This window comes from Pseudomonas trivialis, from assembly GCF_001439805.1.
In the GTDB taxonomy this organism is placed as follows: Bacteria; Pseudomonadota; Gammaproteobacteria; order Pseudomonadales; family Pseudomonadaceae; genus Aquipseudomonas; species Aquipseudomonas trivialis.
Genome location: NZ_JYLK01000013.1, coordinates 1 through 57,671 on the forward strand (window position 1 = coordinate 1; position 57,671 = coordinate 57,671).

39 protein-coding genes and 1 pseudogene (1 of these 40 running past the window's edge) are annotated in these 57,671 nt (G+C 61.7%); 28 read left to right on the plus strand and 12 right to left on the minus strand.

All coding sequences use genetic code 11. From position 1 onward, the window contains the following. Positions 1-182: 182 nt before the first annotated feature. Positions 183-266, plus strand: a pseudogene (locus TU79_RS27000) (hypothetical protein); the annotation flags it as partial. 245 nt (positions 267-511) lie between these two features. Here TU79_RS27000 and TU79_RS18085 read toward each other — a convergent pair. Next, complete coding sequence (locus tag TU79_RS18085) at positions 512-724, minus strand: DUF6434 domain-containing protein (RefSeq protein WP_057009267.1); 213 nt, start codon at positions 722-724, stop codon at positions 512-514. A 151-nt stretch (positions 725-875) separates the two neighbouring features. Between TU79_RS18085 and TU79_RS18090 the strand changes: the two genes are divergently transcribed. Both TU79_RS18090 and yghX read left to right on the plus strand, forming a co-directional pair. Then, on the plus strand, positions 876-1,307 hold the full coding sequence (locus tag TU79_RS18090; RefSeq protein ID WP_057009268.1) for a nuclear transport factor 2 family protein: 432 nt from the start codon (positions 876-878) through the stop codon (positions 1,305-1,307). 81 nt (positions 1,308-1,388) lie between these two features. Further along, the gene (yghX, locus tag TU79_RS18095) at positions 1,389-2,276 is read left to right on the plus strand and encodes a YghX family hydrolase (RefSeq protein WP_057009269.1); all 888 of its coding nucleotides are present in this window, start codon (positions 1,389-1,391) and stop codon (positions 2,274-2,276) included. Here the strand turns inward: yghX and TU79_RS18100 are convergent, their stop codons facing one another. After that, positions 2,277-3,461: a DUF2252 family protein gene (locus TU79_RS18100; protein WP_057009270.1), complete on the minus strand. Its 1,185-nt coding sequence runs from the start codon at positions 3,459-3,461 to the stop codon at positions 2,277-2,279. Between the two features lie 148 nt (positions 3,462-3,609). Between TU79_RS18100 and ampC the strand changes: the two genes are divergently transcribed. Next, positions 3,610-4,767 (plus strand): class C beta-lactamase, encoded by a 1,158-nt coding sequence (gene ampC, locus TU79_RS18105; RefSeq protein ID WP_057009271.1) that lies wholly within the window; start codon positions 3,610-3,612, stop codon positions 4,765-4,767. Here the strand turns inward: ampC and TU79_RS18110 are convergent. After that, entirely contained in the window at positions 4,764-5,792 is a 1,029-nt protein-coding gene (locus tag TU79_RS18110) for a polyprenyl synthetase family protein (protein ID WP_248842905.1), read from the minus strand. The genes ampC and TU79_RS18110 overlap by 4 nt on opposite strands. 282 nt (positions 5,793-6,074) lie before the next feature. Here TU79_RS18110 and idi point away from each other — a divergent pair, with 282 nt between their 5' ends. Beyond that, positions 6,075-7,619: an isopentenyl-diphosphate Delta-isomerase gene (idi, locus tag TU79_RS26640; protein WP_231986833.1), complete on the plus strand. Its 1,545-nt coding sequence runs from the start codon at positions 6,075-6,077 to the stop codon at positions 7,617-7,619. A gap of 37 nt (positions 7,620-7,656) precedes the next feature. On the opposite strand, the gene TU79_RS18125 is transcribed toward idi, so the two are convergent. Then, positions 7,657-8,259, minus strand: a complete 603-nt coding sequence (locus TU79_RS18125; RefSeq protein ID WP_057009272.1) for a MiaE family protein — start codon at positions 8,257-8,259, stop codon at positions 7,657-7,659. Between the two features lie 148 nt (positions 8,260-8,407). Here TU79_RS18125 and TU79_RS18130 point away from each other — a divergent pair, with 148 nt between their 5' ends. Both TU79_RS18130 and acnB read left to right on the plus strand, forming a co-directional pair. Continuing rightward, positions 8,408-9,271 carry a universal stress protein gene (locus TU79_RS18130; protein WP_057009382.1) on the plus strand — a complete coding sequence of 288 codons (864 nt, stop codon included), beginning with the start codon at positions 8,408-8,410 and terminating at the stop codon, positions 9,269-9,271. A gap of 686 nt (positions 9,272-9,957) precedes the next feature. Then, the gene (gene acnB / locus TU79_RS18135) at positions 9,958-12,567 is read left to right on the plus strand and encodes a bifunctional aconitate hydratase 2/2-methylisocitrate dehydratase (protein ID WP_057009273.1); all 2,610 of its coding nucleotides are present in this window, start codon (positions 9,958-9,960) and stop codon (positions 12,565-12,567) included. A 217-nt stretch (positions 12,568-12,784) separates the two neighbouring features. Here the strand turns inward: acnB and TU79_RS18140 are convergent, their stop codons facing one another. Beyond that, positions 12,785-14,062, minus strand: a complete 1,278-nt coding sequence (locus TU79_RS18140; protein WP_057009274.1) for a serine/threonine transporter — start codon at positions 14,060-14,062, stop codon at positions 12,785-12,787. A 223-nt stretch (positions 14,063-14,285) separates the two neighbouring features. Here TU79_RS18140 and TU79_RS18145 point away from each other — a divergent pair, with 223 nt between their 5' ends. From TU79_RS18145 to TU79_RS18155, 3 genes are all read left to right on the plus strand, one after another. Beyond that, positions 14,286-15,239: a 2-hydroxyacid dehydrogenase gene (locus TU79_RS18145; RefSeq protein WP_057009275.1), complete on the plus strand. Its 954-nt coding sequence runs from the start codon at positions 14,286-14,288 to the stop codon at positions 15,237-15,239. 129 nt (positions 15,240-15,368) lie between these two features. Further along, positions 15,369-16,436, plus strand: coding sequence for a phosphotransferase family protein (locus tag TU79_RS18150; protein WP_057009276.1), 1,068 nt, complete (start codon positions 15,369-15,371; stop codon positions 16,434-16,436). 22 nt (positions 16,437-16,458) lie between these two features. Then, positions 16,459-17,226 carry an SDR family oxidoreductase gene (locus tag TU79_RS18155; protein ID WP_057009277.1) on the plus strand — a complete coding sequence of 256 codons (768 nt, stop codon included), beginning with the start codon at positions 16,459-16,461 and terminating at the stop codon, positions 17,224-17,226. A 61-nt stretch (positions 17,227-17,287) separates the two neighbouring features. Here the strand turns inward: TU79_RS18155 and TU79_RS18160 are convergent, their stop codons facing one another. Next, on the minus strand, positions 17,288-17,917 hold the full coding sequence (locus tag TU79_RS18160) for a DNA-3-methyladenine glycosylase I (protein ID WP_057009278.1): 630 nt from the start codon (positions 17,915-17,917) through the stop codon (positions 17,288-17,290). Positions 17,918-18,148: 231 nt separating this feature from the next. On the opposite strand from TU79_RS18160, the gene TU79_RS18165 reads away from it, so the two are divergent. The 3 genes from TU79_RS18165 to TU79_RS18175 all read left to right on the plus strand — a co-directional run bounded on the left by TU79_RS18165 (position 18,149) and on the right by TU79_RS18175 (position 21,022). Further along, a complete protein-coding gene (locus TU79_RS18165) occupies positions 18,149-19,459 on the plus strand; it encodes a C4-dicarboxylate transporter DctA (protein WP_057009279.1) in 1,311 nt (436 codons plus the stop codon). Between the two features lie 159 nt (positions 19,460-19,618). Then, positions 19,619-20,320 (plus strand): FadR/GntR family transcriptional regulator, encoded by a 702-nt coding sequence (locus TU79_RS18170; RefSeq protein WP_057009280.1) that lies wholly within the window; start codon positions 19,619-19,621, stop codon positions 20,318-20,320. Between the two features lie 15 nt (positions 20,321-20,335). After that, entirely contained in the window at positions 20,336-21,022 is a 687-nt protein-coding gene (locus TU79_RS18175) for a GntR family transcriptional regulator (RefSeq protein ID WP_057009281.1), read from the plus strand. Positions 21,023-21,094: 72 nt separating this feature from the next. Here the strand turns inward: TU79_RS18175 and TU79_RS18180 are convergent, their stop codons facing one another. After that, the gene (locus TU79_RS18180) at positions 21,095-25,963 is read right to left on the minus strand and encodes an NAD-glutamate dehydrogenase (RefSeq protein WP_057009282.1); all 4,869 of its coding nucleotides are present in this window, start codon (positions 25,961-25,963) and stop codon (positions 21,095-21,097) included. A 494-nt stretch (positions 25,964-26,457) separates the two neighbouring features. Here TU79_RS18180 and TU79_RS18185 point away from each other — a divergent pair, with 494 nt between their 5' ends. From TU79_RS18185 to TU79_RS18235, 10 genes are all read left to right on the plus strand, one after another. Beyond that, positions 26,458-26,811, plus strand: coding sequence for a hypothetical protein (locus TU79_RS18185; protein ID WP_057009283.1), 354 nt, complete (start codon positions 26,458-26,460; stop codon positions 26,809-26,811). Positions 26,812-27,103: 292 nt separating this feature from the next. Beyond that, on the plus strand, positions 27,104-28,063 hold the full coding sequence (locus TU79_RS18195) for an AAA family ATPase (protein ID WP_057009285.1): 960 nt from the start codon (positions 27,104-27,106) through the stop codon (positions 28,061-28,063). A gap of 5 nt (positions 28,064-28,068) precedes the next feature. Then, positions 28,069-29,001 (plus strand): DUF58 domain-containing protein, encoded by a 933-nt coding sequence (locus tag TU79_RS18200; RefSeq protein WP_057009286.1) that lies wholly within the window; start codon positions 28,069-28,071, stop codon positions 28,999-29,001. Further along, positions 28,998-29,492 carry a DUF4381 domain-containing protein gene (locus tag TU79_RS18205; protein WP_057009287.1) on the plus strand — a complete coding sequence of 165 codons (495 nt, stop codon included), beginning with the start codon at positions 28,998-29,000 and terminating at the stop codon, positions 29,490-29,492. The genes TU79_RS18200 and TU79_RS18205 overlap by 4 nt, the downstream gene beginning before the upstream one ends. After that, positions 29,485-30,573 (plus strand): vWA domain-containing protein, encoded by a 1,089-nt coding sequence (locus TU79_RS18210; protein ID WP_057009288.1) that lies wholly within the window; start codon positions 29,485-29,487, stop codon positions 30,571-30,573. The genes TU79_RS18205 and TU79_RS18210 overlap by 8 nt, the downstream gene beginning before the upstream one ends. Then, on the plus strand, positions 30,570-32,303 hold the full coding sequence (locus TU79_RS18215) for a tetratricopeptide repeat protein (protein ID WP_057009289.1): 1,734 nt from the start codon (positions 30,570-30,572) through the stop codon (positions 32,301-32,303). Before TU79_RS18210 ends, TU79_RS18215 begins: the two co-directional genes overlap by 4 nt. Then, a complete protein-coding gene (locus TU79_RS18220) occupies positions 32,300-33,940 on the plus strand; it encodes a BatD family protein (protein WP_057009290.1) in 1,641 nt (546 codons plus the stop codon). The genes TU79_RS18215 and TU79_RS18220 overlap by 4 nt, the downstream gene beginning before the upstream one ends. A gap of 430 nt (positions 33,941-34,370) precedes the next feature. Beyond that, positions 34,371-35,612 carry an exonuclease SbcCD subunit D C-terminal domain-containing protein gene (locus tag TU79_RS18225; protein WP_057009291.1) on the plus strand — a complete coding sequence of 414 codons (1,242 nt, stop codon included), beginning with the start codon at positions 34,371-34,373 and terminating at the stop codon, positions 35,610-35,612. After that, positions 35,609-39,247, plus strand: coding sequence for an AAA family ATPase (locus TU79_RS18230; RefSeq protein ID WP_057009292.1), 3,639 nt, complete (start codon positions 35,609-35,611; stop codon positions 39,245-39,247). The genes TU79_RS18225 and TU79_RS18230 overlap by 4 nt, the downstream gene beginning before the upstream one ends. Continuing rightward, positions 39,244-39,837 (plus strand): glutathione S-transferase, encoded by a 594-nt coding sequence (locus tag TU79_RS18235; RefSeq protein ID WP_057009293.1) that lies wholly within the window; start codon positions 39,244-39,246, stop codon positions 39,835-39,837. The genes TU79_RS18230 and TU79_RS18235 overlap by 4 nt, the downstream gene beginning before the upstream one ends. A 36-nt stretch (positions 39,838-39,873) precedes the next feature. On the opposite strand, the gene TU79_RS18240 is transcribed toward TU79_RS18235, so the two are convergent. The 3 genes from TU79_RS18240 to TU79_RS18250 all read right to left on the minus strand — a co-directional run bounded on the left by TU79_RS18240 (position 39,874) and on the right by TU79_RS18250 (position 41,662). After that, on the minus strand, positions 39,874-40,053 hold the full coding sequence (locus TU79_RS18240) for a hypothetical protein (protein WP_057009294.1): 180 nt from the start codon (positions 40,051-40,053) through the stop codon (positions 39,874-39,876). Positions 40,054-40,209: 156 nt separating this feature from the next. Then, positions 40,210-41,385, minus strand: coding sequence for a lactonase family protein (locus TU79_RS18245; protein ID WP_057009295.1), 1,176 nt, complete (start codon positions 41,383-41,385; stop codon positions 40,210-40,212). After that, entirely contained in the window at positions 41,372-41,662 is a 291-nt protein-coding gene (locus TU79_RS18250; RefSeq protein WP_057009296.1) for a DUF5629 family protein, read from the minus strand. The genes TU79_RS18245 and TU79_RS18250 overlap by 14 nt, the downstream gene beginning before the upstream one ends. Before the next feature lie 141 nt (positions 41,663-41,803). On the opposite strand from TU79_RS18250, the gene TU79_RS18255 reads away from it, so the two are divergent. Then, a complete protein-coding gene (locus TU79_RS18255; RefSeq protein WP_057009297.1) occupies positions 41,804-46,684 on the plus strand; it encodes a hypothetical protein in 4,881 nt (1,626 codons plus the stop codon). Between the two features lie 80 nt (positions 46,685-46,764). Further along, positions 46,765-51,561, plus strand: a complete 4,797-nt coding sequence (locus TU79_RS18260; protein WP_057009298.1) for a dermonecrotic toxin domain-containing protein — start codon at positions 46,765-46,767, stop codon at positions 51,559-51,561. Positions 51,562-51,621: 60 nt separating this feature from the next. Here the strand turns inward: TU79_RS18260 and TU79_RS18265 are convergent, their stop codons facing one another. Next, positions 51,622-53,997 (minus strand): efflux RND transporter permease subunit, encoded by a 2,376-nt coding sequence (locus tag TU79_RS18265; protein WP_057009299.1) that lies wholly within the window; start codon positions 53,995-53,997, stop codon positions 51,622-51,624. A 15-nt stretch (positions 53,998-54,012) separates the two neighbouring features. Continuing rightward, positions 54,013-55,053: a WD40/YVTN/BNR-like repeat-containing protein gene (locus TU79_RS18270; RefSeq protein WP_231986834.1), complete on the minus strand. Its 1,041-nt coding sequence runs from the start codon at positions 55,051-55,053 to the stop codon at positions 54,013-54,015. Positions 55,054-55,376: 323 nt separating this feature from the next. Here TU79_RS18270 and TU79_RS18275 point away from each other — a divergent pair, with 323 nt between their 5' ends. The 3 genes from TU79_RS18275 to TU79_RS18285 all read left to right on the plus strand — a co-directional run. After that, positions 55,377-55,736 carry a hypothetical protein gene (locus tag TU79_RS18275; protein ID WP_057009301.1) on the plus strand — a complete coding sequence of 120 codons (360 nt, stop codon included), beginning with the start codon at positions 55,377-55,379 and terminating at the stop codon, positions 55,734-55,736. A gap of 93 nt (positions 55,737-55,829) precedes the next feature. After that, positions 55,830-56,963 (plus strand): Gfo/Idh/MocA family protein, encoded by a 1,134-nt coding sequence (locus TU79_RS18280; protein ID WP_057009302.1) that lies wholly within the window; start codon positions 55,830-55,832, stop codon positions 56,961-56,963. 74 nt (positions 56,964-57,037) lie between these two features. After that, positions 57,038-57,671: the 5' end (the start) of a nucleobase:cation symporter-2 family protein gene (locus TU79_RS18285; protein WP_057009303.1), read on the plus strand. The gene runs 794 nt beyond the window's last position; 634 of the gene's 1,428 nt are visible here — the first part of the coding sequence; its start codon is at positions 57,038-57,040; its stop codon lies off the right edge, out of view.

A 57,671-nucleotide genomic window follows, 5' to 3' on the forward strand; every position in this document is an offset into this window, starting at 1 on the left:
CAAATTCGAGGATCGCGAAACGCCCCGTGGCGAGCGGGCTTGCCCCGCGCGGGGCTGCGCAGCAGCCCCAAAACCAGGCCCAGGGAGTGCCTGATACAGCGCATTCGTCTTTACTGGGGCTGCTTCGCAGCCCAACGCGGGGCAAGCCCGCTCGCCACAACGCCCTGTTTGCCAGGATTTAGCTGCTGCGCTTTGCTGCGGCGTATGAAGCCATCGGCAGCAAGCGCCGGGTGCCGCCGCGTACGCCGCCGTTGGCGACTGAATGACAGGCTGAATACAAATTCGAGGATCGCGAAACGCCCCCGTGGCAAGCCGGCTTGCCACAACGCCCTGTTTGCCAGGATTTAGCTGCTGCGTTTTGCTGCGGCGTATGAAGCCATCGGCAGCAAGCGCCGGGTGCCGCCGCGTACGCCGCCGCTGGCGACTGAATGACAGGCTGAATACAAATTCGAGGGTCGCGAAACGCCCCCGGGGCAAGCCCGCTCGCCACAAGAGCCTTGTCTACAGAGGTTTAAACGTCGGCTTGCCGGCGTTGCCATTCGTCCACTGCATCACCCAGTGTCTTGGGCGTGCCGTTGCGGATCCAGGCCATGAACGACCGATCAAACTTGAACGCCGCACCACACTGCTCAAGCATGAATCGGCGTACGTTCTGAGTGTTCTTGTAGCCTGAGGTGACAGGCGTGGCGCGGGTAAGTCGGTCGCTGTGCCAGTTGAATTCCATTCGGGCTCTCGCAGGTATCGGGTGATTGGGCATCAGCATAGTCCTTTCAAGATATTTCAAAAATTCACTTTCCTTACCTTCCGAATCTATTGCATGGTTGTACGACAACCCACTTGGTGAGTGTGCGTTCCCACAACAATAAGGAATCTCCATGCAAACGTTCAAAGTGCTGATCGGTTTTCTGTGTCTGTTCACCGGCTACGTCGTCGCCGCGCCTGCCCCTGCCGAAAAAGAGGTTGCCCGGGCCGTCGATCAATTAACCCAGGCCATGCTGCACCTGGACCTCAAACAGCTCAACGCGCTGACCTCCGACAACCTCACCTACGGTCACTCCAGCGGCAAGGTGCAGACCAAGGCGCAATTTATCGCCGACCTGGAAAACCACGTCAGCGCGTTCAAGACCCTCGAAATGCAGAACCAGACCATCACCCTGAACGGCGACACCGCCTTGGTGCGCAATCACTTTCACGCCCTGGCGGTGAACAGCGGCGTCGAGGTGCCGACCGATATCGACAACTTCCAGGTCTGGCAGAAGCAGAAAGGCAAGTGGCTGTTGATCGGTCGTCAGGCTTACAAGTACTGACCCGACGCACATCGACACGCATCCGGGCGGTGGCCCGCGTTGGTCTATAGTGCTTGCCATCGCCAATCGAGGAGTGCACCGATGACTCGTCTCACCGCCAAAGACTTCGCCCCCGAACTGCTGGAACTCTACGACGGTTACGCCCATGGCAAGCTCAACCGTCGCGAGTTTCTCGACCGCGCCGCGCTGTTCACCTTCGGCGGCCTGACCGCTTCGGCGCTGCTTGCGGCGTTGAGCCCCAACTATGCGTTGGCCGAGCAGGTGAAATTTACCGACCCGGACATTGTGGCCGACTACATCACCTACCCCTCGCCCAAGGGCAACGGCACGGTGCGCGGCTATCTGGTGCGCCCTGCGAAAGTCGCAGGCAAGTTGCCGGCGGTGGTGGTGGTCCACGAAAACCGTGGCCTGAACCCCTACATCGAAGACGTCGCCCGACGCCTGGCCAAGGCCGGTTTTATCGCCCTGGCGCCCGATGGCCTGACCTCCGTGGGCGGCTATCCCGGCAACGACGAAAAAGGCGTCGCGCTGCAACAAACCGTCGATCCGACCAAACTGATGAACGACTTCTTCGCCGCCATCGAATGGCTGATGCACCACGACAGCAGCACCGGCAAGGTCGGCATCACCGGCTTCTGCTACGGCGGCGGCGTGACCAATGCGGCAGCGGTGGCCTACCCGGAGCTGGGCGCCGCCGTGTCGTTCTACGGCCGCCAGCCCGAGGCCAGGGATGTGCCGCGCATCAAGGCGCCGCTCATGCTGCATTACGGCGAACTGGACACGCGGATCAACGAAGGCTGGCCGGCCTATGAACAGGCGCTGAAGGCGGCCGGCACGCATTACGAGGCGTTCATCTACAAGGGCGCCAACCACGGTTTTCACAACGACTCGACGCCACGGTACGACGAAGCGGCGGCGAATCTGGCGTGGGAGCGCACCCTGGGCTGGTTCAATAAATACCTGGTCTGATCAGTGTTCCAGCGCATACCGCCGACAATGGTCGAGGTAGCCCTGCTCGTGGCTGCCCACCAGTTGCACCACGCTGGTCCATAACCAGGACGGTGCATCCAGCTGCCGTGAGCGGTTTTCCTGCAACATGGCCATCCAGTCCCTGCGCGTCGCCCGATCCATTTGCCGGGCATGGGCGATGCCAACCACGCGCGCCAGGTAACCAGCGGCGTGCATGGCGTCGATCTCACTCAATTCGTCCAGCTCCAGCTTCATGTCCTGGGGCAACAGCTCGCGGATGAAAAAACCATGGTCCAGAAAACGCGTTGCCAGCATGCGCTCACCCAACCCCGGTGACAGCTGACGGGCGCCCTCCACCACGCGCCGGCCGTTGTCCCGTGGCATTTTTGCGCGGGCTGCGCGCGGTGCCGCTGCACCGACCGCCTCCTTGATGTCGATCAGGCAGTATTCCTGATCGTCCTTGTCGCCCACACGCAACAGCGCCGCGTAACGCAACAGGCCAAGCGAGCTGCAACCCTTGACCCAATAGGCCGAGTCCATCAATTCGACCTTGGCGTCCTTGGGCCGCCCCTTGAGCGAAGTCACCAGGTGATGCAACTCATCGGAGCCGCACAAGGCCTGCAGCGCGCTTTTTTCCGCGCGGGACAATGCCCAAAAGTGCTTGCCCAAAGGGATCGTCGGGCGCACGTCGTCAATGCGCTCGCGGGCCAGGTGCTTCCAGGTACGCTCCACCGCGCTGCGCATCCCGGCCTTGACCTGGGACGGCCGTGGCGGCACTTCATCCGGCTTGTCCTTGAAGGCCTGCGCGTAGCCCAGCATCATTTCTTCGAGCATGCGGGCCGTGGTCACCCCGGGCAGGTCCGAGCCCCGCGCGGCGGTGGCCAGGGATAACGCCAGGCGCACCAGGTCATGGGCCGGGTTGCCGATCACGGTCTGGTCGAGATCGCGGATGTGCATGTCGATGCGACCGTTGTTGTCGCCGGTCGGCCCCAGGTTGCCCGCGTGGCAATCGCCACAGATCCAGATCGGCGGCCCGCTGGGCAAACGTCGACCGGGCAGGCTGTGCAGCCACTCGTAGAATTGGACGGTACTGCCGCGCACATAGGCATGGGCAGAACGGGCCATCTTGAGGTTACGCAGTTGGGTGAGGTGCGGCATGCGGGCGGAAGGACGCGGCGTTTTCATTGACGGACTCGATACGGGTGTAGCGATAGAGCTGCGCGGGCCGGCAAATGTTTCATTATGTTTCGTAAAAGGTTTTACCCGAGGGCTGGGGTAAACACCCGGTATTTGCGAAACTTGCCCACCCTCTTATCTGCCATGGAAGCGACCCATGCCTCGATTCATCCCCTCTGTCACGGCCCTTGCGCTGCTCATTGGCGCAAGCCACTGCCTGGCCGCCACCGACCTGCGCGCTGTGGTGGACGCCAGCGTCAAGCCGCTGATGCAACAGCAAGCCATCCCCGGTCTGGTCGTTGGGGTGCTGCAGGACGGCAAAGCGCAGTATTTCAGCTACGGCGTGGCGGACAAGCAAAGCGGGCAACCGGTCAGCGAGAACACCCTGTTTGAAGTCGGTTCGGTGAGCAAAACCTTCACCGCCACCCTCGCCGGCTACGCCGTGGCCGCTGGCAAACTGACCCTCGACCAGCCTGCCAGCCACTACCTGCCGGCGCTCGCCGGCGGCCGGTTCGACCACATCAGCGTACTGAACCTGGGCACCTACACCGCTGGCGGCCTGCCGCTGCAATTTCCCCAGGAGGCGGATAACAGCCAGCGCATGATCAGCTATTACCAGCAGTGGCAACCCGCGTTCGCCCCTGGCACCCAGCGCCTGTATTCCAATCCGAGCCTGGGCCTGTTTGGTTATCTGGCGGCGCGAAGCTTGGGGCAGCCGTTCGATCAGCTCATGGAAAAGACCTTGCTTCCCACGCTGGGGCTGACGCATACCTTCTTGAAGGTGCCTCTAAATCAGATGAATTTGTACGCACAAGGCTATGATAAAGAAGGAAAACCAGTCCGCGTTGGCGCAGGCGCAATGGACAGTGAAGCCTATGGCATCAAGACCAGCGCAGCCGACCTGCTTCACTACGTCGAAGTCAACATGAACCCGGCCAGCCAGCAAAAACTGATACGCAGCGCGTTGACGCTTACCCATACCGGTTACTACACCGTCGATGGCATGACCCAGGGTCTGGGCTGGGAAATGTATCCGTATCCGATCCCGCTGGACGCCCTGATTGACGGCAACTCCACACAAATGGCCGTTGAGCCGCACAAGGTCAATTGGCTGACACCCCCCCAGCCTCCCCACGCGGATACCCTGGTGAACAAGACAGGTTCCACCAATGGCTTCGGTGCCTATGTGGCGTATGTGCCGAGCAAGCGCAGGGGCGTAGTGATACTGGCGAACAGAAACTACCCGAACAGCGAACGGATCAAATTAGCCCACACCGTATTCGCACGGATCGACCACCGAGACGGGCAACCCTAGGCAAGCATGCGCTGGTAGTAATTCTCATCGGGGCTCTGCTGAAAATGGATGTCACGCAAAAAGGCCTCGAGCGCGCGAACATCGAGGCTGTCATCGTGCTGTTTGATGGCATTCAAGTAATCCAGAATTTGGTTATAGGTCTCTTCCATCAGTGTCAGTGCAGTGTCGAACACGCCCGCGTCGCCATAGTTGCGAATAATATCTTTCTTTTGATCGGACGTCCGCTGACCTTTAAGCAGTGAATCGCCGGCAAGAATCATTAAAAAAGATTTTGGTCCTCCCTCCAGATCGTTGGCAAAACCTTTTTTTGCAAAGTGCGGAACATGATTTAAATCGCAGTAGTCATTAACGTATCGATAATACACACCGAGAAGGTGCATCATGGTGTTCAGTAAAGCCAATGAGCGTTGATCCAAAGGCTTCAAGCATTGACACGCCTCCAGCAGGAATACAAAAAAACAACTTGTGTTGGCCTGTGCAATGAGCGCGTACTCTTCCAGCGTCGGCAGTTGGCTTGCGTCACTCGCCTGGGCATCAAGGTATTGACCGACATGCAAACGCTCGAGACTTTTTATACCGGCACGTACCACGCTCAACTCATTAAGTTCGGCCAGGCGTTGAAGCCCTTCCAGATAGCCACACATACCTGAAACAATCGCGACGCCTGCGCCATATTGCTTCCAGACAGTCGGAATGCCTCGGCGGACAGTGTCACCGTCAAGCAGATCGTCATGCACCAATGATGACAGGTTCATACCTTCGATGGCGTCGCACAACACATGCGTCTGGGCCGCATACAGGCCGTACATCGCCGAAAGTGCCCACGCAAGCTCTGTGCGCACCCGCTTGCCACTGGCGGCAGCCTGATAATTGAAAGGCTCGAACCACTGAGCCTTGGCATTGCGATACCACGCGTCGTCAAACGTAGGGAATGGCTTAACCATTTGCAGAGCCTCTTCAGCTGATGGAGTGAGGAGTCCGTTCTCACGCTCTATACTGCGGATTTCCCACGCGTAAAAGACCATCAACACAACAGGTCACTGCTCTACGTTCACAACAGGGTTACTTGTAATCAACCTAGCAGCCATTTTTGAAATCGCAACAAGGCGCCTGTATACCTTTTCAATATAACGCTCACAGCAAAACGCTATAGCACGACGGTAAACTCGCGCACTCATCGGCCATCGTTAAATCGTGCATTATCATAAAAATGCCGCTGATCATTTGAAATCCGTATAAGCCACTGACTGACCTTCGCACTAATCGCGCCTATAAGTCTTATACGCAACTCATGAGACCAGCCGAACATGGAAGACTTACTAATACTGGTGGACACGCAGGATCGGCAGATCGGTGTTGCCGGAAAACTGCACGCTCATCAACAAGGGCTACTGCACCGCGCTTTTTCGATATTTATTTTTGATCACAAACGCCGCTTGCTGCTGCAACAACGTGCCGATGCAAAATATCACTCCCCGGGTTTATGGACTAACGCCTGTTGTGGGCATCCGCGCCTCGGTGAAACAATCCTGGACGCGGCCAAACGAAGGTTATCCGAAGAAATGGGGATGGCCTGCGAGCTAAGCCAGCGCTTTGCGCTGATCTACAATGAACCGGTGCCGGGCGGCTTGACCGAGTACGAATATGATCATGTGCTGGTGGGCGAGAGTGCCATGGACCCCATTGCGAACCCCAATGAGGCCAAGGCATGGCGCTGGGTTCATCCAGAAGAACTGTACGATGAACTGAACAATTTTCCCGAGACGTTCACTGTCTGGTTCCGCACCATCGTCCAGCGCGTGGACTTGAGCGAGATGGCCTCCTGGGCAGCGCCAGTGCCCCAGCCCCCAAAAACATTGCCCGCAAACCGCTTTCGACAAAAGGCCGACCCCTTTCATTTACCTGACTGGCTCGAAAAAGCGGTTTATCCCCTGCACCCTCTTGCGAATGAAGCTCAGCAGCACACTCGACAGTGGCTCAGGAATCTAGGGCTGGAAGACAGCCCGGAAACAATTCGACGATTGGACATTTATATTCCCGGCACCTTTGCAGGTTACATGTGGAGCAATGTCTCTTCGGAAATCCTGTTCATCGCCTCTGATCTGCTGGGCTGGTTCTGTTGCCAGGACAACCTTACTGATGAGGACTGCACGGACCCCGAATCCCTTGAGCGCCAATTGCGAGGGATCTACAACCACGCATTCACACCTAACACGACGAGCCGTCAACCGCTTGCGGTTGGGCTTGCAGACATAATCCGGCGCGCGGGCCGCCTGATGTCGCCGTTATGGAAGCAGCGGGTCGGCGAGCAATATTTAGCCTACCTGGCGCCCTGCCTTGTTACGCTGATGCACCGCGCACAGGGCACGCAGCCCGGCGTCGAGGGCTATGAAAGTCTTTGGCAAAACGCAGGCGGATTCCAGGTGTGCCTCGAGTTCATCTACCTGGCGCAGAACATTCAGCTGCCCTCAGCTGTTTATTACAGCCCTGCGTGGCAAGAGCTCAGAAGCCTGGCCTTGAACCTTCTGAAATCAGTGAATGATCTGCTTTCATTTCGAATGATGGAAAATCCCGATGAGGACATCTACAACCTGGTGACGCACTTGCGGCACACCCAGGGCTACTCGCCGGAGCAGGCGGCGCTTGAGGTGTCACACCGCATCGATCAGTGGGCCAGACGGTTCATGAGCGCGCAGACCCTCCTGCCCGGACGCCTCGCTGCTTCAGGCTACGACGAACGTGCACAGGAACGGGCCATGCTATGCGCCCAGGCACTGCATGACCAATGGCGTGGCAACATTGCGTGGCATTTGATGGCGCCACGCTATCAATCAGTGCGCTTTGCAGGCTAGCGCAGTCACGACGCCTTGATTAAAGCGCAACAACGCCTCAGGCCGGCACGCCACTGTGAAAGCGGAACTCGACATCGGTTGACTCGATCAGCTCCTGTTCCGCCGCCCTCACCCGCTCGATGACCTGGGCGATGTCAGCGGCATCGCCGTACTGATACGCAAGCTTCAGATAACCCTGGAAATGGCGCGCCTCGCTCTTCAGCAAACCGAAGTAGAACGTGCCGAGTTCTTCATCCAGATGCGGCACCAGGGCTTCGAAACGCTCGCAACTGCGCGCTTCGATAAAGGCGCCCACCAACAGCGTGTCCACCAGCTTGACCGGCTCGTGGTTACGCACCACCTTGCGCAAGGCCGAGGCGTAGCGGCCGGCCGACAGCTGGCGCAGCTCGACCTTGCGCTTCTTGATCAGGCGCATGACTTGTTCGTGGTGCACCAGTTCTTCGCGGGCCAGGCGCGACATCATGTTGATCAGATCCACATGGCCGTGGTACTTGGCGATCAGGCTGAGGGCGGTACTGGCCGCCTTGAACTCACAGTTCTTGTGGTCGATCAGCAGGGTGTCCTGATCGGCCAGCGCGGCCTGGACCCAGGCATCGGGGGTGCGGCAACCGAGGAATTCGTGGATGTCGGGCAGGGTCATCGGGCTCACGGGCAAAGGATCACAAAAGGGCGCCGATTATACCGAGCGCACCGCAGACCACCAGCCGCCCACCTTGATGTGCATCAAGATGACGAATGCCGGGCAGCAACTATAGTTGTTGCAGTCCACGTTTCTGAAGGTGCCGACCATGCAAGCCATCCGCAGCATCCTGGTGATCATAGAGCCCGAACATACCGACAGCCTGGCCCTCAAGCGCGCCAGGCTGATCGCCGGGGTGACCGGCGCGCACCTGCACTTGCTGGTGTGCGACAAGCGGCACGAGCATTCGGCGCTGCTAAGCCAGCTCAAGGCCGGCTTGCGCGAGGACGGCTACAGCGTCACCACCGAACAGGCGTGGAACGACAGCCTGCATGACACCATCATCGATGTGCAGCAGGCCGAGGGTTGCGGCCTGGTGATCAAGCAGCACTTGCCCGACAGCCCGCTGAAAAAGGCCCTGCTGACCCCGGCGGACTGGAAGCTGCTGCGCTACTGCCCGACGCCGGTGCTGCTGGTGAAAACGGCCACACCGTGGAGCGGTGGCGTGATCCTGGCCGCGATCGATGTGGGCAATACCGACAGCGAACATCGCGCACTGCACGATGCGATCATCGATTACGGGTTCGATATTGCCAGCCTGGCCAAGGCGCAACTGCATGTGATCAGCGCGCATCCGTCGCCGATGCTGGCGGCGGCCGATCCGACGTTCCAGCTCAGGGAAACCATCGCAGCGCGTTATCGCGAACAGTGCAAGGCGTTCCAGGCGCAATTCGATGTGGACGACGCGCACCTGCACATCGAGGAAGGCCCGGCCGATGTGTTGATTCCGTTCGCGGCACACAAATGGCAGGCGGCAGTGACGATCATCGGCACTGTGGCGCGCACCGGGATTTCCGGGGCGTTGATTGGCAATACGGCGGAGGTGGTGCTCGATGCGGTGGAGAGCGATGTGCTGGTACTCAAACCGCAGGCGCTGATGGATCACCTCGAAGCGTTGGCCGTCAAGTCCTGAGACGATGAAGATCAACGGTGAGCGGCGGCACCCAGTCTTCGACTGAGCGCTGCCGCCCGCCAAACTGAAGCGTTTGTGGCGAGCGGGCTTGCCCCGCGTTGGGGTGCGAAGCGTCCCCAATCCAGCAAAACGCGGTGTACCTGATACGGCTCAGCGCCTGGTTTTGGGGCTGCTGCGCAGCCCAACGCAGGACAAGCCTGCTCGCCAAAGGGAATCTGCGCTTAACTGAACGGCATTAGGGCAAGCCCGCTCGCCACAGGCGTGTGGGTGCATCCTGACGTCATCTGATGAGAGGGCACTGCACAAACCAGCGAAACAGGCGGCCATGTTAGCCCTATGTCTAAGCCCTATCACCCGGCAAACTTGGCCAGGCAACTTACCTTTAGTTTTTTTTTGCCGTAGAATCACCCGGCCTTGTAAGGCGCCAATAATCCGCTGGAAGCTGTTTTCAAAGCGTCACGAGCACAGTCGTTCCTTCAGAACGGTGTTGGCGATGGTCAATGACTCGGTAGGTCATGCCCTCGCCAACCCTCATCAGTTTCGTTCTGCAGGCGTAAAACTTTGAAAGCAGCTTCTGTGAGAAATGCCGGCAGCGCTGGCTTTGCGGCCCAAAAAGCCCCCGAGCGCACGCGTGCCGATCATTTCTGGATGAGCGTCCCGTGGGACCACTGATGAGGGTAATAACTGTGCTTGAAGCCTACCGCAAACATATCGAAGAGCGTGCAGCCCTGGGTATTGTTCCCCAGCCGCTTAACGCCGAACAAACCGCAGGCCTGGTCGAGCTGCTGAAAAATCCTCCTGCCGGCGAAGAAGCATTCCTCGTTGACCTGATCACCAACCGCATTCCACCAGGCGTTGACGAAGCCGCCTACGTCAAGGCCGGTTTCCTTTCCGCCCTGGCCAAGGGCGAAGCCACTTCTCCCCTGATCGACAAAAAACGCGCCGTTGAACTGCTTGGCACCATGCAAGGCGGCTACAACATCGTGACACTGGTCGAGCTGCTGGACGACGCCACGCTGGCGCCTGTCGCGGCCGCCCAGCTCAAGCACACCCTGCTGATGTTCGACGCATTCCACGACGTGGCTGAAAAAGCCAAAAACGGCAACGAGCATGCCAAAGGCGTGATCCAGTCCTGGGCTGACGGCGAATGGTTCCGCAACCGCCCTACCCTGGCCGACAAGATCAGCCTGCGCGTGTTCAAGGTCACCGGCGAAACCAACACCGACGACCTGTCGCCGGCACCGGACGCCTGGTCGCGCCCTGATATCCCGCTGCACGCCCTGGCCATGCTGAAAATGGCCCGCGAAGGCATCGTGCCGGACGAGCAAGGCAAGACCGGCCCGATGAGGCAGATCGAAGAGATGCGCGGCCAGGGGTTCCCGATCGCCTACGTCGGTGACGTGGTCGGTACCGGTTCGTCGCGTAAATCGGCCACCAACTCGGTGCTGTGGTTCTTCGGCGACGACGTCCCTTACGTGCCGAACAAGCGCGCCGGCGGCTTCTGCTTCGGCAGCAAAATCGCACCGATCTTCTACAACACCATGGAAGATGCGGGCGCTCTGCCGATCGAATTCGATGTCAGCAACATCAACATGGGCGACGTGATCGACCTGTACCCGCACGCCGGCAAGGTCTGCAAGCACGGTACCGACGAAGTCATCACCACCTTCGAAATGAAGACCCCGGTGCTGTTGGACGAAGTCCGCGCCGGTGGCCGTATTCCGCTGATCATCGGCCGTGGCCTGACCGACAAGGCCCGTGCCGAACTGGGCCTGGGCCCTACCGACCTGTTCAAGCTGCCTGAAGCGCCTGTCGACACCGGCAAGGGTTTCACCCTGGCGCAGAAGATGGTCGGCAAGGCCTGCGGCCTGCCGGAAGGCAAAGGCGTCCGTCCGGGCACCTACTGCGAACCGAAGATGACTACCGTCGGCTCCCAGGACACCACCGGTCCCATGACCCGTGACGAGCTCAAAGACCTGGCGTGCCTGGGCTTCTCGACCGATCTGGTGATGCAGTCCTTCTGCCACACCGCGGCCTATCCAAAGCCGATCGACGTGACCACCCACCACACCCTGCCTGACTTCATCATGACCCGTGGCGGTGTATCGCTGCGTCCAGGCGACGGCATCATCCACAGCTGGCTGAACCGCATGCTGCTGCCGGACACCGTCGGCACCGGTGGTGACTCCCACACCCGTTTCCCGATGGGCATCTCGTTCCCGGCCGGTTCCGGTCTGGTGGCGTTCGCCGCCGCCACTGGCGTCATGCCGCTGGACATGCCGGAATCGATCCTGGTGCGTTTCAAAGGCAAGATGAAGCCTGGCATCACCCTGCGTGACCTGGTGCATGCCATCCCTTACTACGCGATCCAGTCCGGCTTGCTCACCGTAGAAAAGAAAGGCAAGAAAAACGCCTTCTCCGGCCGCATTCTGGAAATCGAAGGCCTGAACGACCTGACGCTGGAGCAGGCGTTCGAGCTGTCCGACGCCTCGGCCGAACGTTCGGCTGCCGGTTGCACCATCAAACTGTCCAAAGCGTCGGTCACCGAGTACCTGAACTCCAACATCACCCTGCTGCGCTGGATGATCGGCGAAGGCTACGGCGACCCGCGCACCCTGGAACGTCGCGCCCAAGCGATGGAAGCCTGGGTGGCCAACCCGGAGCTGATGGAAGCCGATGCCGACGCCGAATACGCCGAAATCATCGAGATCGACCTGTCGGAAATCAACGAGCCGATCCTCTGCGCCCCGAACGACCCGGACGATGCCCGTCTGTTGTCCAGCGTTGCCGGCGAGAAGATCGACGAAGTGTTCATCGGTTCGTGCATGACCAACATCGGTCACTTCCGCGCGGCCGGCAAGCTGCTGGAGCAGGTCAAGGGTCAGCTGCCAACCCGTCTGTGGCTGTCGCCGCCGACCAAGATGGACGCTCACCAACTGACTGAAGAAGGCTACTACGGCATCTACGGCAAGGCTGGCGCGCGCATGGAAATGCCGGGCTGCTCGCTGTGCATGGGTAACCAGGCACGGGTTGAGCCGAACTCGACGGTTGTCTCTACGTCGACCCGTAACTTCCCGAACCGTCTGGGCGATGGCGCCAACGTCTACCTGGCCTCGGCCGAGCTGGCGGCAGTCGCGTCTACCCTGGGTCGCTTGCCGACTGTCGAAGAGTACATGGGCTACGCGGCGAAACTGGACACCATGGCCAGTGACGTCTACCGCTACCTGAACTTCGACCAGATCGCCGAGTTCCGCAAGATCGCAGCAAGCGCCAACATCCCGGTGATTCAAGCCTAAGGTGTTGTGACGTAAAAACGCCGCGTATCGCAAGGTACGCGGCGTTTTTTTATGCCTGGAATCCGGTATCAGCAACAACCACAAAACAAATGTGGGAGGGGGCTTGCTGCCGATGGCAGTGGTTCAGTCAATATCTTCAGTGACTGATTCACCGCCATCGGCAGCAAGCCCCCTCCCACATTCTAGAGTTGAGCAGCCCTGAAGACTGCGTCAAACCTCAAGCAATAAACGAATACACCAACGCCGTAATCGCCACCAACCCCACCGCCGTGACAAACACATTGGACGCCTGCCCACGGTACCTGGCCATCGCCGGCACCTTGCGGATGGCATACATGGGCATCAAAAACAGGATCGAGGCAATCACCGGCCCGCCCAGGGTTTCGATCATGCCAAGGATGCTCGGGTTAAGCGTCGCGACGATCCAGCACACCACCAGCATGAAAGCAGCAGTCATGCGGTCCAGGGTCTTGGGCGCCGGGCGGCGGCCGGTCTTGACGATCAAACCCTTGAGGCCTTCGCTGGCGCCGATGTAGTGGCCCAAAAACGACTTGGCAATCGCCACAAATGCGATCAGCGGGGCTGTGAAGGCGATGGTCGGGTTATCGAAGTGGTTGGCCAAATACGACAGGATCGACAGGTTCTGCGCCTTCGCCTCGGCCAGTTGCGCGGGCGACAGGGTCAGCACGCAACTGAACACGAAGAACAGCACCATCACCACCATCAGCACATGGGCGCGACACAGGATCTGCGAACTGCGCTCGTCGGCATGGGCGCCGTACTGGCGCTTCTGGTCCACCGCAAAGGCCGAGATGATCGGCGAATGGTTGAACGAGAACACCATCACCGGAATCGCCAGCCACAAGGTGTTGAGCAACGCCGAGGGCGCCGGCACTTCATTGGCGGTGCTGAGAATGCCGCCAGTCCAGTGCGGCACCAGGTACACCGCGAGGAACAGCAGCGCGACGATAAACGGATACACCATCAGGCTCATGGCCTTGACGATTACCTGCTCGCCGCAACGCACCACGGCCAGCAGGCCCAGGATCAGCACGAACGACAGGATGGCCCGTGACGGCGGCATGATGTGCAGTTGATGCTCCATGAAACTGCCGACCGTGTTGGTCAGCGCGACGCTGTAGATCAGCAGGATCGGGAAGATCGCAAAGAAGTACAACAGCGTGATCAACGCGCCGGCCTTGATGCCGAAGTGTTCTTCGACCACGTCGGTGATGTCCGAACCTTCCCGCCCGGAGAGCACGAAACGGGTCAGGCCACGGTGGGCAAAGAATGTCATCGGGAACGCCAGCACCGCCAGAATCACCAGCGGCCAGAAACCGCCGAGGCCCGCGTTGATTGGCAGAAACAGGGTGCCGGCGCCAATCGCCGTGCCGAACAAGCCCAGCATCCAGGTGGTGTCCTGGCGGCTCCAGCTTGAGAGGGTTGCAGGTGTCGTTGCATAGCGTTCGTCGACGCTATTGGCCTGATCATTCATCCGGTCGGATCTCCGCATTGACACGGCCGGAACGAGTCAGAAAAACCTGACAGGCAGCGCCCCGACCATGGAAGGGGCCTGATTGTCCGGGATTCTTTTGCATAAGCAAAGACTTAGCTGAGGAACGGTGAGCTCGCGGCCAGGCTGCTCGTACCTGCAGTGGGATTTTGCGTGCGGATGCGTTTTATACTCAACCGCTCAAACCTTCAGCAAGAGCGTTGCGATGACCACCACAGTCCTGGTCCTGGTTGAGACCATCAACGAATACCTGCACATCATCGAGAGCAATGACTTTCATGTGATCCTTGCGCCTACCCCGGCTGAACGCGTCCAGGCGATCAAGGCCCACGGTGCGCAAATCAAGGCCGTGCTCACCCGCGGCCCGTTAGGCTTGTATGCCGAGGAAATCGCCGCCCTGCCCGTGCTGGAAATCATCTGCGTGATTGGCGCCGGTTACGAGCATGTCGACCTGCAGGCCGCCAGCAATCGCGGGATTGTGGTCACCAACGGTGCCGGGGTGAATGCGCCCTCGGTGGCCGATCACGCCATGGCGTTGCTGCTGGCACTGGTGCGCGGCATCCCGCAGACGGACGCCGCCGTGCGCCGCAGTGAATGGCCCAAGGTGATGCGCCCTTCCCTGGGCGGCAAGCAACTGGGCATTCTCGGGCTCGGCGCCGTAGGCCTGGAGATCGCCAGGCGCGCGTCGCTGGGGTTCGGCATGGAGGTGAGCTATCACAACCGCCAGCCGCGCGATGATGTCGACTACACCTACTGCGCCACCCCGGTGGAGCTGGCGCGCACCTCGGACTTCCTGATCCTGGCCACGCCGGGCGGCGCCGGCACTCGCCACCTGATTGATCGCCACGCCCTGGATGCCCTTGGGCCGAATGGCTACCTGGTCAACATCGGCCGGGGCAGCGTGGTGGTCACCGCCGACCTGGTCACGGCCCTGGAGCAACGCCGCATTGGCGGTGCCGCGCTGGATGTGTTCGACGACGAGCCCAAGGTGCCCGACGCGCTCAAGAAGCTCGGCAATACCGTGCTCACCTCCCACGTCGCGGGCCTGTCGCCGGAAGCCGCGCATGACACCGTGCAGCGCGTGGCCGACAATCTGCTGGAATACTTTGCCGGGCGCCCGGTACTCACGCCGGTCGCCCTGCCCGCGCCCACTAAATGACCGATCAGGCACGCTGATCATCCTCCAACACGCTAACCTATTAAGCCGCCCCGACCTTGTCGCTGGGCGGCTGTGCGCATTAGATTAGGAAATAGTCCAAGGCCGTTAGAATAAGCAGAAGGGATAAGCATGGCGCTGAACGACCAATCCACCCGGATTCGCCCAGGCGAAGAGCTTGATGCCAACCTGATCGATCCCTACCTCAAGGCCCATATCCCGGGCCTGAGCGGCACGCCTGTGATCAGCCAGTTTCCCGGTGGCGCGTCCAACCTGACCTACCTGCTCGAATACCCAGGCCAGGAATTCGTGCTGCGCCGCCCGCCCTTTGGCCACAAGGCCAAGTCCGCCCATGACATGGGCCGCGAATACCGCATTCTCAACCAGCTCAAGGACGGTTTCCCCTATTGCCCCAAGGCCTACGTGCATTGCACCGACGAGGCGGTGATCGGCGCCGAGTTTTACGTGATGGAACGCGTCCAAGGCATCATCCTGCGCTCCGACCTGCCGTCGGAACTGGGCCTGGACACGCCCAGGACCGAGGCCTTGTGCAAAAGCTTTATCGACAAGTTCGTCGAACTGCACCAGGTGGACTACAGCGCCTGCGGCCTCGCGGATCTGGGCAAGCCGCACGGCTACGTGGAGCGCCAGATCCGCGGCTGGAGCGACCGCTACGAAAAAGCCCTGACACCCGACGCACCAAGCTGGGCAGCCGTGCGCGCCTGGCTCGAAGACAAAATGCCGGCAGACCATCCCAGCTCCAGCATCGTGCACAACGACTACCGCTTCGATAACGTGATTCTCGACCCGCACAACCCGATGCAGATCATCGGCGTGCTGGACTGGGAACTGACCACGCTGGGCGATCCGTTGATGGACCTGGGCAACACCCTCGCCTACTGGATCGAAGCCGCCGACCCTGCGCCGGTGCAACTGATGCGGCGCCAGCCGAGCAACGCGCCGGGCATGCTCAGCCGACGCGAGTTTGTCGACTACTACGCCGAACGCGCCGGCATCCAGATCGACAATTTCGACTTCTACTACACCTACGGCCTGTTCCGCCTGGCCGGCATCGTGCAGCAGATCTATTACCGCTTCTTTCATGGCCAGACCCAGGACAAACGCTTTGCGCAGTTCATTCACATGAACAAACTGCTGGAGCAGATGAGCCTGAATGTCATCGGTAAATCCGCGCTCTGATCGTTCACAACAAGGAACTCTCATGTCCAAGACCCAACTGTTCGACCTCGACGGCAAGATCGCTTTTGTCTCCGGTGCCAGCCGTGGCATCGGCGAGGCCATCGCCCGGTTGCTGGCCCAGCAAGGCGCCCATGTGATCGTTTCCAGCCGCAAGCTTGAAGGTTGCCAGCACGTGGCCGACGCAATCATCGCCGACGGCGGCAAAGCCACCGCCGTGGCCTGTCATATCGGTGAAATGGAGCAGATTACCCAGGTATTCGCCGGTATCCGCGAGCAATTCGGGCGCCTGGATATCCTGGTCAACAACGCCGCGACCAACCCACAGTTCTGCAACGTGCTGGACACCGACCTCGGCGCCTTCCAGAAGACCGTCGACGTGAACATCCGTGGCTATTTCTTCATGTCGGTCGAAGCCGGCAAGCTGATGCGCGACAACGGCGGCGGCAGCATCATCAACGTCGCCTCCATCAACGGTATTTCGCCGGGAGTGTTCCAGGGCATCTACTCGGTGACCAAGGCCGCCGTGATCAACATGACCAAGGTCTTCGCCAAGGAATGCGCGGCGTTCGGCATTCGTTGCAACGCCCTGCTGCCGGGCCTGACCGACACCAAATTCGCCTCGGCGCTGGTCAAGAACGACGCGATCCTGAAAATGGCCCTGGCGCAGATCCCCCTCAAGCGCGTGGCCGACCCGAGCGAAATGGCCGGCGCGGTGCTGTTCCTGGCCAGCGATGCGTCGAGCTACACCACCGGTGTTTCGCTGAATGTGGACGGTGGCTTCCTCTCCTGACCCTGGCCTGAACCCCACACAAAGCCCCTCCCACAGTTTTAACCGCGTTCAGGCTGTGAACTCAAGGCCGTTTGAACTGGCGCCGCAGCACTTCGACGTGCTCGCGGCAGGCACACCCTTGCAGGTGATCGTTGACCATCCCCATCGCCTGCATCAACGCATACATCGTGGTCGGCCCCACATAGCTCCAGCCGCGCTTCTTCAAGGCTTTGGACAGCCGCTGCGACGCCGGCGAGGTCGGGTTGGCGGTCCAGTAGGCCATGTCCACCACCGCCGGGCGCTCGTCCGGGCCAGGCTCGAACGCCCATAGCCAGCGCGCCAGCGAGCCGGTCTCCTCCACCAACTCGCAGGCCCTGCGCGCATTGTTGATGGCGGACACGATTTTCGCGCGATTACGCACAATGCCGGGGTCGTGCATCAGCCGCTCGATATCCGCCTCGCCGTATTGCGCCACGCGGCGAAAATCAAAACCGTCGAACGCCGCCCGGAACTGCTCGCGCTTGCGCAGGATCGTGATCCACGCCAGCCCCGCCTGAAACCCCTCCAGACAGATCTTCTCGTACAGGCGAATATCATCCGCCACCGGCACGCCCCATTCATGGTCGTGGTAGCGCAGGTACTCCGGCGCGGCCATACGCCACGTGCACAAGCTGCGCCCGGTCTCGTCAGTTGTCAGCCCTGCCTGATCCATGCATCACCTCGTATGCCGAGCGCGGATGATAAGCGAAAATTTTTCTACCCCGCCAACCGCTCAAGCATCGCCCTTGCCGCCCAACTGGTCAGACCGGGACCTGTCAACCGCCAAATATTTGCTTGTGATTTCAAAAATACCTGGCCTAGACTGGCCGCGCACTGGACTTACCGGTATGACCACAACAATTAAGCCCTGGAACCACCAGGGCACCGAATAGGGATTTCTCCCATGCTCAGATGGTGCTCGCGTTCGATTTTCCTGCAAGTCGTGATTGGCCTGATGCTCGGCATCGCCTGCGGCCTGGCCCTTCCCGAATTCTCCACGCAACTCAAACCCCTGGGTGACGGTTTCATCAAGCTGATCAAGATGCTGATTGGCCTGATCGTGTTCTGCGTGGTGGTCAGCGGTATTTCTGGCGCCGGCGACCTGAAGAAAGTCGGGCGCATCGGCCTCAAGTCGGTGATCTACTTTGAGGTGCTGACCACGGTGGCCCTGGTGATCGGCCTGATCATGGCGTTCAGCACCGGTATCGGCCAGGGCGCCAATATTCATCTGGACCAGCTCTCCTCCGCAGGTCTCAATGAACTGGCGGACAAGGGCCAGCACCTCAAGGGCACCGGCCAGTTTCTGATGGACCTGATCCCCAACTCGGTGATCGGCGCCTTTGCCGACAACAACGTGCTGCAAGTGCTGCTGTTCTCGGTGTTGTTTGGCAGCGCGCTGAACCTGGTGGGCGAAGCGGCCTCGGGCATCTCGCGGCTGATCAATGAGCTGAGCCATGTGATTTTCCGCATCATGGGCATGATTGTGCGCCTGGCGCCGATTGGCGTGTTCGGTGCCATCGCGTTCACCACCAGCACCTACGGGCTGGATTCGCTGCAACACCTGGGCAGCCTGGTGGGCCTGTTCTACCTGACCTGCTTTGCCTTCGTCGCACTGATTCTCGGCCTGGTGATGCGCCTGTCGGGCCTGCGCATGTTGCCGCTGCTCAAGTACCTGCGCGAAGAGCTGCTGATTGTGATGGGTACCGCCTCCTCCGACGCCGTGCTGCCGCAGGTGATGCGCAAACTCGAGCACCTGGGCATCGGCAGTTCCACCGTGGGCCTGGTGATTCCTACCGGTTATTCGTTCAACCTCGACGGGTTTTCAATCTACCTGACCCTGGCCATCGTGTTTATCGCCAACGCCACCGGTACGCCGCTGTCGATGACCGACCTGATGACCATCCTGCTGGTGTCGCTGATTACCTCCAAGGGTGCCCACGGCATCCCCGGTTCCGCGCTGGTGATCCTGGCGGCAACCCTCACCGCCATCCCGGCGATTCCAGTGGTGGGCCTGGTGCTGGTGCTCGCGGTGGACTGGTTCATGGGCATCGGCCGCGCGCTGACCAACCTGATCGGCAACTGCGTCGCCACCGTGGCCATCGCGCGCTGGGAAAAAGACATTGATATCCAGCGCGCCAACAAGGTGCTGGACGGCGAGCAGGGTTACGCCTTCCAGACAAAGAAACCGGTGTTGCCCGCGCATCAGGAATTCTGAAAGCGACACAGACTCACTGTGGGAGGGGGCTTGCTCCCGATAACGGTGGGCCAGCTTGCACATCCGGTGACTGAAACACCGCGATCGGGAGCAGGCCCCCTCCCACACTGGATTTTCACTGGGATAACTACTGTGTTTGCAACTTAAGGAGGCATCGACGTGATCAGCACCTCAACCGTCGTCAATTCAGTCGTGGAAAAACTGCGCGCCGCCCTCAAGCGCGGCCAGTGGCGGCGCGGCGAAATGCTGCCCGGTCAGCGTGAACTGGCCGAACAACTGGGCATCAGCCGACCCAGCCTGCGCGAAGCGGTGATCGTGCTGGAGACCCTCGGCCTGGTGCGGTCCATGCCCGGCAAAGGCGTGGTGGTGCTGGAAAACAGCGTCAGCCAGCCGCGCTCGAACGACGCCGTGGCCGATGCCAGCCTGGAAGATATCCTGCAACTGCGCTACACCCTCGAACCGTTCATTGTCGGCCTGGTGGCGCAATCGATCAGCAGTCAGGAGATCGGCCAACTGCGCCTGACCCTGATGGACATGCGCGAAGCCCTCGATGCCAGTGATGCCGAAGCGGGCATGCACGCCTACGTCGGTTTTCATGAAGCGCTGTTCGCCCTCACTGCCAACCCGATCTTCCAGAACGTCGTGCAGCAAACCCGCAACGCCCTCAAGCAGAGCGCCCAGGTGCTGCGCAATTCACCGGAGCACCTGGCCGAACGCCTGCGGGAAAACGAAGCCGTGGTGCGCGCCATCCGCAATAAGAACAGCGCCCTGGCCAGTGCCGAAATGCGTCGGCATATCCTTCAGGAAGGCCTGCGCATGGGCATCGCCCTGACCATCCCGGACGATCATCCGGGCAGCTGATTTTGGAGACCGGCCATGACCGCCCACGCCCTGCACCGCCAACCGACCGCGCCGGCACTGCACCTGATCGCCGGTAAAAAGCCCTCGGCAGACGACGTTTACTCACAGCTGTTCGACGCCATCCTCGAACACCGCATTGTTTCGACCAGCCGCTTTACCGAAGAAAGCCTGGCTGAAACCTTCGGCGTGAGCCGCAGCGTGATTCGTCGAGTGCTGACCCGGCTGTCCCATCAGCACGTGATCCTCTTGCGTCCCAACCAGCGCGCCCAGGTCGCCACGCCGGATGCGCAGCAAACCCGGCAGATTCTCGAAGCCCGGCGACTGACCGAAGTGACCGTGGTGCAGTTGGCCTGCGCCCAGGCCACGCCCCTGCACATCCGCACACTGCGCGAGTTGATTGCACGGGAACATGAGTGCATTGAGCGGGATCAGCGTGGGTCGGCGATCCGGTTGTCCGGGGAATTCCATATGCAACTGGCGGTGATGGCAGGCAATGGGCCGCTGGCGCAGTTCCTCAACAGCCTGGTGCCGTTGACGTCGCTGGTGATTGCCCACTATGAAGCGCGGGCCTGCACGTATTGCGCGTGGCAGGAACAGGGGGCGATTGTGGATGCCGTCGAACAGCGCGACTCAAACGCGGCCGTGAGGTTGATGACCCAATACCTGGATCACCTCGAAAACAAATTGCTCAAACGCCACTGACCTCCAGACAAATCGAGCTCCAACGAAAAGCCCCTGCATCTCACGATGCAGGGGCTTTGTCTTACTGCCTGATCACGCCGGCTGGAGCACCGACTGACCACTCAACGCCAGGTCCAGCAATTCACGGTTGGCCACCGCGTACATGGCGTAGTCCGTGCCGACCGCAGCACGGATTTCCACCATCATGGCGCGCCAGCGATCGGCCATGTCCTGGTGTTGCTCAAGCCACAGGGCCACGCGGGCTTCCATTTCCTGCGGTGCGTCGGCCATTTGCAGGACCGAGATAGTGATTGCCCGTTGCTGCCAGTCCACATCGTCGCGGAACGCTTCGCGGGCCTGGGCCTGCCAGTTGTTGGCCACCGGCAGATCACTGATCTGCTGCAGGTACCACGGCAGGTCCAGGGCGCTGCCGACGGCGAAGTAGGCCTTGGCCACTTCGGCGGCGTCGTGCCCGGTGACATCGGCGGCTTCGATGATCGGCAGCAAGGTGTACAGGTGGGTCGTGCCTGCCACCATGCGCGCCAGCAATTCCGGCACGCCGGCTTCGGTGTAGGCCTGGTAACGGGTCTGCCAGCCTTCGCGGGTCGGGCCTTCCAGCAGTTCGTCGAGCTTGAGGCCCAACGCGGCCAGATGCGGACCGAAGTGTGCGGTGTCACGGCCAGCGTCCTGCTCGTTGCGACGGCTGCGCAGGAACCAGCGCGTGGCGCGGCGGCCCAGGCGCATCAGCTCATCCATCAGCTCCAGTTGCACATCGGCCGACACCTGATGGTCCAGCGCTTCGATCTGACGGAACCAGTGCGGGAGATGGAAAATGTCACGCACGATCACATACGCACCGGCCACGTTCGCCGGGCTCATACCCGTCGACTCCTTGAGGCGCTGCACGAAGGTGATGCCCATGTGGTTGACCAGGTCGTTGGCGATCTGGGTGCTGACGATCTCGCGCTTCAGACGGTGGCGACGCATGGCCTCGGAGAACTTGGCCACCAGGCTCGGCGGGAAGGCGGTCTCCATGTCACGGGTCAGGTATTCGTCATCCGGCACCTGGGACTTGAGCAACGCTTCCTTGAGGTCGATCTTGCTGTACGAAATCAGCACCGACAGCTCCGGACGGGTGAGCCCCTTGCCGTTGGCGGCGCGCTCGGTGAGCTGCTCCTCGGTCGGCAGGTACTCGATGGCGCGGTCCAGCTTGCCACGGCCTTCCAGGTCGCTCATCAGACGCTTGTACTCGGCGGCACGCTCGTAGGCACGGCGCGCGGCCAGGGACAAAGCCTGGGTCTGCTTGTAGTTGTTGCCGAGCACCAGATGGCCGACTTCGTCGGTCATGCTCGCCAGCAGCTGGTTGCGCTGCTTGTCGGTCATGTCACCGGCCTGCACCACTTCGTTGAGCAGGATCTTGATGTTCACTTCGTGGTCGGAGCAGTCGACGCCACCGGCGTTGTCGATGAAGTCGGTGTTGGAACCGCCGCCATTGAGGCCGAATTCCACACGACCCAGCTGGGTCATGCCCAGGTTGCCGCCCTCGCCCACCACCTTGCAGCGCAGCTCGTTGCCGTTGACGCGCAAGGCGTCGTTGGCCTTGTCGCCCACGTCGGCATGGCTTTCGGTGCTGGCCTTGACGTAAGTGCCAATGCCGCCGTTCCACAACAGATCCACCGGTGCCTTGAGCAAGGCATTGAGCAGCTCGGTCGGGGTCAGCTTGTCGGCCTTGATGTCAAAGCGCTCTTTCATCTGCGGCGAGATGGCGATGCTTTTCGCGCTGCGCGAGAAGATGCCGCCGCCTTCGGACATGATGCTGGTGTCGTAGTCGGTCCAGGCCGAACGCGGCAGCTCGAACATGCGCTGGCGCTCGACGAAGCTGGTGGCCGGGTTCGGGTTCGGGTCGATGAAGATATGCAAGTGGTTGAAGGCCGCGACCAGTTGCAGCTTGTCGGACATGAGCAAGCCGTTACCGAACACGTCACCGGCCATGTCGCCGACGCCCACCACGGTGATGCTGTCTTCCTGCACATTGATGCCGCGCTCGCGGAAGTGACGCTGCACACCCACCCAGGCGCCCTTGGCGGTGATGCCCATTTTCTTGTGGTCGTAACCGGCCGAACCGCCGGAGGCAAACGCATCGCCCAGCCAGAAGCCGTAGTCGATGGCGATGCCGTTGGCGATGTCGGAGAAAGTCGCCGTGCCTTTGTCCGCCGCCACGACCAGATATGGGTCATCGTTGTCGTGACGCACAACGTTGGCCGGAGGCACCAGTGCGCCGTCCTTCAGGTTGTCGGTAATGTCCAGCAAGCCGGAGATGAAGATGCGGTAGCAGGCGATGCCCTCGGCCGCGATCTCGTCCCGGCTGCCGCCCAGCGGCAGGCGGCGCGGCAGGAAGCCGCCCTTGGCGCCCACCGGCACGATCACCGAGTTCTTCACTTGCTGGGCTTTTACCAGGCCGAGTACTTCGGTGCGGAAGTCCTCTTCACGGTCGGACCAGCGCAGGCCACCACGGGCGACGTTGCCAAAGCGCAGGTGCACGCCTTCAACCCGTGGCGAGTAGACGAAGATTTCGAACTTCGGCACCGGCTTGGGCAGCTCGGGAATCGCGTGCGGGTTGAACTTGAAGCTGAAGTACGACTTGTTCTGGCCGTTGGCGTCGGTCTGGTAGAAGTTGGTGCGCAGGGTGGCCTTGATCAGGTCCAGGTAGCGCCGCAGGATGCGGTCTTCGTTGAGCACCTGAACATCGTCCAGGGCGCTGGTGATCGCTTGTTCCAGACGCTGCTGCTTGTCTTCCAGGTCATCGGCGGTGAGCTTGCGCGCCAGGTAGAAGCGGGTCTTGAACAACCGGGTCAACTCGCGGGCGATGTCGGTGTGGTTGTTCAAGGTGCTGGCGATGTAGCCGAGGTCGAAGCCCAGGCGGATCTGCTTGAGGTAACGCGCGTAGGCACGCAGCAACGCCACGTCGCGCCAGGGCAGGCCGGCCGTGAGCACCAGGCGGTTGAACGCATCGTTCTCGGCGTCGCCATGCACGATGTGCACGAACGCGTCCTGCAGGGTGTCGTTGAGCTGCTGGATATCCAGGTTCACGCCTTCGGCGGCGATGAACGCAAAGTCATGGATCCAGAACTCGCGGCCATTGGCATGGCGCAGGCGGTACGGGAATTCACCCAGCACGCGCAGGCCGAGGTTTTCCAGGATCGGCAACACGTCGGACAGCGCCAACGGGGTGTCGGCGTGGTAGAGCTTGCAATGCAGCTCGCGCTGGCCGGAAACCTGGCCCAGCGGCTGATAGAAGCTCATCACCAGCGGGTTGGCTTCGGTGAGGCTGAGCAGGTGCTGCATGTCGACTACGGCCGAATGGGCGGCAAAGCGCTCACGGTAGCCCGCCGGGAAACCTTTCGGGAAATCCGCCAGCACGTTGGTGCCGTGGGCTTCGCCGAAGCTTTCGACGACCAGACTTGCGTAGTCGTCCTGCCAGCTGCGGCAGGCCTGCACCACTTCCTTTTCCAGTTGCAGCGGGTCGATGTCCAGGCGGTTCTTCGGGTCAACCCGCAGAATCAGCTGCACACGGGCCAGCACGGACTCGGAGAAGAAGGTCCAGAACTCGCAGTCGGAGGCTTTCAGGCGGTCCATCAGCACTTGCTGGATTTTCTGCCGCACCTCCGTGGAGTAGACGTCACGCGGCACATAGGCCAGGCAGTAGCAGAAGCGCCCGTACGGGTCCTTGCGCAGGAACACGCGGATCTTGTTGCGCTCCTGGATCTGCACGATCGACATCACGGTGCTGAACAGCTCGTCGACCGGGGTCTGGAACAGGTCGTCACGGGGCAGCACTTCAACGACCTGGGCCAGTTCCTTGCCCAAATGCGCCTTGGGCTGGAAGCCCGAGCGGCGTTCGACCTCCGCGACCTTGCGGCGGATATACGGGATAACCCGCACGCTTTCGCCGTACACCGACGAGGTGTACAGGCCCATGAAGCGGTGTTCCTTGAGGACCCTGCCGTCAGCATCGATCTCGCGGATCGACACGTAGTCCGGGTAGGCCGGGCGATGCACGCGGCTTGGGTGCGCCGCCTTGGCGAACGACAGCACGGTCGGCTCGCGCAGGTAGGCCACGGCGTAATCTTCGATGCGCAGGTCGTCGGCACTGAGGCCGGCGCGCAGCAGTTTGGTCAGACCGAGGAAGGAGCTGGCGTCATATTCGATATGACCACCGTCCGCCTCGTCACGTACCACGAATTCTTCGTAGCCCAGGAAGGTGAAGTGGTTGCCCACCAGCCATTCGAGGAAATTCTTGATCTCGGCTTTTTCTTCGCCGTCGATGGCGTACTGGCTGGCGTCGATACCCGCCAGCAGGTCCTGGACCTTGGCTTTCATCGGTTCGAAATCGGCCACCGCCACCCGCACTTCACCGAGTACCTGCTCCAGCTCTTTGCTCAGCACGTTCAGTTCGGCGGCGTTGGCGCAGCGGTCAATTTCCAGGTACATCAGCGACTCTTGCTCGATGCCCTCGCCCTGGGTGCCCTTGGGCAGGATTTCCAGCAGCTCGCCCTTGCTGCCACGACGGGTGCTGAGCACGGTGGTCTGCAAGGTGTGAATGCTGTAGCCACGGCGGTTCAGCTCGGTGCGCACCGAGTCCACCAGAAAGGGCAAGTCACGGTGCAGCACTTCGACCGCGGTGTGGGTCGACTGCCAGCCATGACGTTCGTAATCGGGGTTGTAAACGCGCACTTGCGGTTGCGCGGGATCAAAGCGCTCAAGCAGGCGCCAGGCAGACAGGGTGCAACCGGCCAGGTCGGACAGGCGACGCTGGGTCAGTTCATCCAGGGAAATAATGCCGAAGAATTGCTCGGCGAACAGCGCCACTTGTGGCAGTGCCTGTTCGCTGATGTGCTGCGCCAGTGCCGCTTGCAGTTGATGCTGGAAGTCGGCCTTGCTGGCTGCGGTGAAGAACGCCATCTGTGGTACTCCGCTTGGGCTTGTTATTGATGGAAGCGTCGCGTGTTATCCCCGTGCGGGGAGACCGTCAGCTCTGTTCGTGGGTAACGATGACAAGCACCATAAACGAATCAGGGTGACAGGTGGGTGAAGCTGGACAAGACAGTCAGGTCACATACAACTTCCACTGGATGAACCACAGCCGGATGACGGTACGACGGGCAGGTCAGACGCCCGGCCAGGGCACACCCGTTGCGCAGCTTACGAGTGTGGAAAGACGCCTGCTTGCGGTGCTGCGACATATTCGGTCATCGGCAAGCAGGGCTGGGGTTGCGATACGAACAATCTGTACTTTCCGGCAAAATAACCGGCTATTCCCCCGTGAGCGAGTACCGGAAATGACCGGTTCACGCTGTCAGGTCATGCACTGGGTGTGACACAGCGTGCAGCACAAAATTCGCCGCAATGGCACAATTGACCGCATACCGCCCCGCTTCCAGACAGGATTGCCCACCATGTTGCAACTGAAAACCGACGCCCTGATGGCCACCCCGTGCGACGACGAGGAAGACAACATGGCCATGCTGTGCTGCCACGGCAAGAGCGGCGAGATGTTCATGCTGACCCGTTACCCGGATGAGGATGAGGTTGAACTGACGTGGGACTACGAGCCATCGACCCTGGATGGGTTGAAGGTCACCCTGGGCGCCACGACCTTACTGGTCGAGGTGGCTGCCGGCGACGTCGATGCACTGGGAGGCAAGGATCAACTGCAAATCACGCACGCCACGGCTGCGTCGGACCTGGCAGAAGTCGAAGAAACCCTGCAGAACATCCTCAAGGGCACCGGCACCTTCACCCGACTCTAAAGGGTGTCAACGCTCAAATGTGGGAGCTGGCTTGCCTGCGATGGCACCAACCCGGCCTGGCTGACACGCCGAGTCACTGGTATCGCAGGCAAGCCAGCTGCCACACGGACGGTGCTCACAACAGAAAGTGTGTTCAACCCAATTTGGGCTTGCCACACAAAAATCCTACAAGTTTTGCCAAAAATACCCGTTACGCCGTTAGTCGCCGCCCCCTGCGATGCATTAAAGTAGACGCCCCCGGCCTTGGCTGCTTTCATAACACCCAGGTCCTTCTTCCCAGGAACCGTCATCGATGGAACATCGTGAAGCGCTGCTTGCGCTGCGAACCTTTCTTTCCACGCAGATTCTCGGCCAGGAAAAACTCATCGAGCGTCTGCTCATCGCGCTGTTGGCCGACGGCCACATGCTGGTGGAAGGCGCACCGGGCCTGGCCAAGACCAAGGCCATCAAAGAACTGGCCGAAGGCATCGAAGCGCAGTTCCATCGTATCCAGTTCACCCCCGACCTGTTGCCCGCCGACATCACCGGCACCGAGATCTATCGTCCGGAAACCGGCAGCTTCGTGTTCCAGCAAGGCCCGATCTTTCACAACCTGGTGCTGGCCGACGAAATCAACCGGGCGCCGGCCAAGGTGCAGTCGGCTTTGCTCGAGGCCATGGCCGAGCGCCAGGTCAGCGTGGGCCGCAGCACCTACGACCTGTCGCCACTGTTTCTGGTGATGGCCACGCAAAACCCCATCGAGCAGGAAGGCACCTACCCGTTGCCCGAAGCCCAGCTCGACCGTTTTCTGATGCACGTCAAGATCGGCTTCCCCGATGCCACCGTGGAGCGGCGCATCTTGCAACAGGCGCGCGGCGAAGCGCTCAACGGTGAAACCAAGCCCGAACGCCGCGTCAGCCAGCAGGCGATCTTCGCCGCGCGCAAGGAAATCCTCGGTCTTTACATGGCCGATGCGGTGGAGGAATACCTGGTGCAACTGGTGATGGCCACGCGCACTCCGGCCAAGTTCGACACGGAAATGGCCGAATGGATTGCCTACGGTGCCAGCCCCCGTGGCTCGATTGCCCTCGACCGCTGCGCCCGTGCCCACGCCTGGCTCGCCGGTCGCGACTTTGTCAGCCCCGAAGATATCCAGGCAGTGCTGTTCGACGTGCTGCGCCATCGCATCATCTTGTCCTTCGAAGCAGAAGCCGCCGGCATCGACCAGGACCGTGTGGTGCAACGCATTCTCGACGTCGTTGCCGTCGCTTGAAGCCGATGAACACCAGCGCCGGGATCCGCGTCACGCTCAGCGAGCTGATCGAGATGCGGCATCGCGTGCGCGAAGTTCAGCTGTTTTCCACGCCCGGCCAGCGCAGCCCGATGATGGGCCTGCACCATTCCAAGCTGCGCGGGCGCGGTGTCGACTTCGATCAGGTGCGCGTGTACCAGGCCGGCGACGATGTGCGCACCATCGACTGGCGCGTCACCGCACGCACCCAGGAACCGCACACCAAGCTGTTCCACGAAGAGCGCGAGCGCCCGATCTTCATCATGGTGGAGCAAAGCTGCCGGCTGTTTTTCGGCTCGGGGCAGATGTTCAAATCGGTGCTGGCGGCGCAGGCCGCCAGCCTGATCGGCTGGGCCGCGCTGGGGCATAACGACCGCGTTGGCGGGCTGGTGTTCGGCGACCGCGAGCACTACGAAATCAAACCGCGACGCAGCAAGCAAAGCCTGCTGCAACTGCTCAACCGCCTGGTGCACGTCAACCAGAGCCTGAATACCGAAAGCCTGCCGGAAGCCGACGCCCTGGGCATGGCCCTGCGCCGTGGCCGCGAGGTTTTACGCCCTGGCAGCCTGGGCATCGTGATCTGCGACGAGCGCGCCCTCACCGAAGGCGCCGAACAACAACTGAGCCTGCTGTCGCGCCATTGCGACCTGCTGCTGCTGCCGATTTCCGACCCGCTCGACCACGCCCTGCCCGCGGCCGGGCTGCTCAGGTTCGCGCAACGCGGTGCGCAACTGGAGCTGGACACACTCAACGTCGACCTGCGTCAGGCCTACAAGGCCCAGGCCGAGGCGCGCACGGCCCGCTGGGAACGGCTCGCGCAGAAACTGCGGGTGTTGTTGATGCCCTTGAGCACCCAGAGCGAAATGGTCGAGCAACTGCGCGAATACCTCAACCCGCAACGCCCGGTCAAAAAACAATGAGCAGCCTCGACCAACTGCAACCGCTGATCACTCCGCCGCCCATCGGCTTGTGGCCGCCCGCGCCGGGTTGGTGGCTGTTGCTGCTGGCAGTGCCGCTGCTCGGCTGGGGCCTGTGGTGGGCACGTCGCTGGCTGCCCACTCGCCGCCCCGTGGCCCGCGCCGAGCAACCGCTGGACCCGTTGCGCATCGCCGCCCTCGCCGAGCTGGCCCTGATGCCCAAACCGTACGACGGCGCCCCCGCCGGTGCCTGGCTGCAACAGCTCAACGGCCTGCTCAAGCGCCTGTGCCGCAACGATTACCCCTACAGCCAGAGCCACACCCTTAACGGCCGCAAATGGCTGGCGTTCCTCGACAACCGCTGCCCGGCTGCCGGCCTCACACGCTGGATGGTGCTGGTGGAAGGCGCCTACAAGCCCGAATGCAAGCTCGACGACAAGGCCATCGCTGGCCTCACCCAGGCCGTCGACACCTGGATTCGCAAACATGTTTGAGTTCGCCTGGCCGTGGATCTTCGCCCTGTTGCCGTTGCCCTGGTTGATGCGGCTGCTGCTGCCCATCGCCGACAGCGGCGAGCCGACACTCAAAGTCAGCTACCTCGAGGACCTCGAAGGCCTGGCCCGACGCCGCGCGCGCATCAACCTGCCCGGCTGGCGCCAGCAAGCACCGTTCGTGGTGCTGTGGCTGCTGCTGCTGACCGCCGCCGCCCGCCCCGAATGGCTCGGCGAACCACTGCCGATTGCCGCCAGTGGCCGCGACCTGCTGGTGGCGGTGGACGTGTCCGGCTCCATGGACTTTCCCGACATGCACTGGCAAGACGAGGACGTCAGTCGCCTCACCCTGGTCAAGCATTTGCTCGGCGATTTCCTGCAAGGCCGCGAAGGCGATCGCGTCGGGCTGATCCTGTTCGGCAGCCAGGCCTATTTGCAGGCGCCGCTGACATTCGACCGGCGCACCGTGCGCACCTGGCTGGACGAAGCGCGTATCGGCATCGCCGGCAAGAACACTGCCATCGGCGACGCCATTGGCCTGGCCCTCAAGCGTTTGCGCCAGCGCCCGGCACAGAGCCGCGTGCTGATTCTGGTCACCGACGGCGCCAACAATGGTGGGCAGATCGACCCGCTGACCGCCGCGCGCCTGGCAGCCGAGGAAGGCGTGAAGATCTACCCCATCGGCATCGGCGCCGACCCCGAGCAGACCGGCTCCCTGGGCATTCTCGGCGTCAACCCGAGCCTGGACCTCGACGAACCGGCGCTCAAGGCCATCGCCCAGGCCACCGGCGGCCAGTATTTCCGCGCCCGGGATGGCGAGGAACTGCAACAGGTCAAGGACACCCTCGACCGCCTCGAACCGGTCGAACAGCAACCCACCCAGGCCCGCCCGGCCCAGGCGTTGTACAGCGGGCCGCTGGCGTTGGCGCTGATCCTGAGCATGCTGCTGGTGATCCAGGAACGCTGGCCCGACAACGCGCTGCAACGGCTGTTGAGCAAACTGCCGAGCCGGGGGATGTTCCTGCCGCAGCGCCCCGAATGGCGTCAGCGCCTCAAACGCCTGCGTCTGCGGAGGCGTCGATGATCGATCTGTGGCCGCACTGGTTCCGTCCCGGATGGCTGTTGCTGCTGCCGCTGCTTGGCTGGCTGCTGTGGCAGTTGTGGCACCGGCAAAAACGCGCCGGGCGCTGGCAGATGATCCTGCCGCCGGCGTTCCATGCCGTGCTGCTCAGCGGCGGCAACGGGCGCGAGAGCAAATCGCCGTGGGTGCTGCTGGGCCTGGCGTGGCTGCTGGCCGTGCTGGCCTTGCTCGGCCCCAGCTGGCAACGCGTGGAACAAACCAGCCAGAAGCCTGCCGACCCGTTGGTGGTGCTGCTGGAGCTGACCCCGCAAATGCTCGCCACCGACAGCCCGCCCAATCGTCTCGAACAGGCGCGGCGCAAGCTGTATGACTTGCTGCAGGCGCGCAGCGATGCGCAAACCGCCATCGTGGTGTACGCCGGCAGCGCCCACACCCTGGTGCCACTGTCGGACGACCTCGGCACCAGCCGCAACCTGCTCGAAGCCCTGCGCCCCTCGATCATGCCCGAGCCCGGCCATCGCGCCGACCTCGCCGTGGAAAAGGCCCTGGCACTGCTCAAGCACGGCGGCCTCGGTCAGGGGCGTCTGCTGTTGATCGGCTCGTCGCTGTCCAAACAGGAGCGCCAGGGCATCCGGCTGCTGCTGCAGAGCAACGCGTCACCGGCGCTGTCGATCCTTGGCATTGGTAGCCGCGAAGGCACACCGGTGACCCAGGAAAGCGGCGAGTTCCTCAAGGACGAACAAGGCGCGATCCTGATCCCGCGGCTCGACAGCCCGACCCTCAAGGCTTTCGCCAACGAGATGGGCGGCCGCTACCGCGCGGCACGTCTGGACGACAAGGACCTGCGCCAGCTCGGCGTGCTGGACCCACCCCAAACCGTGCGCAGCGACGGCCAGTTGCTGCACCTCGACAGTTGGGCCGACCAGGGTTACTGGCTGCTGCTGCCGCTGTTGTTGTTGGCCGCCTGCGCCGGTCGGCGTGGCTGGTTGTTCTGCCTGCCGCTGCTGCTGATGGCCGCGCCGCAGCCCAGCTATGCCTTTGAGTTGCAGGACCTGTGGCTGCGCGCCGACCAGCAAGGCCAGCAGTTGCTGCAAAAACAACGCCCCGCCGAAGCCGCCGAGCATTTTACCGACCCGCAGTGGCAAGGCGTGGCGCTGTATGAGGCGGGCAACTATGCCGAGGCCATCAAGCGTTTTGCCCAGGGCTCTGATGCCAGCGCCCACTACAACCGAGGCAACGCCCTGGCCCGCTCCGGCGAGCTGGAAGCGGCGATCGATGCCTACGACCAGGCCCTGGAAGCACAGCCGGACCTGCAACCGGCGCTGAAAAACAAGGCGCTGGTCGAAGCCCTGATGCAGCAGCAGGCGCCCCCCGAGCCGCCAGAGCCTGCAAAAAACGAAGATGACGAAACCACCCAACCCGGCCAAACTGCGCAACCGGGCGACAACGGGCAACGGGCCACCGGCGGCGAGCAATCGTCCCAGGGTCAGGGCCAGACCGGCGACACCCGGCCGGGTACGCCGGCGAAGTCCGGCAGCAACGAAGTACCGGGCAGCGAGCTGGGCGACGAGCAAACCACCACCCCGCCGCTGAGCGCCAATGACGCCAGCCTTGACGGCGAACACCGCCAGGCCCTGGAACAATGGCTGCGGCAGATTCCGGACAACCCCGGCGAGCTGCTGCGGCGCAAATTCTGGTACGAACAGCAACAGCATCAGGACAAGACGCGATGAGCCGCCGCACCACCCTTCTGCTTCTGCTCGCGCTGACGGCAGGCCCCGCCCAGGCGGCGAGCCTGGTCGCCAGCGTCGACCGCAGCCGCCTCAACTCCGGGGAAACGGTGGAACTGACGGTGGAATCGAGCGACGTCACCCAATTCGGCAAGCCCGACCTGTCGCCCCTGGACGCGCAGTTCGAAGTCAGCGGCACGCGCCAGATCAACCAGCTCACCACCCTGGGCGGCGACAACCACGCGACCACGCGCTGGATCATCACGTTGTTGCCCAAGGAGAACGGCGAGGTTGTGATCCCGCCGCTGCAGGTGGGCGAGTACACGACCCAGCCGATCACCCTGCAAGTGATGGAAACCGCCAGCCAGAACACCAGCGCCGAGCTTGCGCCCGTGTTTGTGCAGGCCAGCCTCGACCAGACCACCGCGTACGTGCAGGCTCAGGTGCTGTTGACCGTGCGCGTGTACCACTCGGTGTCGCTGTATGACGACAGCAGCCTTACGCCATTGCAGATCCCGGATGCGCGCATCGAGCAACTGGGCGAGTCGCGCACCTACGAGAAAGTCATCAACAGCATCCGCCATGGCGTGATCGAAACACGCTACGCCCTCTACCCGCAGCGCAGCGGCGCCGTGGAGATTCCCGCGCAGACCTTCAGCGCAACACTGGTGGAGTCGCGCCCGGCGCAGGAGAACACCCTGCAAGGCACCAAGCCGGGCAAGCTGATCCACGTCAGCTCCGCGCCCATGCTGCTGACGGTCAAGCCCAAACCCGCCCTGTACCCGGCGGATACGCCCTGGTTACCGGCGCGCAGCCTGACCCTCACGGAAAGCTGGAACCCGGAGCCTGCGCATGTACAGGTGGGTGACTCGCTGACCCGCAGCCTCACGGTCAAGGCCGAAGGACTGTCCAGCGCGCAACTGCCGGCCCTGCCCAGCACCGACATCGCGGGCCTGCGTCGTTACCCCGACCAGCCGGTGCTGGGCAACCAGAACAGTGACCGTGGTCTGGTCGGCAGCCGCGAAGACCGCGAGGCCCTGGTACCCAACCGGGTCGGAACGCTGGAGCTGCCGCCGGTGGAAGTGGTGTGGTGGAACACCCACGAAGACCACCTTGAGCGCACCAGCCTCCCCGCCCGCACCCTGCAAGTGGCCAACAACCCGAGCCTGGTGGTGGACACGCCCGCCACGCCGACCATCATCACCGCGCCGGACGACAGCCGTCTGTGGCTGTGGCAGTTAAGCACCCTGCTGCTGGCCTGCACCACCCTGCTCGGCTTCGGCCTGTGGTGGCGCGCCCGCTCGCAGCCGGCCGTGCTGCGTGCTGCGCAAACCGGCCCGAGCCCGCGCAGCCTGCTCGACGACCTCAAGCGCGCCACCCAGGCCAACGACCCCCAGGCCACGCGCCAGGCGCTGGACGCCTGGGCCCGCCAGCAACCGGAAACCCTGGCCGAGATGGCTGCGCGCTTTGTGCCGTTATCGGATGCGCTGGATGGGTTGAATGGCGCGCTGTACAGCGAAGGAGGCCATTACTGGCTGGGGGAAGACCTGTGGCGCGCGGTGAAAGCCATTCCGATAGCGGACCGCGAGCAGGACCCAACAACGGACAGCACCAGCTTGCCGCCGCTTTATCCCAAATAACCGACACACCCAAAACTCATGTGGGTGGGTTTGTCTGTGGCGAGCAGGCAAGCCCTAATGCCGTTCAGTTAAGCGCAGATTCCCTGTGGCGAGCAGGCTTGTCCTGCGTTGGGCTGCGCAGCAGCCCCAAAGCCAGGCGCTGAGCCGTATCAGGTACACCGCGTTTTGCTCGATTGGGGGCGCTTCGCACCCCAACGCGGGGCAAGCCCGCTCGCCACAATAAGCCCACACATTTTCCTTAACTGAACGGCATTAGGGCAAGCCCGCTCGCCACAGGGAGGGTGAGATTTCCGGTTCTAAAGCAGCCCGTTATTTTGTGTTTGATAAGAGTGGCTTGCCCCTCCCACCCTTGAACTGTGTCGGTTGCAGGCATAGCCCGCGCTTTTGCAGGTAAACTCCCCTCCTTTCCCTCTTCTCCACGGAGTTCGCCTTGCGTCTGTTTCACACCTCCGACTGGCACCTGGGCCAAAACCTCCATGGCCAGGAACGCGACTTCGAACACGCCTGTTTCCTGGACTGGCTGCTGGCCCAGCTCAAGACCCACAGCCCTGACGTGCTGCTGATCGCCGGCGATATCTTCGACACGGTCAACCCGCCACTCAAGGCCCAGGAGCGGCTGTATGACTTCATCATCAGCGCCCACGAACAAAACCCCGCACTGACCATCGTGATGATCGCCGGCAACCATGACTCCGGCTCGCGCATCGAGTTGCCCGCGCCGTTGATGCGCCGTCTGCGTACCCATGCGCTGGGCCGGGTGCTGTGGCTGGATGACGGGCAACTGGATGCCGAGCGCCTGCTGATCCCCTTGACCAATGCCAAAGGCAAGATTGCCGGCTGGTGCCTGGCGCTGCCCTTCCTGCGCCCGGCGGAAGTCACTGGCGCGCACTTGGGCGACGACTACCTGCGCGGCATCGGCCAAGTGCATGAATGGTTGATCGCCGCCGCCAACGCCAAGCGCAAAAAAGGCCAGGCGCTGATTGCCATCAGCCATGCGCATATGGCCGGCGGTTCGGTGTCCGAAGACTCCGAGCGCAGCCTGATCATCGGCAATGCCGAGGCGCTGCCCGCCAGTCTGTTCGATAAAAGTGTCGGTTACGTAGCCCTCGGTCATTTGCACAAGCCACAAAAGGTGAACGGCGAAGAGCGCATTCGCTACAGCGGCTCGCCGATTCCACTGTCGTTTTCCGAGATCGGCTACAAACACCAGATTCTCGACGTGATGTTCCAGGGCGAAAGGCTGGTCAGCGTCGAACCGCTGCTGATCCCGCGCTCGGTCAACCTGCAGCGCCTGGACGCCGCACCGCTGGCTGACATTCTCAAGGCCCTGGCAGATTTGCCCGACGTCGACCTGCTCGCCGAAACCCAGCGCCACCCCTGGCTTGAAGTGCGGGTGCGCCTGGATGAGCCGCAGCCGGACCTGCGCCAGCAAATCGAAGCCGCCCTGCAAGGCAAGGCCGTGCGCCTGGTGCGCATCGCCGCCGAATACGCTGGCAAGCGCGGCCAGGACGACAACGATGACGCGCGGCTGATCGAACTCGACCAGCTCACGCCCCAGGAATTGTTCAGCCGCGCCTGGCACGACAGCTACGGCAGTGAAGTGGACGAGCAGACCCTCAAGGACTTCGCCGTGCTGCTCCAGGAAGTGCAACAGGAGGAGCAACAGCCATGAAGATTCTTGCCATCCGCCTGAAAAACCTTGCCTCATTGGCAGGTCCGTTTGAAATCGACTTTACCGCCGAGCCGCTGGCCAGTGCCGGCCTGTTTGCGATCACAGGCCCCACCGGCGCGGGTAAAAGCACCCTGCTCGATGCCTTGTGCCTGGCGCTGTTTGGCGCGGTGCCACGTCTGGGCGACACCGGGCAGGCGAAAATGCCCGATGCCGACACCGATATTTCCATCGGCGACCCGCGCACACTGATTCGTCGCGGCACCGGCGGCGGGTATGCCGAAGTGGATTTTGTCGGCGTCAACGGCCGTCGCTACCGCGCGCGCTGGGAGGCCAACCGCGCCCGCGACAAGGCCAGCGGCAAACTGCAGAACAGTCGCCAAAGCCTGCTCGACCTGGACAGCGATCAGGTGCTGGCCAGCCAGAAAACCGAATACAAAACTCAGCTGGAACTGGCCCTTGGTCTGAACTTCGAGCAGTTCACCCGTGCGGTGTTGCTGGCGCAAAGCGAGTTCAGTGCGTTCCTCAAGGCCAACGACAACGAGCGCAGCGAGCTGCTGGAGAAGCTCACCGACACCGCGCTGTACACCCAGCTTGGTCGCCGTGCCTTCGACAAGACCAAAGACGCGCGAGACGTGCACAAGCAGTTGCAGGATCAAGCCACCGGCATTGTCCCGCTGACCGCCGAGGCCCGCGCCGAACTGGACCAGCAACTGAGCGAGGCGCAACAACAGCTTAAAACCCGGCAGGCTCAGCTCAGGCAGCTGGAGTTGCAGCACACCTGGCTCAAGGAACTGCGCGAGTGGCAAGAGCGCTATCAACATGCGGCGCAGCAACTGCAGCGCGACGAGCAGGCCTGGGCAGCCCAAGCCCCGCTGCGCCAGGACCTTAATCACCTGGAGCAGTTGGCGCCGCAGCGACACCATTTTGCACGCCAGGCCGAACTCAGTACCTTGCTCCCGCCACTGGCGGCGCAGATTCAGCAGCATATTGAACAGCAACACGCGCTGCAGACCCGCCAGCAGCAGGCACAGCTGCAACAAACCAGCGCGCACAGCGCCGTGGCCCAGGCTGTAAAAAACCAGGCCGACGCTGCGCCGCTGTTGCGCCAGGCCGTCGAAGAGCAAAGCACCCTCGCCCACCTGACCCGCGACCTCGCCAGGCGCACCGAAGAAAAACACCAGCAGCAAAGCGCCTGCCTGGAAGGCCAGGCCCGGCTCAAAGCCATGCAGGACAAACACGCCGACGTCGAACAGCGCCTGCAACGCCTGGCCGCGGAGCTTGAGCGCAGCGCCAGCCTCGCCCCGCTGAGCGACGCCTGGAACGCCTACCGCGACCGCCTGCAACAGTTGATGCTGATCGGCAACCGCCTGAGCAAAGGCCAGGCCGAATTGCCCCAACTGGAGCAGCGCGCCACGGCCACTGCACAGGCGTTCGCCGAGCAGCGCGAAGCGTTGGACCTGCTGTTTCAGGAGGCCGGTGCCGAACCCCACGCGGTAGCGGAACAGGTGCAACTGCTGGCCAGCCTGCTGCAGGACAATCGCAAGCAGCAGCGCGCCTTCGAAGAACTGACGCGCCTGTGGGACAGCCAGCAACAGTTGGACCAGCAAGCCGCCACCCTCACGCAGAAGCTCGCCGATGCCGCGCAACAACGCGAGCAACTGAACCAGGCCGGCCTGCAAGCCAAGGCCGAACTGGCGGTGGCCGAACAGACCCTCACCGTGACCCGGCAGCTGCTGGAGCGCCAACGCCTGGCGCGCAGTGCCAGCGTCGAGGAGTTGCGTGAACAGTTACAGGATGACCAGCCCTGCCCCGTGTGCGGCAGCCCTGAACACCCGTATCACCAGCCCGAAGCGTTGCTGCACAGCCTGGGCCGTCACGATGAAACCGAAGAGGCCACGGCGCAGAAGGTCGTCGACACGCTCAAGGAAAAGCTCACCGAACTGCGCGGTGAAGTCGGTGGACTGATCGCCCAGCAGAAAGAGTTTTTGCAACAACAGGAACACCTGGCCGCCCAGCACACCGCGCTCAAGCCGAGCCTTGAAGCGCACCCGTTGTCGGCTTCGCTGTTCAATCAGGAAGCGGCCAAACGCAGCGCCTGGCTGGGCCAGCAACTCAACCAGCTGACTCAGAGCATCGGCCAGGACGAACAGCGCCAGGCCGCACTGCTCAACCTGCAACAGAATGCCGGGCGCCTGCAACAGCAGCTGAACAGCGCCCAGCAAGCGAGCCAGCAAGCGCGCCAACTGATGCTCGACCAGCAACGCGAGCTGGCCAACGACCGCGAACGCCTGGACGAGGAATTGCACGCCTTCGCCAACCTGTTGCCCGCCGAAACCCTCGACGGTTTGCGCAGCGATCCGGCAGCAACCTTCATGCTGCTCGACCAGCACGTCAGCCAGCGGCTTGAGCAACTGCGCCACCAACGCGACGAACTGGCCGAACAACAAGCGCGTCAGCAGGCCATCGAAAAAGAGCACACCCATCAGCAACACCGTGAGCAACAGCTCGACGCGCTCAACCAGCAATTCAACGCGCTGACGACGCAGCAACAGGCCGCTCAGGAAAAACTCGGTACTTTGCTGGGGGACTACACCAGCGCCGAGCACTGGCAAGAGCAACTGGAACAGGCGGTGGTGCAATCGCGCCAGAGCGAAGCCGAGGCCAGTCAACAGGTGCAGGCTATTCACGACGAACTGATCCAACTGGCGGCCGACCTCAAGGCCCGCCAGGAGCGTCAGTCGGCGCTGCACAGCGAACAACAGGCACTCGACACGCGCTTGAGCGAGTGGCGCGCACGGCATCCCGAGCTGGATGACACACACCTCACGCGTTTGCTGGCGTTCGATGATGCCCAACTCAGTGAACTGCGTCAGCAGGTGCAGACCAGCGAAAAAGCCCTCGGGCAAGCCAGGGTGTTGCTGCATGAGCGCGAACAGCGCCTGGCCGAACACCAGGCCCTGCACAACGGCAACCTCGAAGCAGAACAGTTGGACAACAGCCTTGCCGCCCTCAACCAGCAACTGGGCGAGACCGAGAAACAGTGCGCAGAGCTGCGCGCACGGCAGTCCGAAGACCAGCGCCGTCAGGCGGCCAACAGCGCACTGGCCGCGCAAATCGCCCAGGCCTATGAAGAATGGCAGCGCTGGGCACGCCTGAGCGCACTGATCGGCTCGGCCACCGGCGACACCTTCCGCAAGATCGCCCAGGCCTACAACCTCGACCTGCTGGTGCACCACGCCAACGTGCAGTTGCGCCAACTGGTGCGCCGCTACCGCCTCAAGCGCGGCGGCAGCATGCTCGGCCTGCTGGTAATGGACACTGAAATGGGCGACGAACTGCGCTCGGTGCATTCGTTGTCCGGCGGCGAGACGTTTCTGGTGTCCCTGGCGCTGGCATTGGGGCTGGCGTCAATGGCGTCGAGCACGCTGAAGATCGAGTCGCTGTTTATCGACGAAGGTTTCGGCAGCCTGGACCCGGAGTCGCTGCAACTGGCGATGGACGCGCTGGACGGCTTGCAGGCCCAGGGCCGCAAGGTGGCGGTGATTTCCCATGTACAGGAGATGCACGAGCGCATCCCCGTGCAGATCCAGGTCAAGCGTCAGGGCAACGGCTTGAGTACCCTGGAGGTCAAGTGAGCGAGGCGCTGCTGTATTCGTTCCGGCGCTGCCCCTATGCGATGCGCGCTCGCATGGCGTTGCGTTACGCCGAGGTGGCGGTGCGCATCGTCGAAGTGAGCCTCAAGGCCAAGCCGGCCGACATGCTCGCGCTGTCGCCCAAGGGCACGGTGCCGGTGCTGAGCGTGGGGGGCCGAGTGATTGATGAAAGCCTGGCGATCATGCAGTGGGCATTGGCGCAGCACGACCCGGATGACTGGCTGCTGGACGGCGATCCGGCGGTGCTGGCGTTGATCGCCGAGAATGACCAGAACTTCAAACATCATTTGAATCGATACAAGTACGCCGAGCGTTACCCGCAGCATCCGATGGAACATTATCGGGCCGAGGGTGAGGTATTCCTGCAGACGCTGGAAAATTTACTGACGGAGCGTCGCTGTTTGCTGGCCGATCATTTGAGCCTGGCAGATGTGGCGCTGGCGCCGTTCGTGCGCCAGTTTGCCCATGTGGATCGCGAGTGGTTCGCCAGTACGCCCTATACCCGATTACAAACCTGGCTGCAGCGCTTTGTGGAATCACCGCTGTTTGTAGCGGTAATGGCCAAACCCTGAGTTCAACACCATCAAATGTGGAAGCTCAGTTCAAGCTTATCGCAGGGTCCTGTGATCGAGGGCGGCATAGAAGTTGGCGCTTTGTTGCAGGTACTTCTGGGTGTAGGCGCTGGTGCGGGATTTTGTGTGTGTGACTTCCACGCTGGCGGCCGCCGGCAAGGCAACAGTGGCGGAAACAGCAGACGCGGCGATGATGGAGAAGAGGTTCAAGTTCATGGCGGTAACCCTCGTGTTCGTTTGGTTGAATGGCCGGGGAAGGCCTTGGGACTCAACTTACGCCCGAGGGTTGAACCTTAGAAATGCTTTGAAACACTAGCCGCTATTAACAGCATTAATGGAACGGCTCAGGCCCCGCATTGCGGGGCCTGTGGCTTATTGAGGCAGCAGAAACTTAAGGTCGCTGGGCGCGTCAATCGCCAGTTTCTGCACGGTTTTACCCAGCAGGCCGGTCGCCGGGTTGCGTTCGACCACCACGATTTCATTGCTCTTCTGGTTGGCAATCAGCACGAACTTGCCGCTCGGGTCGAGGCTGAATTCGCGCGGATGGTCGCCTTCGACGGAACGCTTTTGAATCTGCTTGAGGTGCGCCGTCGCCGGGTCGATGCTGAACACCAGCAGCTCATTGGCCGTACCGCGATTGCTCACGTACAGGAACTTGCCGTCGTTGGAGGCATGCAGCGCGGCACCGGCCTTGTCGGTCACCGGCTGGCCGGTGGCGTAATCGAGCAATTGGGTCTGAGTGAGCTGGCCGTCCTGGTAATCGAACACCGCAATCTGGGCGCTCATCTCGGTGGTCAGCCAGGCATGCTTGCCGTCGGCGCTGAACAACAGATGACGCGGACCGCTGCCCGCCGGCAGTTGCACCGACGCCGGCTTGGCCGGGGTCAAAGGCTGTTCGTGATTGGCCTTGGGGTCGTAGCGGTAGACGAACACCTTGTCGGCCCCCAGGTCCTGCACGAACACGTACTTGCCATCGGGCGATGCCACCACCGAGTGCACATGGTTGGAGGCCTGGCGCTCAGGGTTCACGCCACTGGCCGGGTGCCCGCTCATTTGCACCGGTGCCGACAGCTTGCCACTGGCGTCCAGCGGCAGAATCGCCAGGCTGCCACCCGGGTCTTCCAGTACCGAGTAGTTGGCAACGAACAGATAGCGCCCGTCAGCCGCGATGCTGGAATGGGTCGGCTCGTTGCCCAGGCTCTGCACCTGGTTGATCAGGCTGAGCTGATGGTTCTGCGGGTCAATGCTGTAGCCGCTGACGCGCCCGACCGCGTCCTGCTGGCCCGGGCCATTTTCGTTGACCACGTAGAGACGCTTCTGGTCCCTGGAAAGGGTCAGCCAGGACGGATTGGCCGCCTTGGCCGCCAGCACCGGTTTACCGGTGAACTGGCCGGTGCGGCTGTCGAACTGCAGGCGGTAGATACCTTCGCTGCTGCCGGCGGTGTAGCTGCCCACCAGCAGGTCGTGGGTGTCGGCCGGTGCAGCCTGCACCGACATCGCACCGACACTGCCCGCCATCAGCAGCGGCCAGAATTTACGCATCATCATGCTCGTCGTCCTCTTCGTTATTGTTGCCGGTGATCGCACTCATGCAGATCAGGCGATGCTCGCCCGAGTCACCGGTCAGGGTCCAGCTTTGCAGGGTCTGGTCAAAGGTGGCCTGTTCGACCTGCTCCAGGCTGAACGTCCAGCGCTTTTCAGCACGGCCGTCCATGGCGGTGATCTGCAGCTTTTGCTCTGACAGCTCAAAGTCGAAGGCGTGCAACCCGTCGATCTCAAGCATGTCGGTGGTGGTGAGGACGGTGGCGAGGTTGTCGGCAGTCATTACGAATCGGTCATCTGAAAAGGAAGGTGCACATGATAGGCGAGTTTTACCGCCGGGAGGGTGGCGGTAGCCGGTTAACGCCTGCGCGGAGTCTCGAACCGTAACGTACACGGGTCCCCTTCTCCTTCGTAAGGCTTACCCGTGACCGACAACTTAGTGAAACTCGCTGTTCAGGCTCAGTTCTGCATGCGCCCGACCCTGCGCGCAGTGGTGGCGCAGATGCTCGCCGACACGCTCAGGGAAAAATACCCGCCGTTGACGCACCCCATCGCTCAACTGCGCCTGGCGCTGCCCCGCAGTGGCGGCGGACGCGACTTGAAGCCGCTGGTGGATGCGGCGCTTGAGTACATCGCAGCGCGCAGCTTGCCCGATTTGACGCGCCACGGTGGTCTTGACGTTTATTTAAGCGACGCCTCCGGTACGCGCCTGACCTTCGAGGCTGACGGGACGCACAGCTACGACCTGGACGTGGTCGAAGCGGTTATCCGCGAACTGCCGTTGTGGGTGAGCGTGGCCTTTCAGGACGCACTGGTGGCGTACTGGAACGCACCCAGCGACGCTGGCGGCAGCCGCTGGCAATGGTTTGCCGGTCTGTTGCAGGGCCAGTTGCGCGCAGAGGCGATCCGCCAGCTGGGTGGCGATGGGCAAGCATTGCAATGCGTCACGCGCCTGGCCGATTACCCCGCGCGCGAAACCCGCAGCCGGCGCTCCGGGCCAGAACGGTCGCTGCATGCGTACAGTGTGGAAACCCGGCTGGTGCAGGGCCAAACCCGAGTCACGCGACAATCGAGCGATATTCTCCTGGTCGATGACAAGCAGGTGTGGCTGTGCAGTCTGTCGGGACGCATCGAAGCCTACAGCAGCCTCGACGCGTTTGGCGAAGCCTGGGGCCAGCGCATGGCGCAACAGTTCATCGCCGACAGCATCACGTGGCAACTCTACGAGCCCGACGGCAATATTTTTGAAGTGCAGGCTGCGCTGGTGCTCAATGCCCAACTGGATGATCTCGCCGCCGTAGACCTGACCACCGCGACCACGCCGGACCACTTGCACACACTGTTCGAATCAATCACCGACCCGGCCGCACAGCTGAACCCGGCGCCTGCCGTGCCGCGCCAAACCCTGCTCAGAATCGAAGCCGCCCTACCCGACTGGCTTGAGCAGGCCTCACCCGACTTACGCTTCGCCTATCGCCGCTGCCTGCTCGAACAAGCCAGCGCCAGGCGGCTGGATGATGGAAAAACCTGGCTGGACGGGCTGGACGATATTCGCACTTATGCCTGCCGCCATTTGGACAACCAGATGTGCCTGGCGCGCAACGCGTGGCTGACGGGTGAACGCACGTGCGACACGGACGACCCGAAATACCACGCCGACAAGCTGGAGCTGACCTTTGCCGTGCCGGTCGGCACGCTCAGCGGTGGTTATATCGAGCCGGTGCACATGAATCTGGTCGACCTGGCCCTGAAAAACCTGTCGGGCTCACCCAAAGGTTCCATGACATTGCGTGATAGCGATGGGCAAGCCATTGAAGCGTGGTTGACGCCAGACTATGTAAAGCAGCTGGTTCAGCGAGTGGATATCGGCCTGAACTACCCGAACTATATGCGCGAGCAATTGCTCGCTGACAGTGCTGATGCGCGGCAACGAAAGCGCCTGTTCATTGCCCAGCGCCCGCTACGGTTGAAAAGCCAGGCGTTGGAGCATGCGATCAGACGTGAAGCGGGCCTCACGGCAACGGGAGCCGATTATGTGGCGGCCGTGGTCGCTTCCAGCCACGCCGAACGTTACGTTGATAACGTCGAAATCGTCATGCGCCCGTTGGCTTTCCAGCGCAAACCCGGTGCCCTGGCGGATGTAGTGCACCATATGTTCATCATTGAGCCGCTTAACGGACAAGTCGGGCCGCACCTGCTGTATCGCCCGGCTTATCGGCAGTCATTGCTGCAATTCACCCGCCGCGCGCAGCTGCTCGCGGCCATCGCCGAACCAGGCGATCTGCAGGACAGCGTGCTGGCGTGGCTGGACGACCGCGCCAGGCCCATTTACAGCAACGGCGGTTTCAATGAGCCCCATTACGTGCGGATCGGCGGTATCGGTTCGGAATTCGATCCACTGCCCGCCGTGCCGAAACCGGCAACGCTGGCCGGCCCTGATGATCAGTGCAACGACGAGCTTGCGCAGTCGCTGAGCAACGGCCAATTGATGGAATATCTTTTTACCAGCGAGGTGCGCCAGTTACTGGCGCAGGCTGATCGCGAGTCGAACTCCAATGCCGAAAGCCGTTGGGCGCTGATCCTCGAGGGCGCGCAGTTGGGCTTCGATACCTTGCTGATGCTGGCGCGTGGCCCTGCGGCGGTGGTCGGCTGGTTCGTGCAACTGGTGCAGAGCCTGGCCCAGGACCTGCCAGCCCTGGTCAGCGACGACCCGACTGCCCGCGAACTGGCGCAGATCGATTTACTGCTTAACACGGCCATGGTGCTGGTGCATCAGGCCACGGCATCACCGGTGCCAGATCCCCCCCTTATGGACCACCTGGCGCTCGCCCGGCTGCCCCTGCGGCGAACGCCAGGTCCGGCAATAACCGCACCGCCCACAATCAGGCGCGGGGCGGTCGGCCTTCCCGCCGAACCGCCAGGTGGCGGCCGCACCCTGCTCGATTTTGACCACTCACTGGCCGGCGACAGTGCCTCGGCACGGATGCTGCAAAAACTGCTGGCCTTTAAAGTGGCCTGGCCCGATCCGTTGCCCGCGCCCGTCGAGATCGGCGCGTTCAAGGGGTTGTACAACATCGACGGCGCCTGGCATGCAACGATTGGCGGGCTGTTCCTGCGGGTAAACATCGTTGCGGGATTCGGCGAAGTGTTCATCGTCCCCCCCGACAAACCCACACACCCCGGCATCAAGCTGGCAACCGACGGCAAGGGCCATTGGACGCTCGACCGTGGCTTGAAGCTGCTCGGCGGCGGCCCCAAGCGACTGGCCGCGTTGCGCGAGACAAACCGCAATGCGCTGCAGGATCTTTCTGTACGCATGCATTCGCTTCAAGAGCAAAACACACTGGCGCAACGCGAGGTCAATGCATCCTTTGAACGGATGAGTGCCGCCCGCAGCGACATGGCCAGACAATCCGAGAAATTGGGACTGGTGTGGAAGCTTCTGAACAGCGTCGATACGACTCAGAGGCCCGCGTTGCAAGCACGACTTCAGCTCGAGATCGAAGGCTACTCAAGGCTGCGCACACAGTTTTTGATATTGCTGGAGACTCTGCAGGAACGGGTGGATGCCCTGCAGCCCATGCAATTGGAATGGGTCCAGGTGGGCGACGGGCTGCAAAAACTGGCGGCCGCGCGCGCGCTTCTGCAGGACGTGACAACGGCTCTGCGCTCGATCTGGCTTAAACAGTACGGGATTCTAATGTTTCACCGATACCGGCTCGGAACCCTGAGTTCGACTCCCCGTGGCGAGCCCCTCTCGGATTTGATCGAACGCATGTACCGCGAAAAGCGTCAGGGCGACCCGACGGCGTACAACGAGTTTGTCGCCATGGCCATCGAGCTGGCCGACATCAAGCAGGCTATGGCAAAAGTGGCCGGGGCGATGGAGACCACCCTCGATCAGCTGGAGCGGTTTTCCGTGGACAGGCGCCGGGCACGCGAATCGCTGCTGGCAGAGGTCAACCATCCCCAGCATCTTTCCCCCGAAAATCTCAAGCTCGAAGCCATGATCACGCTGTCATGGATTGCGATTGAACCGCCGGACCCTGGCCATTTCAGCTCACCGCAGGAGGAGCTGTATATGACACAGTTGGCCAGCGCGGAAATCCCCCAGGCAGTGCAATCGCATATTGAGGTACGCAGTAGCGCCGACTATCCCCTTGAGGACCAGCGCCGAGTCTACGAAACGGTGCTGGCTGTGTATAACCGCTACAAAAATTCGCTCAATGTATTCAAGACCATCAGTCCTGATCGCCTGCATCCCTCGTCAGAACGCTTTGAGCAAGAACTGCGCACTGCTCGTGAACTCGCCGAGAACGATCTCGAGGCGGTGGTATGCCGCCATGAAGCCATGGAGTGCCAGCATCCGCCAGCTGAAAACCTGCGCCCCAAGACAGCGACAAAACGGGTGTTCAAGACCAATAAACAGCGTTACTTCATCGGCGATCTCAAACCCGCGCAGAGCACTACCGGCACCTCGAGCATCGTCATCACCGATACGTTAACCGGCGCCGCCATTGCAACCTATGACGAGCAAGCGGGCGGCTGGGTGCACAGTGGCGAGAAACCGGCGGCAAACCCGGAGCCGGCCCCTGCAGCGAGGTCACTGGCCACGCTCAAGAGCCAGGGTCAAGCATTGATCAGGCAACGCGAGGGCATCGAGCGGGTCGTCAACAGCCAGCGCGACAAACTGCAATCGCCGCTGACTCGACAGGACGTGAACCCGGCGGACTGGGATGAACTGCTCAGCGGGCAAGCTGCAAAGCTCAACGACATTGCCGACGAGGTCGCCCGCGAACATGCCACCCATGCTGCGGCGCAGGACCTGATCGATGACTTGCGGGCCAATGCGCGCGACATGAACCGTCTGGCGCAAAGTGTCACCAGTGCAGGATACAAACAACAATGGCCAAGCCTGCAAGGCATCGAATATTTATGGCGCCATAAAGAGATCGATATCAATCTGGTCAGCCCGGCGGACCCGCAGCGTCCTACCTTGCGCGGTGATTTTTTTACCGAATACGCGGTGTATGACAAAACCCGAAAGCCCCCAGTGGTGTTGTGGTACGCGCACTTTCATTACGCGACCGCCGACGCTGCGCCTGCGGCTTACACCCGAGCTCATTTGAAACTGCCGGAGCAACGTAAATTCACGCAAAGGGACCTGCTCAAACAGCATGTGCAAATCCACCTGCACGCTCAGCAGGGAGCCGGTGCCGAACCCTTGGGGAAGATCCTCTACGTGCTGATCAGGCCGCCCCAGGACCAACTGTTCCTGGCCATAGCGCCACCCATCTCAGGCTGAAAGCGTAACGGGCTACCGCACTGACGCGACCCGGCGCCTTACCTTTACGGGGGCACATTTGCCCCTGTAAAGGACCCCCCATGACTCCCCCCGATTGCCCCACCACCGTGCAGCCACTGCGCCAGGCGATACACGCGCAGTTTCTGACGCGACCGACCTTGCGCTCGGTCACCACGCAGTTGCTTGAACAACTGATCATCGAAAAAACGGCGCCTCTCAATACACCGACCGACGCGCTGTATATCGCGCTCCCGAACAAACCGGGCGGCTATGACGTCACGCTTCTGGTCGACGAGGTGCTGGATTACCTGGCCGGCGGCAAAGCGCCCGATCTGAACACCGGCATCGATGGGCGCGTTGCACATCTGGTCGACGCCAGCAAGCGCAAGGTTACCTACGCCAACGTGGGCGACTCACCTGCCGCGACATGGCCGAGCATGTCGACGCTCAACGACGTGATTCGCGAGCTGCCCGGCCTTGTGCCCATCGTTTTTCAGGAAGCGCTGACCGCCTACTGGAATGCCACCGGTTCGGCCGACAACAGCCGCTGGCAATGGCTGGGTGATCGGTGTGCGGACACGTTGCGCGTGGCCGCGATCAGCCAAGGCGCACTGGCCCCGGCGACAGCCAACATCCTGACCGAGCGGGTAGACCATCCTGACCGCACGGGGCTCATCGCGGTCAGTCGGTCGCGCGTGTATGTCCTCGAGTCGAAGCTCACCAAGGGTGAGGTGTCGTCCACATTGTTGTCACCCGACCTGCTGGTGACACAGGATCAACAGGTGCTGCATTGCCGGTTGTCGGGCTTGATCGAGCAATACGCGTCGATGGAGGATTTCGTTCAGGCCTGGCAACGCGAACTGAGGCTGCAATTCGACGTGGACGACATCAAGCTCAAACGCTATGAGCCCTCCGGCAATGTCTTTGATTTACAAGCCTCGCTGGTGCTCAATCAACAACTGGACGACCTGGCGGCAATCGAACTGCCGGCGCGCATGCGCCGAGCTGAGCTTGAGGCGCTGTTTGCACAAGTCACCGACCCCGCCAGCTGGTTTCAGAACGCGCCACGCGCCGATCCGGCTGTGCTGCAACGCGTGCGATCAGCGTTGCCGGTCTGGCTGCGCAATGCCCCACCCGCCGCGCAACTGGCCTATCGCAAGCACAGCCTGGAGCTGGCCAGGGTGCGTCAGGCCAGTGCAGGCAAATCCTGGTCCCACGGTATCGAATCCCTGCGCACGTTCGCCGCCAACCAACTGCACCGGCAAATGCTGCTGGACCAGCCCCGGGCGCCAGGCTATCAACCCGATGAGCTGGAACTGACCTTTCATGTGACAGCAGGCGACCTGGGCAGCGGCTATATCGAAACGCAAACGATGAGCCTGACCGACCTGGCCTTGCGGAATCTGAGCGCCAAGCCAAAGGGCCGAATGAGCATCGGGCATATCGGCGGTCAACTGATACAGCACTGGACGACGCCCGAGTACCTGCTGGATCTGGTCAGCCGTGTGGACATCGGCAAAACCTACCCGCAATTGCTCAAGGACAGGTTACTGAGCAGCAGCGCCGACGCCAGCGAGCGCCAACGGCTATTCGGTAACGAGCTGACGGTAATGCTCGCGCTCGATGCGCTGGAACTGGCCATCAAAGGCGAGCGCGGTTTTACCACGCTGGGCTATCAATTCATTGTGGCGCTGGTGCAAGCCGCGCCGGTGGAGCAAATAGTCGGCGAAGACAGCATTGTGATCAGGCCACTGGCACTGCGCAGAAAAGCCGACGCCGAACCGGACGAGGTGCAGAACATGTTCGTCATCGAACGCGCCGATAGCCGCCGCGGTCCACACCTGCTCTACCGGCCACTGTACGCGCAGTCGTTGCACCAATATGCGGACCACGCGGCGCTGCTGGCGGCCATTGCCGCACCCGGTGAAATTCAGGACAGCGTCCTGGCATGGCTGCCGGACAGCGCTCGACCGATCTATGCCCACGGTGGCTTTCGCGAGCCGCACATTGTGCATTTTTCGCCCCTGGACCCGTTCGGCCTGCCCGACATCCCCAAGCCTGCGACTCTGGCCACGCAGGCCAGCGATGACGAACTGGTGCAGTCGCTGCATGGCGGCCAACTGATGCGGGACCTGTTTGGCCGCAACGCGCGCACGCTGGTCGAACTGGCCGACCGCCAGACGGTGTCCAACGCCGAAAGCCGCTGGGCCATTGTGCTGGAAGGTGGTTGGCTGCTGTTCAATACCCTGCTGGCGCTACCGCTGAGCCCGCCGCTGATGCTGGTGGGCTGGATGGTGTCGCTGACCGCCAGCCTGGCGCAGGATATTCCGGAACTGCTGGGGCCGGATGACGGGGCGCGTGAGCGGGCTATGGTCGATGTGCTGCTGAACATCGCTTTGGTGCTGTTGCACGGTGCGCCCTATTCCGACGCGACTGGCGGCCCCTCGTGCTCCCGGCTGGCGCTTGACCCGGTGCGTCGAACTTCAAGCCAACCGTTAGCGACGTTGCCCCCGCTGGACAACGGCCCGATTGCGCTGCCCTCCGAGCCCCCCGGCGGCGGTGGCGCACGGGTCGACTTCGACAAGTCATTGGCGCGGGATGCTGCTGTGGCGCGCCTGCTCGAACAGCTCAAGTCCGTGCGCATCGATTGGCCAAAAGCACCGCTTACGCCAGTGGAGACCGGTGCTTTCAAAGGGCTGTTCAAGATCGCGGGCAAATGGCATGCCTCGGTCGCAGGCCTGCTGTTCCGGGTGAATATCGTGCCGGGCTTCGGTGAAGTCTTCATCATTCACCCGCAAAAACCTGATCATCCGGGAATCAAGTTACGCAGCGACGCAAAGGGGCACTGGACCCTGGATCGCGGTCTCAAGCTGGAGGGCGGCGGACCGAAGAAGCGGATTGCCGACTACCGACAGGCACTCGAGAACAGGACGGCGCCGCTGCTGGCCCGCAAGGCAGAGATTGGCACAGCCGTGGATCAACTTCTTGCCACTCACGGGCAGGCGCTCAACAAGGTCCAGCAAACCCGCGCCGAATTCACGTCGAGCCGGGCACAGCTGATAACGGCATGGGAGCGGATGCAAACGTCTGCCGCTCCGAGGACGTCGGATGTGCAGTTGCACCACTTCTGGCAGGAAAAAGCCCGTGCAGCCCAAGTCGCTTTTGACGTGGCGCTGGCTGTCATGCAGCGCAACATCAACACATTACTGCCCTTGCAACGCACGCTGCTCGACAGCTTTAACGAAATTCGCGCGGTGAACTCCGCGCCACTGTATGAAGAGCAACAACTTGGCGTGATGAATACCTTGTCCCAGGTACACTTTTCAGTGCGCGACCTGTTGCACGAGCGCCTCAAGGACGTAACGATCACCGCTCAAGGTGAGCATCTGGATGCGCTCACGTCACGCGCCATGGACGCGTTGTCACGCGATCAAACCAGCGTTTACGAAACATTTATCGCGCAAAAGAAACGCGAAGAAGCGTACAGCCAGGCGCTGATCGAATGTACGCAGCGCATAGAAACGCTATGGGACGAAATGGCGCGGCTCTCACCGGCAGGCAGCGCGCGAAGCGACACGCTGCACCGCGAAGTCATTACCTCAGAGCTGTTCTACGCCGCCAACTACAAAATCAAGCTATTGAGCACCGAAGTGGAGTTGGCCCTCGACCGCAGTGGCCCGGCGCCTGACCAGAGTGAGGCATTGCTGCTGCAACACCTCAACGGCACGCCTTTTTATTCGGTGTTGATCGCCCATCTGCAGATGCGCATCATGCGAGGCTTCACCCTGCAGGAAGAAATTTCAGTCTACGAAAACGTCATCCAGCGCTACGAAGGCCAGGCCTTCGCCATGCGCTCGTTGCATGAACTGGGCTCAAGCACATTGCGCCAACCCTACCCGGAGACATTTCTGGCGTGTCTGGCCGAAGCGCGCGCCATTGCTGAACAGGATCTGGCCACGGCCATCCACGCCCTCGAAGGCACCCAAGTGCCGGTGCCCAAGACGCTGCCACTTCAGAACAAACCCGCCAGCAAACGCGTGTTCAAGACACGCAGGTACGGCACGCTGGTCGGTGACATGCGCCCGCAAACGAGTACCTCGGGCGACGCGATCATCGACCTTCACGACCCTCAAACCGGGGCCATCAGCAGCACGTTTCATGAACATCCCAGGGAAAACATCTACGTTGAAATGGTCAAGGCACCGCCCGCTGCAAAGCCGCCCGCCGCACGCCCGGCCAGCGCGGCCATCAAGGCCGGTAACCGCCTCATACAGGAGCGCCTGAACAGAGAACGTTTGATTGAGCGTGAAGTGCGCCAGTTGAATGATCCGGTATTACGCGAAGAGAAAAACCCGCAGGAATGGTTCACGCTGCTGGAGCAACTGGCGGATGAGCTGGGTACCATCATCACTGAGCTGGAGTACGTGAGACCGGTTACCGAACCGGTCACTGCCGCCCTCAAACGCTTTGGCGCCGAAGCCCTGCACTTGCGCAACGCCGCGCAACGCTACCGTGACGAGGGTTATAAACGCCAGGCACCGACGCCCGATAAGGTGTTTACGCTGTGGCGCGACGGTGAGCTCGATATTCAGTTGACCAAGGCGCGGGAAACGACCAGTGCTCAGGACTTTCTCACCGAATATGCGATCCGTGACAAGGCCACCAATAAGGTGCTGTGGTACGCACACTTTCACTATGCGAAAAAAACCGACGCTGACCTGGTCTATGTGGCCGCACACTTGAAACGTGCGGACCAGCGATACGTGGGGCTCAAGGCACAGCTGCAACAAGCCGGAAACAACCAGGCCGTGGTGCGCATCTGGCGCAGCAGAATCTCGCAGGAGATGGCAAGGAAATTGTTCTTTTATTCAGCGTGAACAGGCCTGCGGGAGGGGGTGTGCTCCCTCCCGCAGTTGTTTTTTGTGCGCCGTTGAACCTCAGTGAGCGAACAACGAATTGCCCTTCTTGCCCGCCAGCTTCTCGGGTTTGATCAGGAACCGCGCCAGCGCCGGCAACAGCCACAGCGCGCCGAACATGTTCCAGAGCAACATGAAGGTGAGCATCAGGCCCATGTCGGCCTGGAACTTGATCGCCGAGAAGATCCAGGTGCACACGCCGATCGCCAGGCACAGGCCGGTGAACAGCACGGCTTTACCCGTGGACTTCAGGGTCTGGTAATAGGCCTCCTGCAGCGGCAGACCGGCGCGCAGAAAGCTTTCCAGACGGCTGTAGATGTAAATGCCGTAGTCCACGCCGATCCCCACACCCAGCGCCACCACCGGCAGGGTCGCGACCTTGACGCCGATGCCCATGAACGCCATCAGCGCGTTGCCCAGCACCGAGGTCAGCACCAGCGGCAGCACGATGCACAGGGTTGCGGCCCAGGAGCGGAACGTGATCATGCACATGGTCGCGACGCACAAATACACCAGAATCAGAATGGTCAGTTCCGACTCCTTGATGACCTCGTTGGTGGCGGCTTCGATCCCGGCGTTACCGGCGGCGAGGATGAATTCCAGGCCGTCTCTGTTGTTTTCTTTGGCGAAGTCCTGCACCGCATGCACCGCACGGTCGAGGGTCTCGGCCTTGTGGTCGTTGAGGAACACCAGCACCGGCGCCAGCGAGCAATTGTTGTTGTACAGGCCATCAGCGCGGGCGATGGAGTTGTTCAGCACGTCGGGGTTGCGCGACAGGGTTTCCCACTTGAGGTTGCCCTCGTTCATGCCCTTGATCATCTGTTTGGACACGGTCACCAGCGAGATCGCCGACTGCACGCCGTCGGTGTTCTGCATCTTCCACATCAACTGATCGATAGGCGCCATGGCTTCGTAGCGCGAACAGCCTTCGGCCTTGGTTTTGACCATCACTACCAGCACGTCGGAGCTGGTGGAGTAGTTGCTGATGATGAAGTTGTTGTCCTTGTTGTAGCGCGAGTCCGGGCGCAGCTCCGGTGCGCCCTGGTCCAGATCGCCGATCTTGAGGTTCTGGCTGTACCAGAGGCCGCCGCCAAAGGCGACCAGCGCCAGCAGAATCGAGACCGGTGCGACCCTGGCGCTGGCAAATTTGGACAGCAGGCGCCAGAACGGGTGTTCGCGGTTCGCGTCTTTTTTGCTTTTGGCGACGGCGCGCTTGCTGATGCCTACGTAGGAAATCGCCACGGGCAGCAGGATCAGGTTGGTGAACACGATCACCGCCACGCCGATGGAGGCGCCGATGGCCAGTTCACGGATCACGCCGATGTCGATGATCAGCAAGGTAATGAAGCCCACCGCATCGGCGAGGATCGCGATCATGCCCGGCAGGAACAGTTGGCGGAAGGTACGCCGCGCGGCAGTCAGCGCGTTGTCGGCCTCGCTGGACTGCAGGGCGATGCCGTTGATTTTCTGTACGCCGTGGGAAATACCGATGGCGAAGATCAGGAACGGCACCAGCATCGAATACGGGTCGAGCCCGAAGCCGAAAAAGTGCATCAGGCCCAGTTGCCACACCACCGCCACCAGGGTGGTACTCAATACCGCGATGGTGCTGCGCAGGCAGTTGGTGAACCACAACAGCAGGACCAGCGTAATGACGAACGCGATGCCGAAGAACAGCACCACCATCACCAGGCCGTCGATCAGGTCGCCGACCTTCTTGGCAAAGCCCACGATGTGGATCTTGACGTTGGGGTTCTGCGCTTCGAACTTGTCGCGGATCTTGTCTTCGAGTTCATGGGAGAACTTGCGATAGTCCAGGGCCAGCAACTTGCCCTGATCCTGTGGGTCCGGGTAAGACTCCAGCAATGGGATATCGACGATGCTCGACTTGAAGTCGTTCGCCACCAGACGCCCGACCTGGCCGGACTTGAGCACGTTATTGCGCAGCTGATCGAGGCTGGCCGGCGAGCCGTTGTAGCTCTGCGGAATCACTTCACCGCCGGCAAAGCCCTCTTCGGTAACTTCGGTCCAGCGCACGCTGGGGCTCCACAGCGACTTGAGGCCCGAGCGATCAACACCGGAAATGTAGAACACTTCGTCGTTGATCTGGCGCAGGGTTTCCATGTAGTCCTGGGTGAAGATGTCGCCATCTTTGGCCTCCACCGAGATGCGCACCGTGTTGCCGAGGTTGGCCAGGTCATTGCGGTGTTCCATCATCTTTTCGATGAAGGGGTGCTTGAGCGGGATCATTTTTTCAAAGCTGGTGGACGGGCGAATCAGGGTCGCCTGCCAGAACAGGAAAATGCTCACCAGCAGGCAGATCACGATGACTGCCGGGCGGTTGTTGAAGATCAGGCGTTCAAGGAAGGTCGCTTTATCGTTGTGATGACTGCTCATGCTGTCCCGCCCTTATTATTGTTTTGTCGGTTCGGCGCCGGCCGGCGTGGCAACCCGCACACCGCCCTGCCCGACCAGAATCAAGTTGCCATTGCCCGCCGCCGTGACAGCCGAGAGCGAGATACGGTCCGGGCGATTGAACACGCTGAAGGTCAGCCCGTCGTCATGGCTGACCACCACGCTGCCACCGTTACCGACAACGACGATGGAGCCATCTTCCAGCAAGGTGGCCCCGGACAACCCGAACTCCAGCGCGCCGCGCGCCGCGTTCAGTTCGACCTGCTCCCAGGTACTGCCGAAATCGCCGGAGCGGTACAGGTTGCCGCGCAGCCCATAGGCCAACAGGGTCTGCGCTTGCGCCGTGCCGATCACGCCGAACAGCGAGCCTTCGTACGGGCCTTCGAGTTTTTCCCAGGTCTGGCCGTTATCGCTGGAGCGGAACATGCTGCCCTGCTCGCCGACGATGAACAGGCCGGCGTCCTTGATGGCGGCAATCGCGTTGAGGTGGAACTGGTCTTCGTTGTCGAGGCGATCACTGACGTCATTCCATGTATTGCCGCCGTCGGTGGTTTCGATCAGCGCCCCGTAGGCGCCCACGGCCAGCCCGTGGCGGGCATCGTTGAACCAGATGTCGAGCAAGGGGGCTTCGCGCTTGAGGTCCTGAAATTGCCGGACCCAGCTGGCGCCACCGTCGCTGCTGGCGAGGATTTGCGCATCGTGACCGACCGCCCAACCGTGCTTGTCATCGATAAAAAACACCGCCGTGAGCAATTGGCGGGTGGGCACTTTGGCTTGAATCCAGACGCTGCCCTGATCATCGGAATAGAGAATATGCCCGCGATCACCGACTGCCACCAGACGCTTGCCGGCGTGCACCACATCGATCATCAGGCCCTTGGCGGCCCTGGGGGATTCAATCGCGGACACCGCGGGCGCGGTGGTATCGCCAGCAGCCTGGACGGCGGTCGACAACGCGACAGCGCCAAGCAGCGAGAGCGCTGTAGCCAGCATCGCAACCCTGCGTGCGGCGCGTGGGCGGCAAACAACCCAAGCCATGACAGGCTCACTCATAGACCTTTCTCCCCATTATTATTTTTTGTCAGGTGGTCTCGTCTTCCTGGGCGCTGAAACCTGCAATCTAGAGCGCCTGAAGCAAGCACGGGCCATCCTAGCGGGCTTTGGAATCGCCTGACAATCGGCGCTGCGTTATCTTTTGTTAACTTAAAGGCTTCGGGCAGTGGCTGAATAGCAGGCCATTAGTGGGGGTGATGCACAAAACGTCGGAAATTTCAGTGGGCAGATGCGGAAGCGGCCTACTGTATGCCCTTTCTCCAGACAAACAGAATGGCCGCTCACCCTCCGCCAACGATGAATTCGCCATGCGCATGCCCCTGCCGTTATTGATCACTTCTTTTATGCTTTTAAGCGCCTGCACATCCTATGACCGGGTCTGGGTCAAGGCAGACGCCACCCGCGAGCAACGTAAACACCAGCAGACCGCCTGTGAGGCCGAGGCATTGCAGCGGCTGCCGCCCAGCAATGTGAGGGCATCGATCAGCTCCACCAGCGAGTCCTGCGCTGCCGGTGAGCACGGCTGCAAAAAGAAAACCACGCAAACTGACACACACTATAAGTACACCGACGAAAATCGCGCGAACAGGGAAACGCTGGTCAAGGACTGCATGTACAGAAACGGTTGGAGCCGCACAAAAGTTGAGCGCCCGTTTATCAAGTGGTAACAGGGAACGCTATTTTTTTCTGTCTGTTGAGCTTTTTGAATTTTTATTCCATTAATAGCGCACCATAAAATAAAAATTCGAAGGAGGATGGTGATGCGTGAACTCGGAATCGGCTTGATCGGCACGGGCTTTATGGGACGCGCCCACGCGCTGGCGTTCAACAATGCCCGGGCCGTGTTCGACCTGCCGTTGCAGCTCAAACTGGTCGTCCTGGCCGATGCCGACGGTGAACGCGCCGAGCGCTGCGCCAAAGCCTGGGGGTTTGCCCAGGCCCAGGGCGACTGGCAGGCGTTGATCAACGACCCCAGGGTCGACGTCGTGGCCATCACCACGCCCAACCACTTGCACTACCCCATGGCCATGGCCGCGATAGCGGCGGGCAAGGCGGTGTATTGCGAAAAGCCCCTGGCCGTCAACCTCGAGCAGGCCGACGCAATGCGCCAGGCTGCGCGTGCGGCAGGTGTGATCACGCGGGTCGGCTACACCTATCAGCACAACCCGATGATCGGGCTGGCGCGGCAGATGATCGCCAATGGCGAGCTGGGCCGTATCATCAGCTTTCAGGGCGAGTTCAGCGAAGACTTCATGGCCGACCCGGCCTCGCCCTGGTCGTGGCGCTGCGAGGTGGAACACGCCGGTGGCGCCCTCGCGGACCTGGGCAGCCATGTGTTGTCGATGGCGCGCTACCTGGTCGGTGAGGTGGTCAGCGTGTGTGCCGATACCCAGACCGTGCACGGCCAACGCCCGGTGGTCAAAGGCAGCGAAACGCTGCAGGCCATTGCGGTGGATGACCAGACGCATGCGCTGCTGCGCTTCGCCAACGGTGCGCGCGGTACGGTCAGTAGCAGTTGGCTCAAGCACGGTTATAAAAACCACCTGAGTGTTGAAATCAGCGGCACCGAAGGCACTCTGGCGTTCGATCAGGAACGCTTGAATGAACTGCGCGTATATCGCACCGGCCAAAAGGGCTTTCAACGGATGCTGGCCGGTCCCGATCTGCCAGGCTACGCCGCGTTCAGCCCGGCGGCGGGGCATCAATTGGGCTACAACGAATTGAAGACCCTGGAAGTGCAGGAGCTGATCATGGCGATGGCCGGCCAGGGCGCGGATGGCAGCGATTTTGACGACGCGTGGGAAGTGGAGCGGCTGGCGACAGCGATACGCACGGCGGCCCGCGAGGAACGTTGGGTCAGGATCAGCGAGGTAAACGGCGAAGCGGGGGCTTAAATATCTTTTTACGCTTCAGACGATGAGGACTTTCTGGCATCCTGCACCTCCCTTTTCCGACCCGAGCCCGCATTTTGTCTGACGCTCAAGCCCCCCGTCCGCGCTATAAATCCGAGCTGATCTACGGCCTCGAAGACCGTCCGCACTTCACCGCGGCGGTGTTTGCCGCGTTGCAGCATGTGCTGGCGAGCTTCGTCGGCATCATCACGCCGACCCTGATCGTCGGCGGCGTGCTGGGCCTGGAAAGCGAAGTGCCGTACCTGGTGAGCATGGCGCTGTTCGTCTCGGGGCTGGGCACCTTCGTGCAGGCGCGCACCTTCGGCCCTATCGGCTCGGGGTTGTTGTGCCTGCAGGGCACCAGTTTTTCGTTTATCAGCGTGATTCTCAGCGCCGGTTTCATGGTCAAGGCCCGAGGTGGCGGCACGGATGAAATGCTCTCGACGATTTTTGGCGTGTGCTTTTTCGCGGCGTTTATCGAAGTGGCGCTCAGTCAGTTCATCGGCAAGCTGCGCAAGCTGATCACACCGGTGGTGACGGGCACCATCATTACTCTGATGGGGCTGTCGCTGATCAAGGTGGCGGTCACCGACATGGCCGGCGGCTTTGGCGCCAGTGATCTGGGCGCAGCTGGCAATATGGGGCTGGCCGCGCTGGTGCTGCTGACCATCGTGGTACTCAACCGCTTCAACAATGCATTTTTGCGCCTGG

Excerpts from the sequence above, each read along its gene's own strand:
- TU79_RS18175 (WP_057009281.1), top strand. The coding sequence starts at position 20,336 with ATGACCGCCCACGCCCTGCACCGCCAACCGACCGCGCCGGCACTGCAC.
- TU79_RS18250 (WP_057009296.1), bottom strand. The coding sequence starts at position 41,662 with ATGACTGCCGACAACCTCGCCACCGTCCTCACCACCACCGACATGCTT.
- TU79_RS18220 (WP_057009290.1), top strand. The coding sequence starts at position 32,300 with ATGAGCCGCCGCACCACCCTTCTGCTTCTGCTCGCGCTGACGGCAGGC.
- TU79_RS18160 (WP_057009278.1), bottom strand. The coding sequence starts at position 17,917 with ATGGATCAGGCAGGGCTGACAACTGACGAGACCGGGCGCAGCTTGTGC.
- TU79_RS18180 (WP_057009282.1), bottom strand. The coding sequence starts at position 25,963 with ATGGCGTTCTTCACCGCAGCCAGCAAGGCCGACTTCCAGCATCAACTG.
- TU79_RS18280 (WP_057009302.1), top strand. The coding sequence starts at position 55,830 with ATGCGTGAACTCGGAATCGGCTTGATCGGCACGGGCTTTATGGGACGC.
- yghX (WP_057009269.1), top strand. The coding sequence starts at position 1,389 with ATGACTCGTCTCACCGCCAAAGACTTCGCCCCCGAACTGCTGGAACTC.
- TU79_RS18215 (WP_057009289.1), top strand. The coding sequence starts at position 30,570 with ATGATCGATCTGTGGCCGCACTGGTTCCGTCCCGGATGGCTGTTGCTG.
- TU79_RS18245 (WP_057009295.1), bottom strand. The coding sequence starts at position 41,385 with ATGATGATGCGTAAATTCTGGCCGCTGCTGATGGCGGGCAGTGTCGGT.
- TU79_RS18130 (WP_057009382.1), top strand. The coding sequence starts at position 8,408 with ATGCAAGCCATCCGCAGCATCCTGGTGATCATAGAGCCCGAACATACC.
- TU79_RS18110 (WP_248842905.1), bottom strand. The coding sequence starts at position 5,792 with ATGGTCTTTTACGCGTGGGAAATCCGCAGTATAGAGCGTGAGAACGGA.
- TU79_RS18085 (WP_057009267.1), bottom strand. The coding sequence starts at position 724 with ATGGAATTCAACTGGCACAGCGACCGACTTACCCGCGCCACGCCTGTC.
- TU79_RS18230 (WP_057009292.1), top strand. The coding sequence starts at position 35,609 with ATGAAGATTCTTGCCATCCGCCTGAAAAACCTTGCCTCATTGGCAGGT.
- TU79_RS18150 (WP_057009276.1), top strand. The coding sequence starts at position 15,369 with ATGGCGCTGAACGACCAATCCACCCGGATTCGCCCAGGCGAAGAGCTT.
- TU79_RS18090 (WP_057009268.1), top strand. The coding sequence starts at position 876 with ATGCAAACGTTCAAAGTGCTGATCGGTTTTCTGTGTCTGTTCACCGGC.
- TU79_RS18270 (WP_231986834.1), bottom strand. The coding sequence starts at position 55,053 with ATGGCTTGGGTTGTTTGCCGCCCACGCGCCGCACGCAGGGTTGCGATG.
- ampC (WP_057009271.1), top strand. The coding sequence starts at position 3,610 with ATGCCTCGATTCATCCCCTCTGTCACGGCCCTTGCGCTGCTCATTGGC.
- TU79_RS18185 (WP_057009283.1), top strand. The coding sequence starts at position 26,458 with ATGTTGCAACTGAAAACCGACGCCCTGATGGCCACCCCGTGCGACGAC.
- TU79_RS18165 (WP_057009279.1), top strand. The coding sequence starts at position 18,149 with ATGCTCAGATGGTGCTCGCGTTCGATTTTCCTGCAAGTCGTGATTGGC.
- TU79_RS18210 (WP_057009288.1), top strand. The coding sequence starts at position 29,485 with ATGTTTGAGTTCGCCTGGCCGTGGATCTTCGCCCTGTTGCCGTTGCCC.
- TU79_RS18100 (WP_057009270.1), bottom strand. The coding sequence starts at position 3,461 with ATGAAAACGCCGCGTCCTTCCGCCCGCATGCCGCACCTCACCCAACTG.
- TU79_RS18275 (WP_057009301.1), top strand. The coding sequence starts at position 55,377 with ATGCGCATGCCCCTGCCGTTATTGATCACTTCTTTTATGCTTTTAAGC.
- TU79_RS18140 (WP_057009274.1), bottom strand. The coding sequence starts at position 14,062 with ATGAATGATCAGGCCAATAGCGTCGACGAACGCTATGCAACGACACCT.
- TU79_RS18205 (WP_057009287.1), top strand. The coding sequence starts at position 28,998 with ATGAGCAGCCTCGACCAACTGCAACCGCTGATCACTCCGCCGCCCATC.
- TU79_RS18195 (WP_057009285.1), top strand. The coding sequence starts at position 27,104 with ATGGAACATCGTGAAGCGCTGCTTGCGCTGCGAACCTTTCTTTCCACG.
- TU79_RS18125 (WP_057009272.1), bottom strand. The coding sequence starts at position 8,259 with ATGACCCTGCCCGACATCCACGAATTCCTCGGTTGCCGCACCCCCGAT.
- TU79_RS18145 (WP_057009275.1), top strand. The coding sequence starts at position 14,286 with ATGACCACCACAGTCCTGGTCCTGGTTGAGACCATCAACGAATACCTG.
- TU79_RS18265 (WP_057009299.1), bottom strand. The coding sequence starts at position 53,997 with ATGAGCAGTCATCACAACGATAAAGCGACCTTCCTTGAACGCCTGATC.
- TU79_RS18240 (WP_057009294.1), bottom strand. The coding sequence starts at position 40,053 with ATGAACTTGAACCTCTTCTCCATCATCGCCGCGTCTGCTGTTTCCGCC.
- TU79_RS18260 (WP_057009298.1), top strand. The coding sequence starts at position 46,765 with ATGACTCCCCCCGATTGCCCCACCACCGTGCAGCCACTGCGCCAGGCG.
- TU79_RS18155 (WP_057009277.1), top strand. The coding sequence starts at position 16,459 with ATGTCCAAGACCCAACTGTTCGACCTCGACGGCAAGATCGCTTTTGTC.
- TU79_RS18200 (WP_057009286.1), top strand. The coding sequence starts at position 28,069 with ATGAACACCAGCGCCGGGATCCGCGTCACGCTCAGCGAGCTGATCGAG.
- idi (WP_231986833.1), top strand. The coding sequence starts at position 6,075 with ATGGAAGACTTACTAATACTGGTGGACACGCAGGATCGGCAGATCGGT.